Source organism: Clostridioides sp. GD02377 (assembly GCF_045899875.1).
Classification (GTDB): domain Bacteria; phylum Bacillota; class Clostridia; order Peptostreptococcales; family Peptostreptococcaceae; genus Clostridioides; species Clostridioides difficile_A.
In genome coordinates this window covers 1-57,671 of sequence record NZ_JBJODA010000010.1, presented here as the reverse complement: position 1 = coordinate 57,671, position 57,671 = coordinate 1, and the positions used below count along the sequence as shown (strand labels likewise).

At 28.7% G+C, this 57,671-nt stretch carries 48 protein-coding genes and 1 other annotated feature (1 of these 49 running past the window's edge); of the genes, 9 read left to right on the top strand and 39 right to left on the bottom strand.

The window, feature by feature from the left end; all coding sequences use genetic code 11:
• The 12 genes from Q3304_RS10385 to Q3304_RS10330 all read right to left on the bottom strand — a co-directional run.
• Positions 1–1,061, bottom strand: the start of a protein-coding gene (locus Q3304_RS10385) for a diguanylate cyclase domain-containing protein (protein ID WP_407813836.1). The gene continues 1,414 nt to the left of window position 1, outside the view; the window shows 1,061 of its 2,475 coding nt (coding positions 1–1,061); its start codon is at positions 1,059–1,061; the stop codon falls past the left edge of the window.
• A 226-nt stretch (positions 1,062–1,287) separates the two neighbouring features.
• Positions 1,288–2,109, bottom strand: a complete 822-nt coding sequence (locus Q3304_RS10380; RefSeq protein ID WP_407813835.1) for a nitroreductase family protein — start codon at positions 2,107–2,109, stop codon at positions 1,288–1,290.
• Between the two features lie 124 nt (positions 2,110–2,233).
• Positions 2,234–2,710 carry an NUDIX hydrolase gene (locus Q3304_RS10375; RefSeq protein WP_407813834.1) on the bottom strand — a complete coding sequence of 159 codons (477 nt, stop codon included), beginning with the start codon at positions 2,708–2,710 and terminating at the stop codon, positions 2,234–2,236.
• Positions 2,711–2,760: 50 nt separating this feature from the next.
• Positions 2,761–3,345 carry an HD domain-containing protein gene (locus Q3304_RS10370; protein WP_054269237.1) on the bottom strand — a complete coding sequence of 195 codons (585 nt, stop codon included), beginning with the start codon at positions 3,343–3,345 and terminating at the stop codon, positions 2,761–2,763.
• Positions 3,346–3,442: 97 nt separating this feature from the next.
• A complete protein-coding gene (locus Q3304_RS10365) occupies positions 3,443–5,944 on the bottom strand; it encodes a DUF3656 domain-containing protein (protein ID WP_407813833.1) in 2,502 nt (833 codons plus the stop codon).
• A 159-nt stretch (positions 5,945–6,103) separates the two neighbouring features.
• Positions 6,104–6,766 (bottom strand): YoaK family protein, encoded by a 663-nt coding sequence (locus Q3304_RS10360; RefSeq protein WP_407813832.1) that lies wholly within the window; start codon positions 6,764–6,766, stop codon positions 6,104–6,106.
• 179 nt (positions 6,767–6,945) lie between these two features.
• Positions 6,946–7,536 (bottom strand): cell division protein ZapA, encoded by a 591-nt coding sequence (gene zapA / locus Q3304_RS10355; protein WP_070442131.1) that lies wholly within the window; start codon positions 7,534–7,536, stop codon positions 6,946–6,948.
• Between the two features lie 24 nt (positions 7,537–7,560).
• Positions 7,561–9,954, bottom strand: coding sequence for a phenylalanine--tRNA ligase subunit beta (gene pheT / locus Q3304_RS10350; protein WP_407813831.1), 2,394 nt, complete (start codon positions 9,952–9,954; stop codon positions 7,561–7,563).
• Between the two features lie 16 nt (positions 9,955–9,970).
• A complete protein-coding gene (pheS, locus tag Q3304_RS10345; protein ID WP_021383457.1) occupies positions 9,971–10,990 on the bottom strand; it encodes a phenylalanine--tRNA ligase subunit alpha in 1,020 nt (339 codons plus the stop codon).
• A 49-nt stretch (positions 10,991–11,039) separates the two neighbouring features.
• Positions 11,040–11,274, bottom strand: a binding site (T-box leader).
• A gap of 174 nt (positions 11,275–11,448) precedes the next feature.
• Positions 11,449–12,246: a TrmH family RNA methyltransferase gene (locus tag Q3304_RS10340; protein WP_407813830.1), complete on the bottom strand. Its 798-nt coding sequence runs from the start codon at positions 12,244–12,246 to the stop codon at positions 11,449–11,451.
• Positions 12,247–12,417: 171 nt separating this feature from the next.
• Positions 12,418–13,089, bottom strand: a complete 672-nt coding sequence (locus tag Q3304_RS10335) for a TrkA family potassium uptake protein (protein WP_054269231.1) — start codon at positions 13,087–13,089, stop codon at positions 12,418–12,420.
• A 206-nt stretch (positions 13,090–13,295) separates the two neighbouring features.
• Complete coding sequence (locus Q3304_RS10330) at positions 13,296–14,672, bottom strand: TrkH family potassium uptake protein (RefSeq protein WP_054269230.1); 1,377 nt, start codon at positions 14,670–14,672, stop codon at positions 13,296–13,298.
• A gap of 428 nt (positions 14,673–15,100) precedes the next feature.
• On the opposite strand from Q3304_RS10330, the gene Q3304_RS10325 reads away from it, so the two are divergent.
• Positions 15,101–16,843: a peptidase M3 gene (locus Q3304_RS10325; protein WP_407813829.1), complete on the top strand. Its 1,743-nt coding sequence runs from the start codon at positions 15,101–15,103 to the stop codon at positions 16,841–16,843.
• 229 nt (positions 16,844–17,072) lie between these two features.
• Here the strand turns inward: Q3304_RS10325 and Q3304_RS10320 are convergent, their stop codons facing one another.
• Entirely contained in the window at positions 17,073–17,267 is a 195-nt protein-coding gene (locus Q3304_RS10320; RefSeq protein WP_054269228.1) for a hypothetical protein, read from the bottom strand.
• The gene (locus Q3304_RS10315; protein WP_407813828.1) at positions 17,264–17,845 is read right to left on the bottom strand and encodes a TetR/AcrR family transcriptional regulator; all 582 of its coding nucleotides are present in this window, start codon (positions 17,843–17,845) and stop codon (positions 17,264–17,266) included. Before Q3304_RS10315 ends, Q3304_RS10320 begins: the two co-directional genes overlap by 4 nt.
• A gap of 156 nt (positions 17,846–18,001) precedes the next feature.
• Between Q3304_RS10315 and Q3304_RS10310 the strand changes: the two genes are divergently transcribed.
• A complete protein-coding gene (locus tag Q3304_RS10310; protein WP_407813827.1) occupies positions 18,002–18,820 on the top strand; it encodes a MerR family transcriptional regulator in 819 nt (272 codons plus the stop codon).
• Positions 18,821–18,862: 42 nt separating this feature from the next.
• Here the strand turns inward: Q3304_RS10310 and Q3304_RS10305 are convergent, their stop codons facing one another.
• Complete coding sequence (locus Q3304_RS10305) at positions 18,863–19,642, bottom strand: SDR family NAD(P)-dependent oxidoreductase (RefSeq protein ID WP_407813826.1); 780 nt, start codon at positions 19,640–19,642, stop codon at positions 18,863–18,865.
• A 194-nt stretch (positions 19,643–19,836) separates the two neighbouring features.
• Here Q3304_RS10305 and Q3304_RS10300 point away from each other — a divergent pair, with 194 nt between their 5' ends.
• Both Q3304_RS10300 and Q3304_RS10295 read left to right on the top strand, forming a co-directional pair.
• Entirely contained in the window at positions 19,837–20,028 is a 192-nt protein-coding gene (locus Q3304_RS10300; protein ID WP_054276032.1) for a DUF4177 domain-containing protein, read from the top strand.
• A gap of 60 nt (positions 20,029–20,088) precedes the next feature.
• Positions 20,089–21,225 carry a Fic family protein gene (locus tag Q3304_RS10295; RefSeq protein WP_407813825.1) on the top strand — a complete coding sequence of 379 codons (1,137 nt, stop codon included), beginning with the start codon at positions 20,089–20,091 and terminating at the stop codon, positions 21,223–21,225.
• 79 nt (positions 21,226–21,304) lie between these two features.
• Here Q3304_RS10295 and Q3304_RS10290 read toward each other — a convergent pair whose 3' ends face one another.
• The 6 genes from Q3304_RS10290 to Q3304_RS10265 form a co-directional block, all read right to left on the bottom strand.
• A complete protein-coding gene (locus Q3304_RS10290; protein WP_407813824.1) occupies positions 21,305–22,738 on the bottom strand; it encodes a glycoside hydrolase family 55 protein in 1,434 nt (477 codons plus the stop codon).
• A 100-nt stretch (positions 22,739–22,838) separates the two neighbouring features.
• Positions 22,839–24,266, bottom strand: coding sequence for a glycoside hydrolase family 55 protein (locus tag Q3304_RS10285; protein ID WP_407813823.1), 1,428 nt, complete (start codon positions 24,264–24,266; stop codon positions 22,839–22,841).
• Positions 24,267–24,291: 25 nt separating this feature from the next.
• A complete protein-coding gene (locus Q3304_RS10280) occupies positions 24,292–25,635 on the bottom strand; it encodes a glycosyl hydrolase family 28-related protein (protein WP_407813822.1) in 1,344 nt (447 codons plus the stop codon).
• A gap of 930 nt (positions 25,636–26,565) precedes the next feature.
• Positions 26,566–27,012 carry a hypothetical protein gene (locus tag Q3304_RS10275; RefSeq protein ID WP_054269219.1) on the bottom strand — a complete coding sequence of 149 codons (447 nt, stop codon included), beginning with the start codon at positions 27,010–27,012 and terminating at the stop codon, positions 26,566–26,568.
• A 516-nt stretch (positions 27,013–27,528) separates the two neighbouring features.
• Entirely contained in the window at positions 27,529–29,388 is a 1,860-nt protein-coding gene (locus Q3304_RS10270) for an ABC transporter ATP-binding protein (RefSeq protein ID WP_407813821.1), read from the bottom strand.
• A complete protein-coding gene (locus Q3304_RS10265; RefSeq protein WP_407813820.1) occupies positions 29,388–31,124 on the bottom strand; it encodes an ABC transporter ATP-binding protein in 1,737 nt (578 codons plus the stop codon). The genes Q3304_RS10270 and Q3304_RS10265 overlap by 1 nt, the downstream gene beginning before the upstream one ends.
• A gap of 249 nt (positions 31,125–31,373) precedes the next feature.
• Between Q3304_RS10265 and Q3304_RS10260 the strand changes: the two genes are divergently transcribed.
• Entirely contained in the window at positions 31,374–32,270 is an 897-nt protein-coding gene (locus Q3304_RS10260; RefSeq protein ID WP_407813819.1) for a LysR family transcriptional regulator, read from the top strand.
• Between the two features lie 59 nt (positions 32,271–32,329).
• Here the strand turns inward: Q3304_RS10260 and Q3304_RS10255 are convergent, their stop codons facing one another.
• The 7 genes from Q3304_RS10255 to infC form a co-directional block, all read right to left on the bottom strand.
• The gene (locus Q3304_RS10255) at positions 32,330–34,228 is read right to left on the bottom strand and encodes a metallophosphoesterase (protein WP_407813818.1); all 1,899 of its coding nucleotides are present in this window, start codon (positions 34,226–34,228) and stop codon (positions 32,330–32,332) included.
• Between the two features lie 306 nt (positions 34,229–34,534).
• On the bottom strand, positions 34,535–36,457 hold the full coding sequence (locus Q3304_RS10250) for a bifunctional metallophosphatase/5'-nucleotidase (RefSeq protein WP_407813817.1): 1,923 nt from the start codon (positions 36,455–36,457) through the stop codon (positions 34,535–34,537).
• A 1,003-nt stretch (positions 36,458–37,460) separates the two neighbouring features.
• The gene (locus Q3304_RS10245) at positions 37,461–38,378 is read right to left on the bottom strand and encodes a hypothetical protein (protein ID WP_054269212.1); all 918 of its coding nucleotides are present in this window, start codon (positions 38,376–38,378) and stop codon (positions 37,461–37,463) included.
• 172 nt (positions 38,379–38,550) lie between these two features.
• The gene (locus Q3304_RS10240) at positions 38,551–39,096 is read right to left on the bottom strand and encodes a hypothetical protein (protein ID WP_054269211.1); all 546 of its coding nucleotides are present in this window, start codon (positions 39,094–39,096) and stop codon (positions 38,551–38,553) included.
• 220 nt (positions 39,097–39,316) lie between these two features.
• A complete protein-coding gene (gene rplT / locus Q3304_RS10235) occupies positions 39,317–39,673 on the bottom strand; it encodes a 50S ribosomal protein L20 (RefSeq protein ID WP_003423569.1) in 357 nt (118 codons plus the stop codon).
• Positions 39,674–39,727: 54 nt separating this feature from the next.
• A complete protein-coding gene (rpmI, locus tag Q3304_RS10230; RefSeq protein WP_003418222.1) occupies positions 39,728–39,922 on the bottom strand; it encodes a 50S ribosomal protein L35 in 195 nt (64 codons plus the stop codon).
• Between the two features lie 27 nt (positions 39,923–39,949).
• A complete protein-coding gene (infC, locus tag Q3304_RS10225; protein WP_074179152.1) occupies positions 39,950–40,459 on the bottom strand; it encodes a translation initiation factor IF-3 in 510 nt (169 codons plus the stop codon).
• Positions 40,460–41,086: 627 nt separating this feature from the next.
• Between infC and Q3304_RS10220 the strand changes: the two genes are divergently transcribed.
• Positions 41,087–42,490: an ATP-dependent metallopeptidase FtsH/Yme1/Tma family protein gene (locus tag Q3304_RS10220; RefSeq protein WP_054269209.1), complete on the top strand. Its 1,404-nt coding sequence runs from the start codon at positions 41,087–41,089 to the stop codon at positions 42,488–42,490.
• 382 nt (positions 42,491–42,872) lie between these two features.
• Here the strand turns inward: Q3304_RS10220 and Q3304_RS10215 are convergent, their stop codons facing one another.
• Positions 42,873–43,847 carry a hypothetical protein gene (locus Q3304_RS10215; protein ID WP_407815428.1) on the bottom strand — a complete coding sequence of 325 codons (975 nt, stop codon included), beginning with the start codon at positions 43,845–43,847 and terminating at the stop codon, positions 42,873–42,875.
• Positions 43,848–44,089: 242 nt separating this feature from the next.
• Between Q3304_RS10215 and Q3304_RS10210 the strand changes: the two genes are divergently transcribed.
• Positions 44,090–44,569: an RNA polymerase sigma factor gene (locus Q3304_RS10210; RefSeq protein ID WP_021383499.1), complete on the top strand. Its 480-nt coding sequence runs from the start codon at positions 44,090–44,092 to the stop codon at positions 44,567–44,569.
• Positions 44,566–45,333 carry a hypothetical protein gene (locus Q3304_RS10205; RefSeq protein WP_054269207.1) on the top strand — a complete coding sequence of 256 codons (768 nt, stop codon included), beginning with the start codon at positions 44,566–44,568 and terminating at the stop codon, positions 45,331–45,333. Before Q3304_RS10210 ends, Q3304_RS10205 begins: the two co-directional genes overlap by 4 nt.
• 503 nt (positions 45,334–45,836) lie before the next feature.
• Here the strand turns inward: Q3304_RS10205 and helD are convergent.
• The 10 genes from helD to Q3304_RS10155 form a co-directional block, all read right to left on the bottom strand.
• Positions 45,837–48,074 carry an RNA polymerase recycling motor HelD gene (helD, locus tag Q3304_RS10200; protein WP_407813815.1) on the bottom strand — a complete coding sequence of 746 codons (2,238 nt, stop codon included), beginning with the start codon at positions 48,072–48,074 and terminating at the stop codon, positions 45,837–45,839.
• Between the two features lie 238 nt (positions 48,075–48,312).
• Positions 48,313–48,810, bottom strand: coding sequence for a GNAT family N-acetyltransferase (locus tag Q3304_RS10195; RefSeq protein WP_235626712.1), 498 nt, complete (start codon positions 48,808–48,810; stop codon positions 48,313–48,315).
• Between the two features lie 277 nt (positions 48,811–49,087).
• Entirely contained in the window at positions 49,088–49,825 is a 738-nt protein-coding gene (locus Q3304_RS10190) for a MarR family winged helix-turn-helix transcriptional regulator (RefSeq protein ID WP_074179143.1), read from the bottom strand.
• 355 nt (positions 49,826–50,180) lie between these two features.
• Positions 50,181–50,900 carry a cyclopropane-fatty-acyl-phospholipid synthase family protein gene (locus Q3304_RS10185; protein ID WP_054269203.1) on the bottom strand — a complete coding sequence of 240 codons (720 nt, stop codon included), beginning with the start codon at positions 50,898–50,900 and terminating at the stop codon, positions 50,181–50,183.
• Between the two features lie 688 nt (positions 50,901–51,588).
• Positions 51,589–51,912, bottom strand: coding sequence for a hypothetical protein (locus tag Q3304_RS10180; protein ID WP_407813814.1), 324 nt, complete (start codon positions 51,910–51,912; stop codon positions 51,589–51,591).
• Positions 51,913–51,962: 50 nt separating this feature from the next.
• Positions 51,963–52,457, bottom strand: coding sequence for a Nif3-like dinuclear metal center hexameric protein (locus tag Q3304_RS10175; RefSeq protein ID WP_407813813.1), 495 nt, complete (start codon positions 52,455–52,457; stop codon positions 51,963–51,965).
• 99 nt (positions 52,458–52,556) lie between these two features.
• The gene (locus Q3304_RS10170) at positions 52,557–53,024 is read right to left on the bottom strand and encodes a VOC family protein (RefSeq protein WP_407813812.1); all 468 of its coding nucleotides are present in this window, start codon (positions 53,022–53,024) and stop codon (positions 52,557–52,559) included.
• A gap of 351 nt (positions 53,025–53,375) precedes the next feature.
• Positions 53,376–53,765, bottom strand: a complete 390-nt coding sequence (locus Q3304_RS10165; RefSeq protein WP_167640574.1) for a BlaI/MecI/CopY family transcriptional regulator — start codon at positions 53,763–53,765, stop codon at positions 53,376–53,378.
• A gap of 1,054 nt (positions 53,766–54,819) precedes the next feature.
• A complete protein-coding gene (locus tag Q3304_RS10160; RefSeq protein ID WP_407813811.1) occupies positions 54,820–56,226 on the bottom strand; it encodes a sensor histidine kinase in 1,407 nt (468 codons plus the stop codon).
• 42 nt (positions 56,227–56,268) lie between these two features.
• A complete protein-coding gene (locus Q3304_RS10155) occupies positions 56,269–56,976 on the bottom strand; it encodes a response regulator transcription factor (RefSeq protein ID WP_054275911.1) in 708 nt (235 codons plus the stop codon).
• Positions 56,977–57,148: 172 nt separating this feature from the next.
• Between Q3304_RS10155 and Q3304_RS10150 the strand changes: the two genes are divergently transcribed.
• On the top strand, positions 57,149–57,622 hold the full coding sequence (locus tag Q3304_RS10150) for an ABC transporter ATP-binding protein (RefSeq protein ID WP_407813810.1): 474 nt from the start codon (positions 57,149–57,151) through the stop codon (positions 57,620–57,622).
• The last annotated feature ends 49 nt before the right edge of the window (positions 57,623–57,671 follow it).

Here is a 57,671-nt window from a genome sequence, read left to right as displayed (position 1 = left end):
GCCCTTTCATAATCATAAGACATACCAGCTACAATATCAATCTTAGAATCTTTTATCATATTGTCCAATTCTTTCTGAGATTTCACAGGTATCATATCAAACTTTAAGCCAGTTTTATCTGAGATATAATTAAGTAAGTCTATTGAAATTCCCTTTAATTTACCTGTTTTATCATCTGCATATTGAAATGGTGGATTTTTTAGTAAAACTCCTACTTGCAAAGTTTCTATATTTTTTATATATTCAGATTCCTTATTGGATAAAACTAACTCTTTATTTTCTGGTGTAAAATATTTCTCATATAATGTCTGTGAAAAATATGGGTCTGTTTGCTCAATATTAGAGATTGCTGAGTTGAGTTGTTGAGATAATTCTTTATTGCCTTTATATGTAATAAAATAGAATGGTTTAGGAGAAAATTTAGCTATAGTTCGCACACCATCTATATGATTCATACTGACATTAAGCATTGCATCTGCCTTTCCATCCTTTAATGCCTGTAACTGTTCTTCTCCTGTCTTACAAGGCACCAATTCAGGAGATATTTGATTCATTTCACAATATCTATCTAATTCTTTAATCTTATTAATTCCATTCTCTGGCACTGCAATACGCATGGTCTTTGTAACTTGTGAACTCACACTGTCAATATCTACATTGTCTTTAAGCACTTGTAATACTGTATTTACAGTCCCATAACTAGAACCTGCATAATCATATACTTTCTCTAATTGTTCATCGTATAACATTCCACCCATTAAGTCAACTTCGCCTTTTTCTAACATCTCCATAGATTTAAGAAGAGAAGTGTTTGTATCTCCTCCAACCCGAACAAACTCATAATTCCATCCAGTATACTGAGCAATTTCTTGTAAGTATTCATAGTTATATCCAGAGTATCTACCTTGTTCATCTACTTCATTTAGACCTTCTTGAATAGGATAAGCAACACGTATAGTACGATTATCATTATTCATGGCATTAATATCAAAAGGAAATATACAAAAAGTGAATATGGACACAATTATAAAAGTTAAAGAAAATAACTTTTTCAAATTCACTACCGCTTCCTCCATATAATAATATTTACAGTGTATACACTGTATAATTTTCTGGGTTTTAAAATATAAGTTAGTATAAAAAAGGACATAAAATTTCGTAAAAAATTTAATATCCTCATTCATACATAATATAATTTGATTATACTCCATTTAACTTGCCTTTACAATGAATTTGATATATTAGCAAATTATTTATCTTAATTTGATATATAATATTATTTTTAATTTACATTATATCAAGTTTAGCATCATTTCTATTTACAGTTCTTTTATATTTTACATTTGGATAACCTAATATAAATGAAGTTATAACTGCCTCATTATCATTCATTCCTAATAACTCTTTTATCTTTGGCTCTATATTTGATGCCATAACAAAGAATCCATTATAACACATTCCTAATCCTTGTGAATAAGTCATAAGCTCCATATTAGATGCAGCTAATCCTCCATCTACATATACACTTCCACCTAAAGAAATATCACCAACAACTACCATAAGTAATGGTGCATCGTAAAATAAAGAATCAATTCCCTTTTCTTTATATCCTTTATACATTCTCTTAAATGTGTTTTTGTATATAGAACGAACAGGGTCTTCATCATCAGTATTTAGTGCCATATTGTAAAGCCCTTCTATTGCCAATTCTTTTACTTCTTTTAATTTATCTTTTACCAATATGTATCTTAGAGGCTGTCTATTTCCACCTGTTGGCGTATATCTACCAGCTTCTACTATATTTCTTATTTTTTCTTCTTCTACTTCTATGTCTTTGTAGTCTCTTATACTTCTTCTAAATTTTATGAAATTCATTAAATTTTCAGATTCTAAGTCAAAAGTCTCATGATTGTATTCTAATACTTCACTCTTATCAAATCCTTGCATTTCTATAGAATCTGTTGGGCAAATTGCCATACAATGACCACAATTAATACAGAGAACATTTTTTACCTTTGCTTTATTTTCTCTAACTTTTATTGCATTTACAAGGCAGTCTGATTCACACAAGCCACAACCTACGCATGTTTCTAAATTTATGTCTATCATTCTAGATTTTTCCTCCATTTAAAAATTTTACTTTAGTATAAAGCAAATAGTTGTCTAAGTCAATTTTTATTTTTTTAACAATATTAACTCCAAATCAAGTTTAAATTGAAAGTATGTATACAGATTAAGTTAAGAAATTTACACTATAATCTTCCAATTTTCCGTTATTGTATATTATCTTTGCACTAAAAACTTTACCAGTCTTAGCCCAATTCAAAAACAATCTGTCACCTTCCCACATATTTAAGTCAAATATTTTATCATTGTCTACCCAAATTAATTTTCCTTCTTTACAATCATCCAAATCTTTTTCGGATAAGTCACCTTCAAAATCATCTGAAAAATATAAGAACATGTACCAGTCCTCATCATTCTTAAATTTTGGAAAAGTTATCAATCCTTTATATGCTAGTGAGTTAAGAGTAAGCCCAGTTTCTTCTTTAACTTCTCTAATTACACAATCTTCAGGAGTCTCTCCTTGCTCAAACTTTCCTCCAACTCCTACATATTTACCTTCATGTATATCATCTTTCTTTTTATTTCTATATAACATTAAAGTCTTTCCATCTTTTTCTATATAACAAATAGTTGTAAGCTTCATACATCCTGCCTTACTTTCTTTTCCTATTTTTTATTCGTATATTATTGGTATTATTCATTTTCATTACTCTCAAGAACATCACTGATATTCTTCATTGCATTAAGAGAAAGCTCTGCAAATTCATCAAATGGAATCCCTATATCTTCTATACTTCTCATTGCATCTCTATTTACATTTGAAGCAAATCTTGTTTCTTTCATTCTTTTAATTACAGACTTTGTTTTTACACTAGTAAGCTTTTTATCTGGATAAACTAACGCTATAGCAGTTATAAAACCAGTTATAGGGTCTGCTGCATATATAGCTTTTTCCATTAGACTAGTTCTTGTAACTCCCATTCCATCATGATGACCAAGTATTGCTCTATACATCTCTTCATCACCAAAGTTTTCTTTTTTAAGCAGTTCCACTGTTGTTGTAGCATGTCCTTCACAGATTTCCCCTGGCTTTCTTCCAACTATATCTGAATCCAAATCATGTAAAAGGCCTGCAACTGCCCACTCTTCTTCTTTTTCTGGCTCTAATCTTTTAGCTAAGTCTCTCATAACTGCTTCAACAGCATAACAATGTTTTCTCATTCTATCAGTCTCTAAATACTTAAATAAAATTTCTAAAGCTTCTTCTCTCATTTTCATTATTCCCCCTATTTTTTCATGTATATGATATTTTTATATTTTAATACACATAAATTTAAGTTTATTTATATATTTATGTATATTTTTCATATTATATCTATTCTACACCTTTATAGTAGTGTCCTGCAACTGTTCCAATTTCATCCAATTTCTTATATAAATTAGTAGCCTTTTCTCCAAGTTTAAAATCATTACTCAAAACCTCAATATGGGCTTCAATAACCTTTTTAACCATATCACTATCTTCTACTGTAAAATCTATTCTAAACACATCTATTCCAATTTCATCTAACTCATATAAATTATCTAACATACAAGTTATCTTTGAATTGTAAATCGTACTTCTACAGAATATATCTTGTGTTATTCTATAACTTGCATCTGTAAAATCTCTTAAGGCATAGCTACTTTCCTTACATTTAGCAACTCTCTTGTCCTTTTTACAATCCCTAACAACAACTCCCATAGGGCAGTATTCTGTAATCATCATAGGAGTATATCCATATATTACTGCTTCAATTTCTACATCTGTATATTTTAAAGTTTGTTTGATTTCATTTAGATTTAATTCTTGTGATAAACAAACTGTACCTGCTCCCTCATCTTTGAAGTGATTTATACTTTCACTATTAAATGCATTTAAATAGCAATCTATATTTAAATCTTTTCCTTTAAAATATTCCATAGAACCCCAGTTACCAATTTGCACCTTATTGATTCCTTTTATATTATCTAATGTTTCAAATTGCTTATATTCTTTATTTCTAATAATTCGTGGTACTGAATATATTAATCTACTTTCAGTATTTTCAACACTAGAACTCTTTTCACCAGAAGTATTTATGTTATTTATATTTGAAACTATTGATTCTTTAGAAATATTTGATACCATTTCTAAGGCTTTTGATAATGTATTTATATCTTCATAATAAATTAAATCCACATTGTACTTTAATACTGCTTCTAATTGCTCTAAATTCTTGACTTTAACTCTAATTTTAGGGACTGTATTAAGTTTTTTCTGTTTATTTACTCTGTCTGGTTGGTATTTTAATCTATTCTCCTTAAACTTTCTACCTTTTATTTTTATTCTTTCTTGGTCTAAAAGCTCAATGCAATCTCTTCTCATTTGATTTAGAACACTTATAGGCATACTTACACCTTCATCCAAATCAATTTCTATATCTTTTAATGCATAAGGAGTATTACCAAGCTTTTGGATTTGTGTCTCTATTTTCTCCTTGCTTAAAGCTACTTTTATAGCTTTTTCAACTATCTTTTCTCCCTCTATAATTGATGTATTCCCACAGAAATCACTTATAGAAAGCACAGGCTTTTTACCTAGTTTAATACTTGCTTTTGCTTTTATATTAGTTTTTATTAACTCTTTATCTTGTTGGAATGTAGCTTGTACTCTATCCATCAACTCACTATCTGAAGTCTTAAATATAAGCTGATTTCTCTTTGCTTCTCCAACAAAATCTAATTCTATCAAATCGCCTTTATGGGCTATTGTAGTTATCTCTCCATCTTTTATTATCCTTCCAATAGTACCTCCACCTAGATTGATTCCATCACCTTTTTTAAGTGTGTTTTCTAATATGACTCTAAGCCTTTTGCTTCTTCTATTGTAATCTAAAACTTTTCCAACATATAGACCTTGATTATTAGGTCTATTGGAGTTCATTACATCCTTACCAACTTCACCTAGTATATATCCTTTTGTAAACTTTCTATTAAATATAGTATACAAATTATTTATTATTTCATCAGAAATACTTATTTTATTCTTATCTACAAATTCATTAATTGCTTCTCTATATCCTGAAACTACAGTAGCTACATATTCAGGCTTTTTCATTCTTCCTTCTATTTTTAGAGATAATACACCTGCTTCAATTATTTTATCTAATTCCTCTATAGTACTTAAATCTCTAGGACTCAACAAATAATCTCCATCACTCTTTACTACTTCACCTGTATTTATATCTATCAACTCATATTTTTGTCTACATGGTTGTGCACATCTACCCCTATTTCCAGACCTATTCCCTATCATACTACTCATAAGGCACTGACCTGAGTAACATACACATAAAGCCCCATGCACAAAGACCTCTATATCTACAGTCGTATTCTCACAAATCCATTTTATCTCATCCACATTTAATTCTCTTGCTAAAACAACTCTATCAAAGCCAACACTTTGAAGATACTTAACATCTTCTAATGAATGAGCTACCATTTGAGTACTTGCATGTAGTTCAAAATCAGGTAATAGTCTTTTTATAAGCCTTGCCATTCCTATATCTTGTACTATTAAAGCATCAATATCTATATCATATAAAAATTTTACATATTCTACAAAATCCTCTATTTCATACTGTTTTATCAATGTATTCACTGTGACAAAAACTTGTACTCCCCTTATATGAGAGTATTTAACAGCATCAATTAGCTCATTTCTATCAAAGTTGTTTGCAGATGCTCTTGCACTAAAGTCTTTACCACCTAAGTACACAGCATTTGCTCCATTTTGTACTGCTGCTTTTAATGAATCAAAAGAGCCAACTGGTGCAAGTAATTCTATTTTTTTCATATTTTTCTCCTCTATTTATACTTATTAGATTAATATAATTATCTATAACACACACACTTACATTAAATTTATACACTACTTACTATATTTAACTTGATATACTATTTACCATATACAGTATATCAAATAATAACTCATTTTTTATCAATTTACACTAAGTTAGTTTTCGTTAAATGAATCATCCTTATTGATAAACATAACTCCAAAGACTACTGCCAAAATAAAGAAACATACTAGGATTGACTTTTCCACAAAAATCTTTGTAAAAAAAGTTCCTAAAATAGCCCCAGATATAAAGAATACAATAATTGCATAGTACTGCAAACTCTTTTTTATCATAAAAACATTCTTGGTCTGTATATAATGAAATAATGTTTCTGTAGCGCTTCTTAAATTTCCAGTACACATTGTAGTTGCAAAACTGTTTCCATTTACTTTTCTAAAACTCTCTACCTGCATTGAACAAATAAAAGATATAGCAACATTTACAAACATATTAAATTGTCCTCTAGGTACAAAAGAAACTACAAGTATTGTAATCATTTCAATTATAATAATAACTTGACGCCAATGAATCTTAGAGTTATCTTTAAAGTACTTTCTTATCTTCTCTGCTATAAATACGCCTAACATAAATGCCAAAATAGGAATCAAGTAATAAAAAGATTTTTTTATATTCCCTTCTGCTATATTAAGCCCTAATAAAACTATGTTTCCAGTCTGTGCATTAGCAAAGACTTTTCCTCTTACTACATAAGTATAAATATCTAAAAATCCTCCTGTTATTGCCAATAAAGAGCATAAGAAGAATGATTCAGACATCTGGCTCTGGCTTGTCATATATAAAACATCTCACTTTCTAATGATAGATACCAAATCAAAATTATTTTAGATACTATTTTTTATTAATATTAAAAAAACTTTTATCTGTATAAATATTTGTATTTATACATTAAAAGAAGCTGTCTCAACAAACAATAGAGACAGCAAATCTTTTAATTTTATTTCACATTTTTTTCATCATTATTTAACCCTGTACATTTTAGCTGTAAATCATAAGCTTTGTTTTGAAACTCAGAAGCTAAATTCTCAGCTATTGTAGCTCTCTCATTTGCCTCTTCAAGTTGAGCACTTAGTTCCTCAATCTTGCTTTTATAAGCATCTAACTCGGCTCTAGAACCTTCTGTCGTATTACTAAGTTCGAATATTTCTTGCTTTTTATTTTCTATAATATCAATTAACTCTTTCATCTTAGCCTCAGTTTCACGACTTTCTGCTTCTTTTTCTGCTATTGTAAGCTTTAGAGACTTGATTTCTAATTGAAGTTCTTCATTAGATGCCCCAACTTTTTTACTCAATTCTTCATTAGCTTTAATCAACTTTTCATTCTCATCTGAACATTCAAATAAAAGGTCTGATATATTTAATGCAGTTAGTATCGCAGCAACTGATAAGCTTAATTTCGGGTTTTGACGTGTTATTTTATCCATTTCTTTGTCAACAAAATCAGCGATACTAATCATAAACTTCTCTGACTTATCTCCAACCATTGGATATTCAGCGCCATGGATTTTAACCATTACTTTGTTCATCCTAACCTCCCCCGACATTAGTTGTTAATTTGATCTTAAGTTAGCATTCAATTTTTCGCTTAATTCACTTAATATCTTATCATGCACCTTAGCTACATCTTCGTCTGTTAGAGTTTTATCCTTACTTCTATAAGTTATTGAATATGCAATTGACTTGTATCCAGCCTCTATCTGAGAACCTTTGTAAACGTCAAATAACTTGTAACTTTCTACTAATCCTTGACCATTTTCCTTTATTATATCTTCTATTTGTTTTACAAATACATCCTCTTTAACAATAAGAGCTATATCTCTTGATGTAGATGGATATTTTGGTAATGGTACATAATTCTTTGTTCTATCAGAATTATCAAATACAAAGTCAATATCTATTTCAGCTACATAAACTCTTTGACCTAGATTGTAATTTTCTATAACATCTGGATGCAATTCACCTAATGTACCTACATATTTATTATTATACACTATTTTAGCACATCTACCAGGGTGGAAGGTAGTATTATTATCTTGAGGTTCAATTTCATATCCTTCAAATCCTACATTTACAAGTATTGTTTCTATAGCACCTTTTAATGCAAAGAAATCAACATCTTTACCATACATACCTACACACATTCTATTCTCTTCTTTAGGTAACTCTGAATCTTGTGGTATGAATATATGTCCACACTCAAATGCATATACTTCTTCTATTTTATGAGATACATTAGTTGATAAAACATCTAACATGTTTGGTATTAAAGTAGTTCTCATTACAGAAGTTTCTTCTCCTAATGGGTTAAGTAATTTAACAAAGTTTCTCTTAGCATTACCTTCTGGTACTCTTATCTTATCTACTCCCTTAGGGCTTACAAATGAATATGTTAATATTTCGTTTAATCCTACAGCAGTTGAATTATCTTTTAAAGAGTCCATGAATTTTTGTTTTGAAGTTTTGATTCCTGCTGTTGTATTTCCTTCTAATTGTACAGAAGGTATGTTTTCAAATCCATAAATTCTAGCTATTTCTTCCCATACATCAGCTTCTTGCTCCATATCTGTTCTAAAACTTGGTACATCTATTTCTAATTTATCATTAGCTATTAAATTACATTTAAATTCTAATGATTCTAAAATTCCCACAAACTGTTCCATTGGTACATCTACGCCTAGAAGATGATTAATTCTTTGAGGATTTACTACCAATTTTTTAGGCTCTGGTTTATTTGGATATACATCTACAACACCTTTTAAAACTTTACCTGCTCCTAACATCTCAACAAGTTGTACAGCTCTATTTGCTGCTATCTCTGCAATATTAGGGTCTAAATCTTTTTCATTTCTTGAAGATGCTTCTGATCTAATTCCAACTTTTTTAGCTGTCATTCTTATGTTTTCTGGTTTGAAATTAGCACTCTCGAAAAGTACAGTTTTTGTACTGTTAGTTATTTCTGAGTTAGCACCACCCATTACACCAGCTATACCAAGCGATTTTTCTCCATTTGTTATAACTAGCACATCTTTATCTAAAGTTCTTTCAACATCATCTAATGTTACAAGTTTTTCTCCATCTTTAGCAGTTCTTACTACTATTCTTCCAGTCTCTACTTGATTTATATCAAAAGCATGAAGTGGTTGACCAAGCTCTAACATTACGAAGTTTGTTATATCAACTATGTTACTTATAGGTCTTACACCTGCTTCTGTAAGTCTTCTTTGCATCCAATATGGAGAAGGTTCTATTTTTACATCAGTAACCATTCTAGCAAAATATCTTCTACATAAGTCTGGATTGTCTATTTCAACTTTGAAGTCTATCTCTTCATCACTTTCTTTTACTTCAATTTCAGGATATTTTACTTTTGTTCCTATAGTTGCAGCTGCTTCTCTAGCTATACCTATCATACATTTGCAGTCAGGTCTATTTGAAGTTAATTCAAAATCTATTAAAGCATCTTTTAATCCTAAAACATCTTTTATATCTTTTCCCAATTCATATGAATCTTCGTGGTCTAAAATATATATACCACCTCTTTTGTACTCTTCAATGTAATGTTCATCTATGCCTAATTCAGCTGCTGAACACATCATACCATCTGATAATTCACCTCTGAAGTCAGTTTGTTTGATTTCAACTCCTCCAGGTAATTTAGAACCATTTACAGCTACTGGAATATAATCTCCTTCTGATATATTTGTAGCTCCTGTAACTATTTGAACAACTTTATCTCCAATATCTACCTTAGTTATAACTAACTTATCAGCATTTGGATGTTGTTTTATTTCTAAAATCTTTCCAACCAATATATTTTCTATCTCTTCACCATAATAATCTATTGTTTCAACTTTAGTTCCTGTCATTGTCATTTTATCAGCGAACTCTTTTACATCCATGTCTATATCAACATAGTCTCTAAGCCATTTTAAAGATACTAACATCTACATACCCTCCTAATTAAAATTGATTTAAGAATCTCATATCATTTTCGAATAATAATCTAATATCATCTATTTCATATTTAAGCATTGCAAGTCTTTCAACCCCAACTCCAAATGCAAATCCACTGTAAACCTCTGGGTCTATTCCACAATTTCTAAGAACGTTTGGATGAACCATACCTGAACCTAATATTTCTATCCAACCTTCATACTTACACATTGGGCAACCTTTACCACCACATTTGAAACAAGTAACATCAACTTCTGCACTTGGCTCTGTAAATGGGAAGTTGTGAGGTCTAAACTTCGTTTTGATATCAGAACCAAACAATTTTTCAACGAAGATATCCATAGTTCCTTTAAATTCTGCCATAGTAACATCTTTCCCAACAACAAGCCCTTCTATCTGATGGAACATTGGTGAATGTGTTGCATCTGGCGAATCTGATCTAAAACATCTACCTGGCGCAATTACTTTTATTGGTAACTCTTGACTTCTCATAGTTCTTACTTGAACTGGAGATGTTTGAGTTCTAAGTAATACACCATCATTCATATAGAATGTATCACTCATATCTCTTGATGGATGGTCTTTAGGAGCATTTAAAGCATCAAAGTTATTATCAACAGTCTCAACTTCCGGACCTTCTGCTACAGAGAATCCCATTCCAATAAATATGTCTGTTACTTCATCTATGATTTGAGTTATTGGATGTCTCTTTCCAACCTTTAGAATTTTTCCTGGTTGAGTAACATCTATTACTTCTTCTTTTAATTTTCTTTCTTTTTCAATAGCATTTAATTCTTCTTTCTTAGAATTTATGCTAAGTTCAATATTCTCTCTTACATCATTAGCAACCTTACCAACTACTGGTCTTTCCTCAGCAGATAATTTTCCCATCTCTTTAAGTATGGCAGTTATCTCACCTTTTTTTCCTAAATACTTAACTCTTAAACTTTCTACACTTTCTATGCTTTGTGCCTCTTTTATTTCAGCTAAAGCTGCTTCACGTAAAGCAAGTAATTTTTCTTGCACACATATCACCCTTTCGTTTTTTTGTATAAAAAAAGCCCCTCAATCCCTGTCTAGGGACGAAAGGCTATAGTTTCGCGGTACCACCCTAGTAGTTTAACAATTAAAAAATCATCAAACCACCTCTAACAAACTTAACGCGTTTTTCACGTCAAAGCCTACTATCAAGTTTCAGCTCTGTTACTCCAGAGGGAACTTCTCCTGACCTCTTAGAAAACACTCCCAGCCTAGGTGTTTATCTCTTTACTAAGTTTAATCAAAATACTTTCCTCTTTCATTGTATCTACAATATTATATTGTTTATTTTAGTATTATATCATTTCCATTCAAATTATGTGACTATTTTTAATATACATCTAATACATAATTAATTCAATTATTTTTTTAAATATATTGACTATTTTTGATACTCTACTATTTAATTCAAGATTATAACATGACATTATATTTATTACAATACATTAAATCAAGTATTTTTTTATTTCATACATCAATATAGCAGAGCTTATTGCTGCATTTAACGACTCAGCTTTACCATATATAGGTATCTTAACCAAAATGTCAGACTTTGATACAAGTTCTTCATTTATTCCATTAGCTTCATTTCCTATCACCAAAGCAACTTTTGAACCATAATCTATTTTATCATAAAAATTATCTGTATTTAGATAGCTTGAAACTATATTAAAACCCAATGATTTAATCATATCCACAGTATCATCTTGAGAGGCATTAATTATATTCATATCAAAAATAGAGCCCATAGTCGACCTAATTACCTTTGGATTATATATATCAACACATCCCTTTAGTGCTATTATGGCATCCACTCCAGCAGAATCAGCAGTTCTTATTATAGTTCCCATATTTCCTGGGTCCTGTATTCTGTCCAAAATCAACACAAATTTATCTTTGTTATTTATATTTTTTTTTAAATTTTTTTCTTTAAATGAAACCACACCTATTATACCTTGGGTGTTTTCTGTGTCTATAAGTTCCTTAAAGTTTTTATTACTAGTCTTATATATCTTTGTATGTTTTTTATCTAAATCTTCTAATAGTTCCACATGTTCCTTCTTATTTTCAAAGTCATCATTGATAAATACATAATCAAGACTTGCCCCACATTCAAGTGCAAGTACTACTATTCTATATCCTTCTATTATGAACTTTGATTCTTTATTTCTGTTTTTTGACTTCAATAGTGCTTTTGTATACTTTAACTTTTCATTATCCTTACTGCTTATATTCGTAATCATTTTATCTAAATGCTAAACTTATCTTAGCACAACCTCCTTACTTTACTGTTAATTAAAATTATACTCTTCCAAATCCTACTTTTGATTAAATAAAAATAGTATCATATAACTATTCATAATTATATGATACTATCTACTTTTATTGCAATTAAATATATATTAAATAATAAATTATCTTCTTCTAATTATCCCCTTATTTCCAGATGTTATGGCTGTTATACTAGTATTTTGACCAATTATAACTAGAATACTTCCAGCTGTAAGTTCTTCATCTGGAGAAGGTGTAACATTTATATTTTTACCTGTTTTTATAGCAAGTACAGTTATCTCATATCTAGCTCTTAATTCAAGCTCTACTAAAGTCTTACCAACCCAACCATTTGGAGTTACGATTTCAACAATTGAGTACTCTGGGTCAAGCTCTATATGGTCTAATATGTTATCAGAAACTAAATTGTGTGCAACTCTTACTCCCATATCTCTTTCTGGGAATACAACTCTATCTGCACCAATTTTATAGAGCACTTTAGCTTGTAATTCATCCTTTGCCTTGCATATTATCAGCTCTACACCCATTTCTTTAGCTATAAGAGTCGCCATTATAGATGCTCTTATATCAGAACCTATTGCAACTACTGCCACATCAAAGTTACCTAAACCTAATGATCTTAATGCTTGTTCATCAGTAACATCTACTATAAGTGAGTGAGTTACCTTATCAGATACACTTTGAACTGAATCTTCATTTTTGTCTATTGCCATTACTTGATGTCCTAAAAGATGCATAGTAGATGCAACAGAGCTTCCAAATCTCCCACACCCAATGACTATATATTGCTTCATCTCGAAACTTCCTCCCTAATACACAATTTGTATAATATCATTTAAATTACTTATTATGCATATAAATTTTATATATAACGTATAATTTTTATATATACATAAATTAATTTTAATTTACTATTTTTATTTATGTTTTATTTATTAATCAAACTTATTTGTTCACACTACTATATCTAATTCCACTACTTTACTAGTAATTTTATATTTTAACCAACCATAATCTTGCCTTCTGCATATCTGACTGGTTGGCTCTTTCTTCTACCTCCAGAAAGTATTGCCATAAATAAAGTAAGAGAACCAACTCTACCCATAAACATAAAGATTATTATTATAATCTTTCCTAAAGCATTTAGGTTTGGACTTCCAGCTAAACTTGAACCTACTGTAGCAAGTGCTGATGTAACCTCAAATGCTGATTGAACTAATGTAAAATTAGGCTGAGTTATTGAAATAATCAAAGTTCCAAAAATAACTGCTGATATACTAATTACAAATATACCCAGAGATTTTTTTATAGTTGCTGGAGCTAATCTTCTTTCAAAGGCTTCTATATCTGATTTTCCTGATAGAAAACTTCTAACAGTAATTATCAAAACAGCCAGTGTTGTAGTTTTTATACCTCCACCAGTAGATGCAGGTGATGCTCCAATAAACATCAAAATTATCATTATAAATATACTACTTTCTTGTAAAGTAGCTAAATCAAGTGTATTAAATCCAGCAGTTCTTGCCGTTACTGATTGAAATATTGCTGATAATACTTTTCCCTTTAAAGGCAAGTCCGCCATAGTGGCTTTTTGATTAAATTCTATAATAAAAATAAATAATGCACCTACTATAATAAGTGTCGCAGTTGAAAATAAGACAACTTTAGAATGCACATTTAATTTTGATAATCTTCTTTTTCTTACAATATCAAGCACGACTGGGAATCCTAGCCCCCCAAACACTATAAGTGTAGAAATAGTCATTGATATTGTGAAGTTATTTACATATGAATTTAGTGATGTAAATGGTCCACTTACACTTCCCATCAAATCAAATCCGGCATTACAAAACGCTGATATTGCGTGAAATACACTATACCATATTCCTCTAGATAAACCAAATTGCGGAATAAAGACAGTTGATAAAATCAATGCACCTATTCCTTCTATTGTTATGGTTATTATTAATACAAATCTTGTAAGTTTTACAAGACCTGACAAATCAGCTTGATTCAGTGATTCTTGTATTAATAACCTTTCTCTTAGTTGTATTTTTTTTCGTGCCATAAGTGAAAACATTGTGGCTACAGTCATAAATCCAAGTCCACCAATTTGTATCAACGTTATTATAACTATCTGTCCAAATAAACTCCAATAAGTTGCCGTATCTACCATAACTAGACCAGTGACACAAACCGCTGAGGTAGCCGTAAATAGAGCATTCAATAACCCTATACTTTCTCTACTCTGCGACGCTATCGGGAGTGTCAACAACAATGCTCCAATTACAATAATCGCTGCAAACCCAGATACCATTATTTGGGTAGGTCGCATTCCATCTGCGTAGAGAATAAGTCTTCTAACTATTGTTTTCAACTTTCTTTATACCTCCTTAACATAAAATCACTACTGTTAAGACCCTTAATTTGTTTATTTTTAGAGCTTTCCTCTAAATTATTATTCTATTATAGTATAAATATTGTATAAAGACAATGATATGAATCTTTATAATTCTTGTTTGGAATATTGCAAATTTTTATATATATCTTTTAATTTGAATTTTACCAAAAACATCCATATTTTTCAAATATAATAGGTCTAAGACTATCATAGTTTTTACTATTTTGTACTTAAAATTTATTTATCATTTTATTAATATAAATTTCATATACTTTTTTGAAGTTAAATTTTTTATATTATTTATAAGCTTGTATATATTTTTATGTTAAATTTTCTTAACATGCATTTTTTATATTTAATATAGTAAAATAACTAATAACTATATCCATGATTGGAGGATTTTTATGATTAAATCCAAGAAGAAAATATTTGTTTCTCTAATTTTAATTGCAGTTTTTATTATATTTGCATCATACATAAGAAATTATACTAATAACTCAAAAAAAGATTCAGCTAGAGGAACTATTCCCTTTGAAAAAATGGAATATAATCGTCCAGATATAAAGTCAATTTGCGAAAATATTAACACATATAACGACAAACTTTTAACATCTAAGACTGCTAAAGAACAATTAAATTTATTTAAAGATGTTGATAAGATTTATCAGGATTTTTACAGTACACTTACTATAGCAAAAATTAGAAACAATATAGATTCATCAGATGAATTTTACTCTAAAGAATATAAATATCTTATGAGTAAATCAGTAGATGTTGACATGGCATACAAAGATTTCCAGGATATATTTGTAACTTCTAAGTTTTCTAAAGAACTAGAAAAGGAGCTTGGGAAAGATACCTTTAATTATTTAAAAAACATTGGAAAACTTAATTCTAAAGAAGTTGAAAGTCTACTTAAAAAAGAGCAAGACTTAGTTGTAAAATATGAAGACCTTTTATCTAAGTCTACAGTACCAATAGATGGTATAGAGACAGACTTTGAAGAGGCTTTATCAACACCAAATCTTAGACCTGAAGAATATGTAAAGATTTATTCAGATTACTTAAAAAAATACAACCCTATATTTGGCAATATATTTTTAGAGCTTGTTCAGACGAGAACTGAGATAGCAAGCAAGTTAGGATTTAAGAATTATATAGATTATGCTTATATGAACTTAAATAAAGATTATTCTCAAGAAGAAGCAAAAAAATTTAGAAAAGATGTAAAAGAGTACATAGTTCCACTATATAGAGAGATTTCATCAGTACCTTCTGATTCTTCTATATATACTAAGGTATATAAAAATCGTTCATTTAGGAAATTTGACAAGGTACTTGAAGACATATCTCCAAAATTAAAAGAGAGTTTTAGCTATATGAAAAAATATGACTTATATGATTATTCTTCTGGAAAGAATAAATCGCCTGGAGGATATACTACTTATATAAATAAGTACAATGCACCTTTTTTATTCAATACATGGGACAATTCTTTTTTGGGCGTTACTAGCTTTGCTCATGAGTTTGGTCATTTTTATAACTATTACAATAGCATTAATCTAAATAACAAAATACAACCAAGCATAGATATATGCGAAGTCCATTCAACATCTTTAGAGATTTTGTTTTACAAGTATTTTGATGACTTTTTTGGTAAGAAATCTGAGGCTATAAAAAAAGAACATTTATCGATTGTTCTAAATACTATTATTGATGCTTGTCTTTATGATGAATTTCAAGAGATTATATACAAAAATCCATATATGAGCTTAAATGATATAAATAAATTATTTTTTGACTTAGAAGAAGAATATGGAGTGGCAAATAATGTACTTAAAGAAAAGAATGCTCCTTTTTGGATACTTGTATCTCATAACTTCCAAGTTCCTTTTTATTACTTGAGTTATGGTCTTGCATCTGATATATCACTTCAAATATGGCAATTGTCACAAGATGACTATAGAAAAGCAGTTAATGTGTATATGGATTTTTTAAATCAAAATACAGATGCTGGTTTTAAAGATGTAGTAGAAAAAGTAAACTTACAATTACCCTTCCAAAATGGAAATTTAGAAGAAATAAGTTCTACTTTATATGATTATTTTGGTATAGATAATCCACTTGAACTAAAAAATGCTTCTTAATCTGAAGTACTAAATTTATAATACTAAATTTACAATACTCAGTTTGATATTCATTTTGATATTCATTAATACTGACCATACAATTACTATTCAATAATTAACATCTAATTACAGTATAATAAAATAAACTGATAAAACATCAGAAACTCCAAGCTCTCTAGCCTTTAGATTTTCTGATGTTTTATCTATTAATAATGATTGATTGTATTATTTATTTTTAATGATAGTATTATTTTTTTACATACATAATTAAAAGAACTATTGAAATCACTAAAAATACACCTGTAATAATAGCACTATTCATATGAAATTTAATAGAACTTGCATCGGTCACCTTATTATTCTTAATCCAAAATCCACAAATCATTGTTGAAAAAAAAAGTAAAGCAGTAATAATACTTGAACCAATAGTTATAATTTTCATTTTACATCACCATTCCCTCTAATAATATTTTCTACTAAAATATCAATAAAGCTATCTCGCTGATGTTTATTCTTTACATCTATACCACTATACAATTGAAATGACTCTGGTGATAAAGCAGCAATCTGTATTGGCGAAATAATTTGTAAAGCAATAGTTCTCAAACTCATCTCATCTTTTTCACTTCCAAAAATTTTACGAAGCATAGGTACAATAGAAAGTTCTGCTTGCATATCACCATTAGATATACATTGATTCAACATAAAGGTAAGCATCTTTTCATAATGCAATCCAATATCACACAGTTTCTTTAATAGGCTTTTCAAATCTTCAATAGGTTTTAGAGTATATACATTGTCATCATATAACTCTTCTATAACATTTGACATTACCTCCCCTATTGCAATGCTCAACAAATTATCCTTCGTTTTAAAATGATAATTTATTAGACCAACCCCTACATTTGCACATTCAGCGATTTGTCGAACTGTAACCCTATCAATATCATCTATTTCATCCAAAATATTCAGTGTAACTTCAATTATACGTTCTCTTGCATCCTTATCATTACTTTTCATAGTAGACCTCCAAAACAACCAACATTTTTAGTTCTGAACATGTTCAGTGTAATATTTTTTTTAATATATGTCAATAAAATTTTAATTGACTCTAACACTATGACATAGTTTATATTAATAGTAAGACACAAACATCTTTATAAAGGAGGCACAAGCATGTTTAAGATAGGCGATTTTTCAAAACTAAGTAAAATTAGCATTCGTATGCTACGTCATTATGATGAAATTGGACTTTTAACACCAAGTCATACAAATAAATCTAATGGATATAGATACTATAGTGTAGACCAACTTTCAACTACAAATCGAATCCATGCACTAAAAGATATGGGATTTAGCTTGTATTCTATAAAAGAAATTTTGACAGAATACAACGATAAAGAAAGCCTAATAAAATACCTAAATATCCATCACTCACAAGTAAAAGAACAATTAGAAGATATACAGAGAAAGATACTTAAAATAGAAAATACTATTAAAAGAATTGGAGGTAACGATAATATGGACAATTATGATGTAACTATAAAGAATTTTCCCCCAAAATATATGATGACTCTTAGAAAAGTTATATCAACTTATAAAGATGAAGGACTATTATGGCATCAGTCGTTTTTAGAGACAAAAGAACAAAATATCCAACTTGAATATCCCAATCATTCTAAGGCAGTCTTTTATGATACAGGATATCAAGAAGATTATGTAGATGTTGAAGTACAGGTTGCTGTATCTGGAAAATATAAGGATACTGAACATGTTAGATTTAAGACTGTCCCAAGCGTGACTGCTGCAACTGCTATAGTTAAAGGAAATTTCAATCAACTTACAGATACTTGTGAGGCTATTGGTAATTGGATATCAGACAATAATTATGAAATGGATGGTTCTATGTTTAATATTTATCATATAGGTCCTGATAAGGACAATAATCCTGATAATTGGGTAACAGAGGTGTGCTTTCCAGTTAAAAAGATATAAATCTATCTTGTATTTTAATTGGGATTAACAAAAACAAACCTATTATGCCTTGATATGTTGTTGTTTTAGCCAAACCTTCATCACCATCTTTTGTGGTAATAGTTTTGCTAGTACATGACTTAACTTTGTATTGATGCCATACACAGAAATATCTTTATTTTTCTTTGCATCTTTCAAAGCTTTTATGGCAACAACATCTGGAGTTACTATACCTGAGAATTTTTTTGTTCCTTTTTCAGCCTTAACTATCCCTCTTTCAAATAGATTTGTACTCATCCACCCTGGACATACAACAATTGCATTTATGCCTTTATCCTTAAGCTCAACATTTAATGCTCTTGTATAATTTCTTACGAATGCTTTAGTTGAACTATAAATATTTTGATATGGTAATGGCTGGAATGATGCTTGAGAAGAAACATTTATAATATGGCTACCCCTTTTCATATATGGGATACATATAAGACCCATTGCTACAACAGCAGTAATATTTAAATCAATCATATTAATAGATTCATCTATACTCAAATCATTATATGAACAGAATTTTGCAAAGCCTGCATTATTTACAAGGTACTTTATACATATATCTTCTTTATCTAAAAAGGTACCAAGTTCTTTTACTTCTTCTAGTTTTGACAAATCTTTCGAAAAAATTTTTATCTTACTTCCAAATTCATCTATTAATTGATTTAATCGCTCTTTGTTTCTTGCAATTGCCCATATTTCTGTTATTTCTTTTTCATTTACTAATAATTTCAGAAATTCTTTTCCAAACCCACTATTCGCACCAGTTACAATTGCAATGTTCTTCTGACTCATAATTTGTCTCCTTTTCTATTAAGTTTATATATTTAGACTTATATTTTGCAAATTAAACTTGCTCTATTCAAGAGTTATATAAATACTTATTGCAAAAGTGCTATTGAGTAGTCAGTTGACCATTTTATTGCTTTTGTTTGAAACTAAATGTATGATATATATAAATATAAATTTAACTCAAGGAGATAATAAAAATGAAAAAGTATGAATATGTTACTTTAAGCTATGAATCTCAATTTCTTGTAACTGGTGTAATGAAAGAACATCGCACAATTATCGAAGAATATGCAAAAAAAGGTTATCGTTATATTGGATTTATTCCCATAGAAATAAATGCCCATGGGTTCACAAGAAAAATTGATTTAGTTTTTGAAATCGAGGAATAAATACGTAAAATAGTGTGAAAAATAATACTTTTCGCTAATATTAATAGATAATCTAAGGTGGTGATTAAACTGACAATAGAAGAATACAATAACAAATACTCTATTGGAAATAAAATTTTACTTACTCTAAATAGTTTTAATAATAAAGAACTATACTATCATGAAACTGAAAACATATTAAATTTAATAAATGAAATAGATAAATTAACATCAAATAAAATATTTAGAACTATAGAAAACAAAAATGATTTAGCCTTAGAGTCTTATTATTCTAGTGTAATTGAAGGTGCTTTTTCAACTAGAAAGATTGCAAAATCTATAATTAGAGGAAAGATGAAACCAAGTAATAAAAGTGAGTATATGATTTACAATAATCATAGAGCCTTAGAATATGGATTATATAATTTAGATAAGTTATATAGTCACAAATTTATATATAATTTACATCATATATTGGGCGAAAACTGCTTAGATTCAGAAGAATATGAGTACAGAACTGAAAAAGTATATGTATGTAATTCAAAAGGTGAGATTATACATACAGGACTTGATCCTTTGAAAATATATGACTTTATAGATGAATTAATAGCTTTTATGAAAAATGGTAAAGTAAATGATTTAGTAAAGAGTGCAATAATTCATTTCTATTTTGTATATGTTCACCCTTTTAGTGATGGTAATGGAAGAACATCAAGAGCCTTATCGTATCTATATTTAATTAATAAAGGATATGATACTTTTAAAGAATTTTCAATATCATATATGATATCTAAAAACAGAACTAAGTATTATAAGGCTATACTAGATGTAGAGAATAAGGGATATAATTTAACTGTATTTATAGAGTTTATGCTCAAGTCTATAATACAATCTATCAATGAAATGCGTGATATGCATGATAGAAAGTCTTTAGAGAGTATACTAAAAGAGGAATTATTTGAAAATGACATAACTCTATCAGCAACAGAAGAACATATATTAAAATATGTTTGTAATAAAGATAACTATTCTATGACATTAGAAAACTATATTAAAAAGAATAAAAGTAGATACTTAAAGGCTGGAATAAAGGAAATCGAGTTAGTTGACCAGTTGATGGAAGTGTTTAATAATCTTGAAGAGATAGAACTTTTATCAAGAGAAAAGGATGTATATAAAGTTAATGAGAAGTATTTGAAAATGCTTGATATATATTAAAAATTTATCATAAAATATTTTAATAAAGAAATGAATCCCATTATAAGGATTCATTTCTTTATGTTATTTATAATATATTTTAAGAAGTGTATTTATAATAATATACAGTTTCTTTTCCAATACGCTCAGAGCCAATATTCGCCCATTTTTCTCCATAGGTAGATTTTATCTGAGAAATATCTGAATCTGTTGATTTAACAATCAAGCCAGCCTGAGATTTAAATATGCCCTTTTTCTTATTAACATCTCCAAATCTCAATGTACCTCCATTCAATAGTAATAAATTTCCGTTTTCATGGTGTTGCATTGTGCTAATTCCATTGACAATTTCTGGTTTAGAGGAATCAATAAATATATAATCATTAAAGTTATTTTGTAATCTTAAATTTCCACCTCCATTGTCTGCTTTTATTATATAACCCTCGGCATCTATATTACATTTCAATATAGCATTTGGTATTTGAAGAATTTCAAATACATAAACTTTGTGCTCATATTCTAATTCATCATCCCAGTTATCTTTATTATCACTAACTAAATTAATATGGCAATTAGTAAAATAATTTCCACTAAACAGAGAATATGCTTTTTCATCTTTATCTTTTATTTTTAAATAAGTATCATAATCAGTGTTATAATAACGTTGACCACATCTTCTTATAATACCAGATATACAAGTATCTCTTATTGAATCAAATAAAAAGCCACAATGACCACATTGATCGATTGTAATATTATTGATTTTATAACTACCATATCCTTCAAGATTCTCAATTTGACTACTTTCTAGACCAACTTCTTGTATTTTTTCAATATTTACATTATTTATGCTAGTACCAGTCATAATTCTCATTCCATTTTTACATTTATATATTCTACTGTTAGAGATAATTGCATCAATACCTGCATCAACACCTAATCCACAAGAAGAAACTGTAATATCATTTGAAATTGCATAATATGGTATCTGAATTCCTATACCTGAGAAACCACTTATATGAAGATTTTCATAATGACCAAGACCTCTAGTATTATCCCTTAGACCATCAGTTGTAATCGCTGATACACACTCTAAGTCTTCACCATTATCATTTTTCTTAATGAGCATTTCATAATGATAATGTGGATTTCCTTTTGTTGGGGGGTCATCGTGAACAAGTATCTCACAGCTGTCAGAATAAAAACTTATATTTTTAATACATTGTTTTCTTTTTACTAATGTAATAATACTCATGTTAGGGATTCCACTTGTTATAAATTGTGTAGCAGATGTTGATGAATCAGAATCTCCTAGTAATGTAATTTCTTTATTAATAGTAATACCAGTTTTAAATAAATATTTACCTTTTGGAAAGTATAAAACACAAAAGTCCAGTTCATTAATAATCTTCTGTATAAGAAGTCCTACATCTTCTGAACCATCGTTTTTAATATCAGGCTCTCTTTCTAATACATTAATCCATTTTTCATACTTAAATTCTTCCATAATATCATCTATTCCTTTCTTATTCACTTTCAATGTTACATGATTTTTTTAGTTATCAGTTTGACTATATTAAACTCATTAAAACTAGAATTTTAGAAAACTACCTCGTTGAGCTTAATAAATTTGCTTACTTATCTATCATTTTATGATAATGAACCGTATTTTCAAACTCTACCTTTTTACCAATTTTTTCCCATTTTCCACCATAAGAACTAGCCACTTCATCACTTGTTACTTTTGTTGTTGTTAGGATATCGCTTATCTGTGGACTATACATTTTAAGCTCTTTATTATTGCTATTTATATACATATCACCCTTTTTTATCTTGATTTTATCACCATAATCCTCTTCAGATACACCAATCCCATTGATGCTACTAATCTCACCATCATGGAATATAACTGTTTGTCCTTTGTTATTGTATATTAAATTTCCTTTTTCTGACTCAAGAACCATATCAGTAGCATCTATAGTGCATCTTAATAATACATTTTTGGTTTCAAATGCCTTTATGAGATATACAGTGTGATTTTCTTTTCCTTTATCTTCCCAATTGTCTGTATTATCATTTGGTATTGTTATATTACTTGCTTCTATTGAATTTCCATATAATAAATAATATGCTTCCTCAACCTTTTCATCTAACTTTAAGTAGTCATCATAGCTAAAATTAAAATAATATTGCCCACATCTTGAGACATTGCCTAATATTTGGGTATTAGATATTGAATCAAATTTGAATCCACAATAGCCACATTGGTCAATTGTGATATTTGTAATAAAGTTTGAGCCCTTACCAACATTGTTAATAGCAATCTTACCTACTTCTTCAACTCTCATACCATTGATAAATGTTCCAGTAGAAATTTCCATTCCATAATCACATCCCCAAGCCTTTCCATTAGTAATTATCGAATTTTCCCCTGCACTAATACCATGATTACATGAAAAAACAGTGATATCATTTACTGTAGAATTATTAGACATTTTAAGTGCAATTTCACCAAAACCACCAAAATCTACATTTTCATAGTGACCAGACCCTTCTGGTGTATTTTCACATACAATTGCTGATATACATTTCCCTTTGTGTTCGCTTTTGAATGTTATTTCATGATGAAATCCTGGTTTACCATTTGCAGGAGGCGCACTATAACTATTGGTATTACAGTTATTTGATTGAAAAGAAATACTTTTAATACAATGCTTTACTCCCTTTACTGTTATTATTGTGAAACTTTCCATTGTCCCATTTTCTATCTCTTTTTCATCAAATTTACCAGAAAATTGTGTCGCTCCTGAATAAAAATCTTTATGATTTGGATTATTCGACCTAAAATAGGTATCTCCACATAGCGTTAAGCGCTTATTAATCTCTATACCACTTGTAAATAGGTATTTCCCTCTTGGAAAATATATAATGGAATCTTCTGGTGCAGCATTTATGATTTCTTGCACTCTATAACTTACATTTTCTTTTTCAGTATTACAAACTCCATAATCTAAAACATTAATCCACCCATCTGTTTCTTTAATTATTATCGGTTCTCCCATAATTCACTACCTCCTAATTTTAGAATTATTCTTCTATTTTTTTATAATAGTACATAGGATTACCAGCAAGTGTTTTTACACCTATTTGCTCCCATGTTCCACTGTGTAATTTACTTATTTCTTCTTCAGAATCTAATATTGATGATATGACAGTATTCTTTCTTAATCTAGGAACTATTAAGTCCTGTACACCATTTTTTATACTAAGTGTATTGTCACTTATCTTAAGTAAATCACCCTGATTTGTATCAGAAATCTGAACGCCACCTACAGAACAAAGTTCACCATCATAAAACTTATAAGTATTTCTACCATTTTCCAATAATAAGTTACCTTTTGCACATTGTACAAAACTATCTGCCTCAGCATCACATTCTAGCATTACATTAGTTGTCTCATTTGCTTTGATTACATGTATCTTGCGCTCTAAACCATTTTCTAAAGCATCAATGTTATTATTCATTAATACAATATTACAGTTCTCTAAAGTATCTCCATAAAATATTGAATAAGCATCTTCTTTTCTATCTGTCATATTCTTATAAGTATCATAATCAACATTTTTATAATACTGAGCACATTTAGTAAATCTTGCATTTACTTGACTATTAGCCATTTTTTCAAACTTAAATCCGCAGTATCCACAATTATCAACTGAAAGGTTCATCATAAGGTTAAAACCAAGCCCTTTATTATTAATACCTATTTCTTGAATGCCTTCTATTTTTACGTTGTTTACACTGACACCAGTCGTAATTTCCATTCCGTTTTTGCATCTATAAACCTTACTACTAGAAAGCATGGATTTCTCTCCAAGTTTTATACCAAGTCCACATGAAGTAACAGTGATATCATTTGCAGTAGCGTAAAATGGAACTTCTATTCCTGTTTTTGAAAAGCCAGAAATATATAAATGCTCAAAATGTGATAGACCTTGTACTCTTTCTCCTTCTGTGATAGCAGATACATTTTCAGGTAATTTACATTCTATTTCTCTATTATCATAATAAAAGTTAATATTTTTGATTGTTTGATTTGCTTCTGTCAATGTAATAATGCTTATATTAGAAACTCCTCGAGTTATAAAATTTGTTGCTCCTACAAGAGATGGTTGTTCTTTACCTTCTACTTGCTTTGGAACATCCCCTCCATAATAAGAATTTCCTTGAAGTGTTATTTGTTGGCTAATTTTAATACCTTTTTCAAATAAGTAGTCCCCATTTGGAAAGTATATAACAGAATCTTTTAGTGATTCATCAGAAACAATCTCTTGTATCATATCACTTACATCTTCTTTTCCAGTAATGTCTATCTTGTTGTTTAGTTCCAGCACATTAACCCAGTCTGGAGTTTTAGTTTCAATTGCCATGATTAATTCCCCTTTTTAAAATTTAAATTATTTGTATCTACAGGAATAAGTGTATTTTTACTATAACTAGAGCAAGTAAGTATATTTTTATGATATTTGAGACAATCGTTATAATGAAATATCTTGGATTTCAATAATTAAGATATTGAATAAACGGATTGAACATTGCATTCATAAATAAGTTGATAGGTTTTCTCTTTTTGTAATAACACAATTCCTGTTATCTTATAGTACTATGAGAAAACCTCTTAAAAGTAGTCAATTCGTTTATAAAATGATTATATTTTGTTTATAAATTGATTATATATAAATAATTTGTAATTCTAAGATTACTAGAATTAACTAGTCCAAAACTACTTATATACAAGATATTTGCAAATACTCTTAGCATATAAAACGAGATGTATCTTATTTTGAACTTTCTATGATAATAAATCTAAAAATATTAAATATTCCATCATAATTAAGTGTTCTGTAAAAAAATAATTACTTCTTTATGAATGGTAATTCCATATATTTGTTTTATTTTATGTATGAGATAATCAATAAAAACAAAGAAAACGATTGATGAAGAATTATTGTAATGAAAGAATTAGCTATCAAAATTTTAAAAGGGCTTGATGGTTTAAAGGGTATAATCATTTAACACAAGTTATGAGTGTTCTCGGAAATGATAAAGCACTATTACATACTGTTTATAATATAGGGTTGGTTGTTTGTGGTATTACTCTTTTAATAAGGTAGATGTTGTATTTTATGAAAACTTAAATAAACTAGAGGCTAAAGGTTATATAAAAGAGAACCAAATAAACCAAGAGAAATTCAAATCTTGCATAATTAATTAAAAATGAGTTATCTGAATATGATATATACTATATCACCTTTAGATAACTCATTGTTTTAATCTTCTTAATTTAACCGTTTCAATTATTAAAATACATCATTTTCTATTTCTACACATTTAGTATTCTTTTTCATGTCATCCAGTACCTTTAGTGCACTAAAATCAATTAAATTATGTTGTTTATATTTAAATCCGATTTCTCTTAATTTTGAATTTAATAAAATAGCGAGCAATAGTATTCCAAAAGAAAATAAATATTTCGAAGAGATGTTAGAAGCATTATAAATACTAAAGCTCAGAAATAAACATATGAATATACCAACAATAGCCAAACTGATACACATTACTTTATATTTTAATCTTCTATCTTTAATACAAACTCTTATAAATAAATCTTCATTTAATATTTCTTTAGCTATTTGATAATCTTCCATATTGCAATACATCTTCTCGTATTTTTTCTTATTTAGTTTATCATATTCTTCTACTAATTTTCTTTCGATATCGTTTTTAGGTTCATATATATAAGACAATTTATCTCCTCCACTCTATTTATTTGCTTCTATATTTTTAATATAAACAAATTTAGACTCATACAATTTAAATTTATCATTTTCTATAACTATTTTATCATTAAATGCCTTAAAATGTTTTGATATTTTTATAAATATGCATCGTACTATATTTATGTATAACACTTTCATCGTTCTCCATTTAGCACAACATCCATTATAAAATGTGTTACAACACACAAAATATCATCACATATTCTTGATTAAATTTGTAATTGAGATAAATTATTTAGAAATAAATAGTAGTAAAGACTTGCAAATCATACAATATGTGCAATATGTAATACTAAGGTAGCATAGATTTGCAGATTAAATTCCAATTCTACTCTTCTACTCCATATAAAAACAATGTAACAAAAGCTAAAAATGAACAAATAACTCCAACAAAACAAAAAAGATAAAAAAGCAAAGTACTCATGTTATGACTTAAAGTACCTTGCTTTGCCTATATCTTAAAAAAAATTTACAACCTATAATCTATTCCAACTCAAATGCCCCTGTATAAAGACTATAATAAACGCCTTTTTGATTGATTAAATCATCATGAGTACCTCTTTCTATTATACGTCCCTGCTCAAGAACTATAATTGAATCTGAGTTTCTAACAGTAGACAACCTATGTGCTATTACAAAAACAGTTCTACCCTTCATAAGATTATCCATACCTTGCTGTACCAACACTTCTGTACGTGTATCAATAGAAGATGTAGCTTCATCAAGAATCATTACTGGTGGATTTGCAACTGCTGCACGGGCAATCGAGATTAATTGTCGTTGACCTTGCGAAAGACTAGCACCATTTTGTGTCAATATAGTCTGATATCCGTTTGGTAGCCTAGTAATAAAATCATGTGCATTTGATAATTTAGATGCCTCAATGCACTCTTTATCTGTAGCATCCATTTTACCATATCTTATATTATCCATAATTGTACCTGTAAACAGGTTGACATCTTGTAATACAACCCCCAATGAATGGCGTAAATCTGTCTTTTTAATTTTATTGATGTTAATACCATCATATCGAATTTTTCCATCTGCCAAATCATAAAAACGGTTAATCAAATTTGTGATGGTAGTTTTTCCAGCTCCAGTTGCACCGACAAATGCTATTTTTTCTCCTGCTGTTGCTTCCAATACTATGTTTTGTAGCACTAATTTCTTTTCTGTATATCCAAAATCTACATCAGAGAACTGAATATTTCCTTTTAAAGGAGTGTATGTTATTGTACCATCATGATGAGGATGTTTCCATGCCCACACCCCTGTATTGTCAGTTGTTTCTATTGCTTCACTATTATTAAATCTAGCATGTACTAGTGTAACATATCCATTATCTTGTTCAGGTTCTTCATCAATTAATTCAAATATACGTTCTGCACCTGCCAATGCCATAGCCATCATACTAATCTGTTGCGCAATCTGTGATACAGGCATACAAAATGTCTTTGACAAGTTTAAGAAAGCCACAATCATTCCAACTGTAATAGAGCCTACACTATGCAGTGCCATAAGACCTCCCAAAAGAGCAATTAACACATATTGCAAATTACCAAGTTGCATAACAGTTGGCATAAGTATGTTACCATATTTATTTGCTTGTGTAGAATCTAAACATAAATCTCCATTCTTTTTATCAAATTGCTGTTTTGCATCTTCTTCATGGCAGAATACTTTAATTACTTTTTGACCATTTATCATTTCTTCAATATAACCTGTAATGTTTCCTAAAGTTTCTTGTTGCTTTATAAAGTATTTTGCACTTGCACCACCAATTTTTTTAGTAGCTATACTCATAATGACTGTTACTATTAAAACTAGAATTGTCAGAGGTACATTACTTATAAACATAGAAATCAATATAACAACTACTGTAATAATAGCCGAAATAAATTGTGGTAATGCCTGTGAAATAAACTGACGCAATGTGTCTGTATCATTGGTATAATGGCTCATAACATCTCCATGTGTATGAGTATCAAAATAACGAATAGGAAGTTTTTGCATATGTACAAACATGTCATCTCTAATCTCTTTCAACGTTCCTTGAGAAATTTTTACCATAATTCTATTATAGAGAAATGTTGCAACAACTCCTAAGACATAAATACATGCCATTAAAACAATTGTATATAATAATCCACTAAATGATGGATTCTCTTCAAGTAAAAGTGGAGTTATATAGTCATCAATCAATGTTTGCAAAAACAAAGAACTTATAACAACTGTACAAGAGCTGAAAAGAATACATACAACAACTGTACTAAACAAAACTTTATGTCGTCCTACAATGTAAGATAGAAGTCGTTTCCATACACTGAATACTTTTATTTCCATTACTTATCATCTCCCTTCGTTTGTGAATCATAGATTTCTCTATAGATTACATTTGTTTTCAGCAATTCCTCATGTGTACCATATCCATTGATTTTACCGCCTTCCATAACGATAATATAATCAGCATCTTCCACTGAAGAAATACGTTGTGCAATTATAATTTTTGTAGTATTTGGTATCTCCTCACTGAATGACTTTCTAATCATCGAATCAGTTTTTGTATCTACTGCACTTGTAGAATCATCCAGTATTAAAATCTTTGGTTTTTTTAGCAAGGCTCTTGCAATACACAGTCTTTGCTTTTGACCACCAGAGACATTTGTACCTCCCTGTTCAATATAAGTGTCGTATTTATCTGGAAATGTATCAATAAAAGGACTTGCCTGTGCCAATTTACACGCATGTATTATTTCTTCTTCACTAGCATGTTTATTTCCCCAAAGTAGATTTTCTTTAATTGTTCCAGAAAATAACTCATTTTTTTGGAGAACCATTGCTACTTCATTACGAAGTGTAAATAAATCATAATCTTTTACATTTACACCTCCTATTGTAATTTTTCCCTCTGTAACATCATAAAGTCGTGGTATTAACTGAACCAACGAGCTTTTTCCACTTCCAGTTCCACCTATAATCCCCAATGTTGAGCCAGTTTCTATATGAAATGAAATATTTTTTAGACATTCTTTTTCTTTATCATCTACATAACTGAACGATACATTATCAAAACTTATATCTCCATTTTCCATATGATATACAGGATTATCGCCGTTTTTTAAGGAACTTTCTTCATCTACTATTTCTATAATTCGTTCAGAAGAAGCTCTTGCCATATTAATCATAACCATAACCATAGATAACATCATAAGACAATTAAGAATGTTCATGGCATATGCAATTAAACTTGAAAGTTCCCCTGTAGTCATTGTGGTTGCATTGCTTGAGACTATCATCTTTGAACCAAACCAACAAAGCAGTAGTGTACAGCAATATATGGAGAACTGCATTAATGGCATATTATATGCAACAATTTCTTCAGCTTTTCCAAACGTCTTGTATATTTTTTCTGAGATACTCTTAAACTTCTTGATTTCAAATTTCTCTCTTACAAAAGATTTAACTACTCGTATACCTGTGAGATTCTCTTGCACAACACCATTTAAATCATCATAAATATTGAACACTCTTTCAAAATAAGGATGGGAACGGTTTACAATGAGATATAAACCCACTCCAAGAATTGGAACTGCAATCAAAAATATAAATGATAGACTTGTATTAACCATAAATGCTGCAACCAGTGAAAATACAAGCATAAGTGGAGCACGCACAGCCACACGAATAATCATCATATAAGCATTTTGAACATTTGTAACATCTGTGGTTAATCTTGTTACAATACTTGAACTTGAAAACTTATCAATATTAGCAAAAGAATAGCCCTGTATTTTGTAATACATATCCTTTCTTAAATTTTGTGCAAACCCAGCAGATGCAGTAGCACAAAAGCTTCCAGACAGGATTCCAAAACATAATCCTAAAAGTACACAAACAATCAAAATAGTGCCAAGTAGTACTAGCGTCTGTGTATTGTTTCCACTGATTCCTACATCAATCATTTGTGCCATAATTAGAGGAATCAAAATTTCCATCAAAACTTCCAATATAACAAACACTGATGTTAGTATGGAAGCAGTTTTATACTCTTTAATAGAACGAGCTAATTTTTTAATCATACTCTATCTCCTTTTCTAAATAAATTTTAAGATGTTGACTTATTCTAGGTTTTATCAGACAACTTCAATTATCTATAATTTTCTTACTTAACTTTTCTTTATTTCGTATAGAAATGGATATACTTAGATGCCTAATATTTAGAATTTTATCATTATATCTTTTGAATGAGAATTTCAAAAAACGCAATAACATTAGATAAAATCTAATGTTATATTGAAATTATATTATCTTACAATTATACTTTTGATATGGAAGGAAGGTGCTCTATGAATACTCAACAATTAGAATGTTTCGTATGTGTTGCTGACAAGTTAAATTTTACAAAAGCTGCAGAAGAACTTTTTTTATCTACTCCTACAGTTACTCACCATATCAAAAATCTAGAAGAAGAATTAGGAGCAAAATTATTTATACGAAATTCAAAAATGGTTAGACTGACAGAAATTGGAACTATGTTTTATAGTGATGCCAAAGATATACTCAACAAAATAGAAGTATCACAGAAAAGGATATCAAAAGCTACTTCTCAGAACACTTCTTTTTTGCGTATTGGATGTTCTAGTCATGCTGAACTCAATAAATTAAAAAATGTATTGTCAGACTTACGAATCGTCTTCCCACAGGTATACCCTTTAATCTTTATGGAGGATTATTTTAAGCTTAAAAATTTATTCAATAATAAACATTTAGACATTATGCTCTCAACAAGAGAAATGATTAGAGATATGAAAGAGTGTTCTTTTAAAAAATTAAAGGATGCTAAAAATTATGCTATTATGTCATCACAATCCACACTCGCTGAGAAAGATAGTCTAACTTTTGATGATTTAAAGACAAATTGCTTGATTATATTAAATCCTAAATTTATACCATTTCAACATGGAAATATATTGCAGGAGAAGATAGCATTACATTCTCAAAACCACTTTAATATTGTATGTGAAAATGACCAAGCAAGTATCCTTCTTGCAAATTGTGGGTATGGTATAGCAATATTGCCTGAACATTGTATTCCAATAGAAAATGATGGCTTTGTTATTCGACCAATCATTGAACAAGCTATCATCGAATACGGTATTGCATATCAAAAAAACGTAAAAGAAAAATATATTCGATTCTTTATAGACAATTTTAATTGCTTGTAAATAAAAAAGAAGAGCCTTATATAAAGGTTCTTCTCTTTTATTTCAATATATATTATTACCTATTTCATTTTTATTGACTTACTATATTTATTGATGACATTCCATTTACCATTTTCTTTTCTTAATTCAAGGCTTATTTTTGAATAACAATCTTCTCCAGATTGTGTTACTATGACCTTATCTCCAAACTCATTCTTATAACTATGTTCTTCTATCTTATTTTTCGTATGACCTACCACAATAGCATCTATTCCGTCTACTGACATTGCAAGTTTTTTTATCTCGCTACTTGGATTTTTCAGTGCCATATTATTATCTGAATGAACAACTGCAACGATTACATCTGGATTTTCCTTTTGCATAACTCTTATCCATTCTTCTGCATCTTTTACTAAATTGTTGGTATACAATTCTTCTGTTTTTTCAGGAGTATTTAAAGTTTTTGAATCTTTTTCTGACTTTAAATCACTAGAATCTTTTTTATCTTTGTCTACAGTAAGACCCAATACTCCAACCTTTATACTCCCCTCCCTAGTTTCCACTTTATGCATTATATATGGTTTTACATAATTGTCTCCAGACTCATTGTATATATTAGCTGACAAAACTGGTATCTTCATTTCCTCAAAATTTTCTATAATAGAATCTAAGATAGATTTTTTTTCTTTAAAATTCTTTTTATCCGATGTAAGCTCATGGCTACCAAGTACTACAGCATCATAACCAAGGTATACAATTGGCCATTCATTTATTTTTTTATGGATACCTTTCTTTGAATTGTACTGCCACTCTTTAGACCACTTAGTCATTTCCTTTGCATTGGTATCCAGAAAATCCCCAGTATCAATAAATATAGGTTGGACATCCCTATCTCTTTCATTAAACAGACTGACTGCCATTTCATCTGAAAAATTTTGATGTAGACCAGATGTTGTGATTATATTTACTTCCTTTCCAAATATTTTTAACTCACTGTACTTATCTTTTATATACCACTTCTCATTCTTCTTATCCAACTTAAAATTAATCTTTGATATACTATTACCATGAGCTCCAGGTTGTGTTACTATTACTTCTTCACCCGACTTATTTTTATATGTATGCTGTTCTATTTTTTCATGTGTATGCCCTGCTACAATAGCATCTATACCATCTAAAGTAGTTGCTAATTCCTTTATTTTATTTCCTGGGTTTTTAGGATTTTTAGGTTCTTCACCTGAATGCACTATCGCAATTATTACATCTGGTTTCTCCTTTTCCATAACTTTTACCCACTTTTTAGCATCTTCTACTAAATCATTTGCATAGAGCTCTCCTTTATATTGTTCTTGTTCTCCAAGTTCTCTAGCTTTTTTATCTTCCTCAAAATTTTTAAATCTTGAGCGCTCACCTACTTCCTTTATAGTCAGACCTAGTATTCCAACCTTTACATCTCCCTTATCAGTCTGTACATTTTTCATTACATATGGTTTTACATAGTTTTCTCCAGATTGTTTATATACATTTGCCGACACTAATGGTATGTTATTATTTTCAAAATCAGAAACCAGTTTATCAAGGCTTTGTTTATCATTAGAAACAAATTCATGATTTCCAAATGTAACTGCATCATATTTTAGTTTTGCCATTTCTTTAGCTAAGGGAACCTCTCCTTCACGTGGTTCAGCTATTTTTTTATACTCTGGTATCCCATCTTTAAATCTTACCAGTTTTTGTCCAGTAAACCACTTATTCATTTCACCACTTTGCATATCAAAAAAATCACCTGCATCTACCATGAGTAGATTCTCATCATATTTTCTTTCTTCCTCCACATAAGATACCAAATTATCTGGAATAATTGAGTGTAAATCACTTGTAGCAAGTACATTAATTTCTGTATCTTTAGTACTTTGACATCCTGTGAGTAATACTATTAAAAATATTATTGATGCCACTATAATAAATTTTATTTTCATAAAAGCCTCCCCCTTAGATTTTGGATGATAATAAAATTTAATACCATGCTTTATCTTTACTATATAAGTTTGTACTATTTATTATACTAAAAGAACTATATGTAAATTCCTTTTTAATCAAATCTACATATAGTTCTCAATATTTTTTATTCGTAAAACAAAACCTACTCTAGTAAACTCAGATTATCAATTAAGATTTCTACTAGTATACTCACATATATTTACCACATTTAAATACTCTTATCTACTCATCTTATCCATACTACTAATATTAGCTACTTTACTGTATCTATAAGTTTTATAAAATTATTCAACTGCTACTGTTTTACTAGACTTATCATTAATAACCCATGAACCTTTTTCTTTATTTACTTTAAAAGTAATTTTAGAATAGTATTTACCATGTTCACCTGGTTGCGTCACTATAACTTTATCTCCAGCTTTATTTTTATAGTCATGTTCATCTATTTTTTCATGAGTATGACTAGCTACAATCGCATCAATTCCATCTACTGTAGTTGCTAGTTCCTTTACTCTATTCCCAGGATGTTTTGGGTTTTTAGGTTCTTCCCCTGAGTGCACTACTGCAACTATTATATCTGGTTTTTCTTTTTCCATCACTTTTACCCATTTCTTTGCTTCTTCCACTAAATCATTTGCGTACAATTTATCTTTGTATTGAAATTGCTCTTGTAAATTTACATTTTTAAGACCTTTCCCTACTTCTTTTATAGTAAGCCCTAATACTCCTACTTTTAAGTTTCCTTCTTTTGTCTTTAAATCTTTTATAATGTATGGCTTTACATAATTTTCACCAGATTGCTCATATATATTTGCTGATACTACAGGAATATTCACCTGCTCAAAATCCTTTATAACAGCATCTACAAGACGTTTATCTGACCAAAACTCATCTTTTTCGGATACAAACTCATGATTTCCAAATACTACTGCATCATACCTACCCTGACTCATAGATTTAACCATTGGACACTTACCAATCGGTTTTCCAGTATTGTTATCTCTTATATTTTTCCACTCTTTATACCACTTAGTCATTTCATCTGTTTGAGGGTCTAAAAAGTCACCTGCATCTACTACAACAGGTTCAATCAGATTATTTCGCTCCTTAAGAATACTAGTTGTTAATTTATCAGAGAAGTGTGAATGTAAATCTGCTGTAGCAATTATATTTACATCTTTATCAATTAAGTTTAATTTGCTAGACTTATCTTTTATCTCCCACTTACCATTCTTCTTATCTAACTTAAAATTAATCTCTGACACACTATCTGCATGTGGACCAGGTTGTGTGACAATGACTTCCTCACCAGAGTTATTTTTATAAGTATGTTGTTCTATTTTTTCATGAGTATGCCCTGCTACGATAGCATCTATGCCATCTACAGTAGTTGCTAATTCTTTTACTCTATTTCCTGGGTTTTTAGGATTTTTAGGTTCTTCACCTGAATGTACAGTGGCAATTATTATATCAGGCTTCTCTTTTTCCATCACTTTTACCCATTTTTTAGCATCTTCTACTAAATCATTTGCATATAATTTTCCTTTATAATCCTCTTGTTCCCCAAGTTCTCTAGCTTTTTTATCTTCTTCAAAATTTTTAGATTCTGAGCCTTCACCTACCTCATTTATAGTTAGACCTAGTATTCCAACTTTTACGTCTCCCTTGTCAGTCTTTACACCTTTCATTATGTATGGCTTTACATAGTTTTCTCCAGATTGTTTATATATATTTGCTGACACTAATGGTATATTATTATTTTCAAAATCAGAAACCAGTTTGTCAAGACTTTGCTTATCATTAGAAATAAATTCATGATTTCCAAATGTAACTGCATCATATTTCAGCTTTGCCATTTCTTTAGCTAAAGGGACTTCACCTTCACATGGCTCAGCTATTTTTTTGTACTCTGGCATACCATCTTTAATTCTAACCAGTTTTTGTCCAGTAAACCACTCTTCCATTTCGTCACTTTTCATATCAAAGAAATCTCCTGCATCTACCATAAGTAGATTCTTGTTCTTTGCTCTTTCTTCTTTTACATATGAAACTAGAGAATCTGTTACCATTGAATGTAAGTCAGTTGTCCCTAATATTTTAACTTCTATGTCTGATGTGGCTTTTTCCATATTTTTAGTACTTTGACATGATACAAGTAATACCATTAAAAACATCATTGATGCTATTATGACAGATTTTATTTTCATAAAAACCTCCCTCTTAAATTTTAAGATTACAACAAAATTTAACATAATAATTTATTTTAGTTATAGTAGCTTATATGATTATAAGCAATATTCACTTAAGCAACAAATTCTTATATTTAAGTTTACATGATAACTTCCGAGATTACTTTATTCTATCTAAATCTAATTACTAAACGCTTCTTAAGATAGTAGCAATACCTACAAAGTAATATGACAAGAATTATCAAAGTAATTTATAAAGACCTATTTTTATAACTTTCTATGTACCTTAATACTGTTTCTAAATTATTTTTCATATTTGCCACTTTCTCTCTTAACTAAATCAATTATATGTGTTTCTAGAATATATGGCAAAGTGCATATTTTCAAGTTTTAAGCATCTACTTGTACAAATTTACCTACTTTTTTGCAAGTTTAATTGAGGTATATGTAAATTTTGACTTTTTACATAATTTTTCTAAAATAATATAATTATAATATAAATTATAGAAACTATTGATATTTTGAAGAATAATCTTTTATTTCCTATAAAATCTATTTATATTTTCTAATCTTATGATGAATGGATATAAGTTTTATAAAGAATCCTCCATATTAAAAAGAGAATCATTGACATTTTTTATACAGTGTTTTATATGGATTTTATTTATGGAAGGTATTTAGTGTATATAATTAAACTTAAGATATAATTTTTTATTTAAAGAGCTATTAAATATTATATGTTCTTTAATTTTAATTATTTCAAATTTTTATATATGATTTAAATTTATAAAATTGATAAATAATAGCAATGAACAAGAATACAAGCTACAAAATTAGATAGTAAAATAAATCATAAGAATAATATAATAGAAAAATCAAAAAGTCAAAAAACATGCCTATTTGAAAGTAACATGTTCCCTATTAAAGTAAAGAACTACATTGTACCACTCCACATCCTTGTGTGAAAGGGTACAAAGAAGTTCGATTTTATTTATACTAGTCTTTATAACTTACAAATTCATTATTTTTTAGGATTTACAAGTTCATCAAGTAACTTTGGAAGTAGTTCATCTATTTGCTCATCACTAAACTGGCAAGTTCCAACAGCTTTATGTCCCCCACCACCATACTTAAGCATTAGACTACCAACATCCACACTAGAAGTTCTATTTAAAATACTATATCCAACGGCTACAGAGCATCCTTTTCCACCTTTACCATTTACAATCCAAGCAGATATATTTTGTTCTGGATACATACTGTAAATCATAAAACGATTCCCTGTGTAGATTGTCTCAACTCCACGTAAATCAGAAATGATAACATCGCCTTCTACACGTGTATATTTGGCAACCATCTCTTTAAATTTACTTGTTTGTTCAAAATAAACGTCTATACGTTCTTTTACATCTGGTAAATCTAAAATTTCTTTTGTACTTAAAGTTCTACATGCATCAATTAACTTCTCCATTAATTGATAGTTAGATATAGTAAAGTTTCTCCAACGACCAAGACCAGTTCTTGGGTCCATAAGGTAACCAATCAAAATCCATCCAGTTGGATTTTGTACTTCTTCTATTGTAAGATTTCCTGAATCAACTTTATCTACTGCCTCTAACATTTCATTAAAATGAGGAAATCTTTCACTTCCACCATAATACTCATAAATAATTCTTGCACAAGAAGGAGCAATACGACTTTCGCCTTTATACTTTCCTAGAAGTTCATTTCTCTCAAACTCACTAGAATGATGGTCAAACCAAAGACCACACCCCTCAACAAATGGTACATTTGCAAGACAATCATCTTCTGTTACCTCAACCAGGCCATCCTGTAAGTCTTTAGGATGAGCAAATTTCCAATTATCAATAATACCTGCTTCTTTTAATAGTGCACCACATACCAATCCATCAAAATCAGAACGTGTAATTAACCTCATAATTTTCATCCCCTTTACTTTAAATATGTCATATATACAACAATCTTTTCCTTAGATATATCATATCACTTTATATGTCACCTTGATATACATTTTATTACATACAGTGAAATAAAAATACTAAAAAAATAACAGCTTGGTATAAAGATTAAACTGTTATTTTTTTAGTATTTTATTGCTCTTCATCTTCTTTAGGTGGTGTAATTATTAACCCTATAGAGTGCATTTTTCTTCCCTCTCCATTTGAATTATTTCTAAGAGGTTCTAGTATACTAGCAATCTTTTTACTTGCTTCAGTTATCTCATCAACACTAGCATATACTGGACAGACAGAAAATCCTGAACCATCTTTTAGAATATCCTTTTCCTCTCTTTTGGCATACTCATAAAACTCTTTTAAAAATACCATCATATATTGAGTAAATAGTTGTGCATATTCTTCTCCAGAATTTTCATTTATAATAGTCTTTACATCATCAGCTATGTCTAACTTCATAGCATATACTTTTTCAACAGTTCCTCTTATTTTATGCTCTTCAACTACCTTTATAATGTCATCTTCTAGCATTTTATTAAGATAGCGATAAAGTGTAGCTTTTGATATATCTTGAAATTTTTCTCCTAATTGTTTTGCTGTAGTTCTATTATTTGAAAAAATCTCAAGTACCAACTTACATTTAGTTGGATTTACAAAGCAATCCATCAACTTATCATTCATATTATATACCTCCTATAATATTATTAATAAGATAATATTATCATGTTGATAACGTTAATTCAATATTGACTGGAAATTTTATACACTAGTTTAAGATATCATATTTTATAGTAAATTAAGAACAGTAACACCACTTTCATAGACAGTTTCTTTTTAAAAAATAAAAAAAGCCCTTGAATTATTCACATAACTCAAAGACTTTACGTTTCATGATTTAATACTAAGCTAATTTTGCTTTAGCAACTTCTGCTAATTTTGCAAATCCTTCTGGGTCTTGTATAGCCATTTCAGATAACATCTTTCTGTTAACTTCAATACCAGATAATTTTAATCCATTCATTAATCTTGAATAAGATATTCCATTCATTCTAGCAGCTGCATTTATTCTTTGTATCCAAAGTTTTCTGAAGTCTCTCTTCTTTAATTTTCTTCCTATATAAGCATTTTTTAATGCTTTCATTACGAATGTATTTGCTGGTCTATATAATTTGCTTCTAGATCCTCTGAATCCTTTTGCAAGTTTTAATATTTTCTTATGCTTTTTACGAGCGTTCATAGCTTTTTTAACTCTTGCCATCGTTATGACCTCCTTTATATCCCTCTTCTATAGTTATTATTTATAATCTGTATCTTAGTATGGTAATAATTGTGCTATTCTCTTAGCATCTCCATCACTTACTAAAGTTGATTTTCTTAAGTTCATTTTAGTTTTTGCAGATTTTTTAGTTAATATATGTTTTTTATAAGCTTTAGCTCTCTTTAACTTTCCAGTTCCTGTTTTCTTTAATCTCTTTGCTGCACCTCTATGAGTTTTCATTTTAGGCATGACAAATTCCTCCTCTCAGTTAATCATCTATTTTTTTGGATCTATAATTACAACCATATTATTACCCTCAAATGCAGGGGCTTTTGTTGGTTCTCCAAACTCTTTTATTATATCTAAAAACTTAAGCATAACTTCTTTGCCTATGTCTTTATGTCCTAATTCTCTTCCTCTAAATCTAAGTTCAACTTTGACTTTATCCCCTTTTTTAAGGAACTTTATAGCATTATTAGCTTTCGTATTTAAATCATTTTGTTCAATACCTGGTCTAAGTCTTACTTCCTTTACAACTATATTTTTTTGCTTTTTCTTAGCTTCTTTGTCTTTTCTCGCCTGTTCATATCTAAACTTTCCATAATCCATTATCTTACATACTGGTGGATTTGCATTTGGCGAGATTTGAACTAAATCTAAGTTTTTGCTAGTAGCCATTGCTTGAGCTTCTTTAGTAGGCATTACTCCAAGTTGTTCACCTGTTGATGAAAGGACTCTTATTTCCTTGTCTTTTATTTGTTCATTGATTGCTAATTCTTTGCTAATTGTAGGACACCTCCAAATTTTTTATAAAATAAAAAGCGAATGATATAATCATCCGCCATATAAGTTACCAAATTTAAACAAGCTTAAACTAATATTAAGCTTTAACTTATATTTACCTTACTAACCTTCGTTGTAAGGTGAGAAGCGGACTTCTTCTTTGTTTTATTCTTACCTTACTTACTATATCACTTAATCAAATTATTTGCAACTACTTTTTTTAGTTTATTAAAATTTAATTACTTCTTCCTAATAATCATTATATGTACATGCTTCCTATTTTGCTATTAATTTTTAGATTTCTACTCTAACTCCTAAATTAATATTATTTTAAAACTACAACTGAAAAACTTACTTAGCCAATTTCATACATAATACTATACTCCACATCGCTTAATCTATACAATATAACATTTTTTATCATATTTATTTTATCTTGATTTGTCGTATTTTATTAAACATCTAAAAACAATCTGCATATATACATGAATTCACTTTTTCATACATTTCGCAAATTTATTTTTCTTTGGATAACATGTATATTTTTTCCATTAAAAATAAATAATAAAAAATAGTAAATATGGAAAATATAAAATTGATTAACAATAATTAATTACCTGAGGTGTGAATATGAAAATGCTAAACAACTTTTTTAAGAAAATCAACAATCCAGTTCCTGTCTTTGCACAAACAAAAATGGAAAGAGAAAATCAAACAGATGATTCACTTTCTACAAAACCAAAGACTACATTCAGAGATGTTGCTGGATTAGACGAAGTAAAAGAAGAACTATTTGAAATAGTCGATTTTATGAAGTCACCACAAAAATATCAAAAAATGGGTGCTAAGATACCTAAAGGGGTATTATTTTATGGCCCTCCAGGAACAGGAAAGACTTTACTTGCGTCTGCTGTAGCTGGTGAAACAAACTCATCATTTTTCAATGTTACAGGTTCAGAGTTCGTTGAGAAATATGTAGGTGTAGGAGCAAAAAGGGTTAGAACTTTATTTGAAAAAGCTAGAAAAGAAGCTCCAAGTATAATATTTATAGACGAAATAGATGCTGTAGGAGCAAAAAGACATCTTGAGAGCAACAACGAAAAGGACCAAACATTAAACCAACTTTTAGTTGAAATGGATGGATTTAATAAAGATTCCAATGTATTAATAATAGGTGCTACCAATAGACTTGACTTATTAGATGAAGCTTTACTTAGACCAGGAAGATTTGACAGACACATTCATATAGGTGCACCAAATTATCACACTAGATTTGAAATTCTAAAGGTACATACAGATGACAAGCCTATAGACAAATCTGTAAATCTAGAACTTTTAGCTAAAAAAACTCATGGTTTCAATGGAGCCCATCTTTCAAATATAGCAAATGAAGCAGCTATATTTGCAGTTAGAGATGACAGTGAATACATTACATCAGAACACTTTGACAAGGCACTTGAAAGAGTCATTGCAGGGCTAGAGTCTAAAAACTCTGCACTAGTTGAGAAAGAGAAAAAAATAGTAGCTTATCACGAAGCTGGACATGCTCTTGTAAGTGATATAGTAGGAATTTGCCCTATACAAAAAATATCTATAGTTCCTAGAGGGCAAGCATTAGGTTATGTTCTTCAATTACCTGATGAAGATAGATATATTTATACTAGAGATGAATTAATTGGAAAGATAAAAATACTACTTGCAGGAAAAGCATCAGAAGAATTAATATTTAACCACAAATCTACTGGTGCAAAAGATGACTTAAAGAAAGTTACTGAAATAGCTAATCAAATGGTTTGTGAATATGGTATGAGTAACTTAGGATTTATGACTATTGATGGAAATGATAAAACTTTCTTATGTGATAAAATCCAAAAGGAAGCAAATCGTATAGTTGAGGTTTGTTATAAAGAGACTTTAGAGATATTAAAGGATAACCTTGAAGATTTACATTCTGTTTCTAAATTCCTATTTGAAAAAGAAACTATGACTCATGAAGAGTTAAAAGATTTAATAGGAAAAGAAGCTGTAAACTAGTATAAGACAATTTAATAGTTTTTTCAAAAGTAATTATATTAGATTTAAATGACTTTTAAAGTCAAAATATTTCAAAGTAATTATATTAAAATAAAAAAGCTATAGGTTTAATTTTATATTATTAGACTTATAGCTTTTTTTATTTTATATATTAATGTACTCTATACTAATTTATAAAGCATTTATTTAACACAAAATAAGCACATATAATTACCCCTTCTCTTTCTCAAATAAGTGAGATAAAATAATTTAAAAGACCTTCTATATATAAAAGTAAAATATAAAACAAATTTACTGACAGGCTCATCTCTTTCTAACTTTAATATTATTTTCTAATATTTATTTCTTCTATTTACTATTAAATTTTATTTAATTTATAATCTTACTTTTTATCAGTATCTTTATTTTCTTCTTTAGTGTTACTTTTTTGACCTTCTTGTACTGATTCATTTCTTATTACCTTTGATTCAGCCATATTTTTATTTTCTTCTGTATTATTTTTCTTAGCATCTTCTTTGCTTTCAGCTTCTATTTCTTCACCTGTATTTTGATTTTCAAATCTTTCATGTTCTCTATGCTCACCATCTATTTTACAATCTTTAGCACCAAATTCTTCATGCCCTTTATGCTTCATATGGTTTCTTTCATCACATTTTGGTTCAAATCCTTCATGACCTTTTCTGCAATATCCATGTTCATATGCTCCTTCAAATCCTCTTGGGTCAACGCCTCCATGACTTCTACACTCTTCATGACTATGCTCTCTTGGCTCAAAGCCTTCATGACTTCTACACTCTTCATGGCTATATCCTCTTGGCTCAAATCCTCTATGACCTCTGAAGTCTCCTTGGTCATGCTCTCTTGATTCAAAATTCCCATGACCTCTAAAGTCTTCTTGACCATATCCTCTTGGTTCAAATCCTTCATAACCTCTGAAGTTCCCTTGACCATATTCTCTTTGCTCAAATCCTTCATGACCTCTGAAGTTCCCTTGACCATATCCTCTTGGTTCAAATCCTTCATGACCTCTGAAGTTTCCTTGACCATGTTCTCTTTGCTCAAATCCTTCATGACCTCTGAAGTTCCCTTGACCATATCCTCTTGGTTCAAATCCTTCATGACCTCTGAAGTTTCCTTGACCATATCCTCTTGGTTCAAATCCTTCATGGCCTCTAAATTCACCCTGACCATGTCCTCTTGAACCATGTCCTTCATGACCTCTACACTCTCCATAACCAACTCCTTCACGATGCATCATTTCAAATACTCTGCATCCTTCACACATATGATTCCATGGATTACTATGATGACCTTCAAATCCTCTAAAGTTTTCTTTTTTATCTCTGTAATAATTCATATTAACTCCTCCTAATTAATTCGATTTTTTTATTAATCTATCTTCTCTTTTTATTAAGGTACCTTATCTATTTTTAATTATAAAGGTACCTTAATGTTTTGTCAACATTATTTTTAAGGTACCTTATGTTTATTCGTTTAATTTTTTTTCAAAAAAAGTGAACCATTTATAGTAAAATCTTATCTAATAAGTGAAAGGTAAAAAAGTAGCGCTACAATTTGCATAGAAAGGTAGGAATTCCTTTGAATAAAACTACATTTATAAATAATATCCTTGAATCAGAACAGACTTTGTATCGTGTATCTAAGTCTATTTTAGGAAACGACCAGGATTGTGAAGATGCCGTCAACAATGCTATTTTAAAAGCATATGAAAAGTTAGATTCTCTTAAGGAAGAACAATATTTTAAAACTTGGTTGATTAGAATAGTGATAAATGAATGTAACTCATTAAGACGTAAACAATTGAAATTTCTATCATTTGAAGACGTATTTAAAAATAAAAAAATCGATGAAAAAGAAGATTATAATGATTTGTATATTGCTATTCAAAGTCTACCTAAAAAGATTAAAGTTCCAATAGTCCTTTACTATATTGAGGGTTATTCAGTTGATGAAATTAAGGAAATATTGGATATACCTCAGGGGACTGTAAAAAGTAGATTATCGAGAGGAAGAAAATTATTAAAAACTAAATTAGAAAATATGGAGGTAATCATATGAATAAAAATAGCTTAAATAATTCGTTTCCAAAAGCTCCAGAAAGCTTTCATAATAGTTTAAATAAAACGCTAAATAGTTTACCAGAAAGAGAGGAAAATTATAAAATGAATAATAATAAAACACATAAATTACCATTTGGAAGGGGTTTAGTGGCAACTTTAGCTATCACTTTAGTATTAGGTACAACAGCTCTTGCAGTGGGAGAAATATATAGTATAGTTGGAAAATCAAGCATTAAGCCTACCTATACATCGATTCCAACTACTGAACAGGTAAAAAAAGACTTTAACTTTACCCCTAATCTAATTTCCGAATTTAGTAATGGATATAAATTTAAAGGGGCATATACTATAAAGGAAAAAGCACTTGATAAAAAAGATAATGTTTTAGGAGAGTTAAAAGCACTTGAGTTTGAGTATAAAAATGGTAATGATGAAATATCTCTTGAAACAGCAAATAATGTGCTTGGAAAAGATTCTGATAAAATGAAAGTTGTAGATACTTACAAAGATATAAATATTTCTTATGAAGCATCAATGTACAAGTTTGTGCCAGAAGATTATAAAATGACAGAACAGGATAAACTTGATGAAAAATCAGGTAAATATACATTTAGTGAAGGAACAGATAAAGTAGAAGTTAATGAATTTAAGTCCTTGACTTGGGAACAAGATGGAGTTTACTACTCTTTTACAATTCAAGATTCAAATTTATCTATGGATGACTTAGTTAAAATGGCTCATGAAGTAATAGATGCAAAATAAGTATAATTAACTATAAAGAGTTCATGAGTTTATTGTATATAACTTTAGTTTTCTTATTAGTAAATATAGTCGTATCTTCCATCTTTATATTTTCTTTAGATTTAATATATAAAATTTTAGATATTTAACTACTCTAAAAATTTAACTAATCTACAAAAGTTATTACTAATATTAAAAAGCCCTTAAAAAGTCCATTCATATGGAATTTTAAGGGCTTTGACTTCATTATAAATTGTTGTATCAATTCTATTTGTAAAGACACAATAAACTACCCAGTTTAGATTTTAAAAACTTTAACTTCATTATAATTTTATATATGAATTTTACTTGCAAATATACAACAGGCTACCCAGTTTAGATTTTAAAATACTTAACTTTATAATAACTTATTTTATAAATTTTAATTACAAATATATAATAAATTCATAAAAAACAGATAAATAAGATAGATTATAAGTATCTGATATTCTTAAAATAAAAATCAAACTATAATTAAAAGCCTGTTATTTTAATAAAGGAGTTATTTCACCTAAATAGTATATATTTAGCACATGAAGAGCTCTTGTACAACAAGTGTAAAGAAGCAATCTTTCATCTTCACTATTGTACCTTTCCTCACTTGCATCGTATATTACAACTATATCAAATTCAAGTCCCTTAGATAAATATGAAGGTATTACTAATACACCATTCACATACTCATCATCATCTTTTATTATAGCCTCTACATTAATATGATTTTCCTTTAAAAACTCATACACTTCCTTAGCTTCATGGGCTGTCTTTGTTATAATACCAATAGACTTATAATTTTTATGTTTATAAGCTTTTATGTCTTCAATAAGCTTTTCATTCATATAATCTTTTTCTTTAAAACCAGTAACCCTAGGCTCATCACCATGTCTCTCAACATACTCATCATCTATCGCTTTTGTAAGAAGTTTTCTTGAGAATCTAGTAATTTCCATTGTAGAACGATATGTTTTACTTAGATTTATTATGCAAGTATCATTCTTCAATACATTAGGAATATTATTATAGTCTCCAACATTCATGAATGGGTTAATTGATTGATTAATATCTCCTAATATAGTCATATTGGCAGATTTAAAAAGTTTATAAAATATTTCATATTGTAAAGGAGTATAGTCCTGTGCCTCATCTATGATTACATATTTAATCTGTGATGTATTTGGAATACCTCCAAGAGCTCCCTTTAGATATAGAAGTATCACTTGGTCTTCATAATAAAGACTCTTTACACTTAAATTATCCATTGTATAAGTTTTTATATTATCTATAATATTCTTATCATACTCAACATTCGCCTTTTCTAAAAACATATCTAAATTCTTAAATAAGTTTTTATAAGTGTCTATCAAATCTAACTCTGTCATTCTTGAAATTTTAGAATAAACTTCTTTCAGATGTTTTTTTACAATAAAAGTACTTTTCTCTATCATTTCTTCTTTTTCTATATAATCGCCAGATGCTTGAAGCTCTTTAAATATTTCATCAATCCAAGCTTTTTCATATGGCTCAATTAAAAATATTATTCTTGCTTTTATTTTCTCTAATCTTTTCTTAATTGGTAAATTTGAATAGTCATTAGAAAACAGTGTTTGTAACTCCTTAGATGAAATTATTAACTCGCCTCTTACAATAATATCTTCAAAACATCTATCATCTGTTTCTAAATAATTTAGATACTCTTTTAATATATTTGTGAACTCTAAAGAAGTTTTAAACTCTATATTTTCTATCCTGTCCTTATATGTTATTTTCCCATTGTTATTAAGAATATACTCCATCATTTCAGCTGGGCTTTCTTTTTTGAATTCATCACCCAGTTCTTTATGCATATAGTCTTTAAATGTTGTCTGACAAATGTTATCTTCGCCAAGTTGTGGCAGTACGTTTGATATATAATCATTAAATATGTTATTTGGAGAAAATATCATTATATTTTCAGAAGTTATTTTATCTTTATGTTTATACAATAAATATGCTATTCTATGAAGTGCTATAGATGTCTTTCCGCTTCCTGCGGCACCTTGTACAATTAAGTTCTTATATTTCTCATTACGAATTACTTGATTTTGCTCTCTTTGAATGGAAGTAACTATAGTTTTCATTTTCTCATCAGAGTTTTTACCTAAAAGCTCTTGCAAGACATCATCATCTATATTTAGATTACTATCAAACATATACTCAATTTTGCCATCTTTTATCTTATACTGTCTTTTTTTAGTAATTTTTCCAGAGATTATCCCCTCTGGACACTCATAGCTTGCTTGTCCAATTTCATAATCATAAAACATACTTGAAATAGGGGCTCTCCAATCATATACAAGAAAATCATAATCATCATTAATAAGATTTGACAATCCAATATAACACTTTTGAGACTCAGTTTCACAAACTTCTGTAAAGTCAATTCTTCCAAAATAAGGAGATTCAATCATTCTTTCATACTTATCTTTGAGTTTCTTAGTAAATTCATGGCTCCTTTTTTGATGTTTCATAACATCCATAAATGACATAAATTCTGAAAGTTGTTCTAATCCATTTTCCGCAGAAATAGAACCTAAGTCATTCCATAGTTCCCTTTGAGTTTCTATAGCATCTTTTTTTAGCTTATCTTCTTCATTACGCTTTTCCTCAAGTTGTCTATTAGCCTCTTTAAGAGTTTTTTGTAACCATTGATTTTCAAGATTTGACTCAAAATCATTTAGATTCATATTATAATCCTCCTCAATTGAAATTAACATTTAATCCACTATATCAATTATATAGAAATGAGGATATATTCACAGTCTTAAAAAAAAATTTTATTTATGATATAATTATAGTGGGAAAGAAAATAAAAATTTCTCTAAAAGCATCTAAAAACAACTTACTTAACTGCAAAACCACTATTTTTAAACAATAAAATAGGATAGTATTTTTTATCACCATCCTATTAATTCTCAATAAGTTTTACATTAATACAAGCTCCATTTGTATAACTTCTTCTTTTACAGGTCTATCATTCCATGTAAATCCACTAGCTATTGTATTTACCTCAATAAACCCTAAAGATTTATAAACATGAATAGCTCTACTATTACTTTTTAACACATCTAGCTCAATTTTTTTATATCCATATTCTTTTGATAAATCAATAATTTGTTTTAGAAGGCTACTCCCAATACCTTTTTCTCTATACTCTTTAAGAATACCCATACCTAAGTAACCAACAGTTTTGGTTTTAGGCAAAACATCACACCAGCCAATACATGTATCTGATTTTACCTCAATTATAAATAGTTGTGGAAAATTTTTAGTTATAACATTCTTTATAAATTCAACAGTTTCTTCAAAAGGAAATGCTTCGTCCATAGCTAGATATTTCCTCTCTTTTGCAATTTTATCAAAAGTTTGCCAATATGACCAAATATACTTTTCTTCTGACTTTATAAATTTTATTCCTTCCATCAACTCAACATTTCCCCTTTTTTAATTTATTATTATAGTTAAATAATTTTTTCTTATTCTAATTTATAGTGATATATAAATTACTATATATGATAATATATTAGATTAAAATAGCTTTGTATATTTCTATTTATGTGTATCTATTAAAATAAGTTCTTTGATAGTTAAAGTAATATAGATGTACTAGCCCTTTGACTATATACTTAAACATCTCACAGTTTAATTTAAAGTATAATAAAATATATAGAAAAAATTATCAAATAATACTATAAAATTTTTAATCTTCATCAATATCCTGTTCGCTTTCATTCTTAGAGCTATTTTTTCTATCAAGTTCTTTTTCCGTAAAGAACTCTGGATGCTGTTTCATCAATTGCTCTATAAGTTCTGGGTGTTGTTTTACCATTTGTTCAAACAAATCTTCTCTATTTTGAAAATCTGGATATCCTTCATGTGAATTAAATAAGTTTTGAATTGCATCTCTACCAGCAAATCCACCTAAATACTGTCCATGATGTGGTCTTGGTGGTGGTTGCATATGTGCCTCATCAAAGTTATTACCATCCTCACTTTTTATAGTTCTTTCTAGTTCATTAGTAATCTTTGTAAGAATATAACTTAAAGTACTCTTTTCTTCTGGTTCCAATACATTAAATATTTGATTAGTTGGGTCTTCTCTCTGCTCATTCTTATTAATTTCATCCATTCCTTTTGATGTCAATTTTACTACCATTACTCTACGGTCTTTTTCTGAGTGTGTACGAGTGATAAATTGTTGATTTTCTAATTTCGAAAGCAACTCACCTAAAGATTGAGGTCTCATATCAAGTAAGTATGACAGTTCTTTTTGAGTTATTTCTGGCTTTATTTTTAACATGGATAATACTCTACCTTGTCCTCTATGCGTCGCTCTAAAAAATCCATGTGATTTATGATTTTGAAGGTGAAATTTATGTAGCAATGATTGCACTTTAAAAAATTGTTCTAGTAAATTTTCTTCTTTTGTTTCACTCATTATTGTTCCTCCTAAATTAATTTATTTTATAATTACATATTCTTATTTATTATGTTATTTATTTTATAATTTCATATGTTGTTTATTTTAAATCTATAATTTTAAAGCTACTTTACTTGTATCGAGTATAAAAGTAAGCCTTTAATTTGTCAATGTTAGTTTATAATAAATTATAAATTTCCTACAACTGACATATCTTCATTTAACTATATTATATCCTATTCAAAGTTTATATCCTATACTTGTGCTTTTTGTATCATACCGTCATATTTTTAAATAAAAATACCCAATTGACATAAATAATCTAATTGGGCATAAACAATTTAAAAAACTACTTTAAATTTAAATTTTTCATCTAACTTTTACTATTATTAACTCTCGCTATCAAGGAAATTGTATTAAAATACTTACCTGCCTCTACTTCCAGCATTTTTTTATCATTCTTAGCATAAGAATTATCACAGTTTAACCAATCATTCCAAGCTTCATCATGACAACTTAAAGCTTCACATTTTTCTACAGTTACAGACTCAGATTCTGACCAAAGCTCATTCCACCATTCAATTGAATGGAAATTCATATTATCTTGCCAAAATGGAATAAGTTCATCTGGTATACAATTAACAAAATCTTTTTTTAATCCAGGCATTGCCATAGCAATTACTCCTCCATCTTTTACAAGAGGTGATATATGGTTTTCTAAAAATCCTTCTTTATTACCAAAATAGTGATAAGAGTGTACACTTATCACTGCATCAAAAAAACCTTCTGCATAAGGTAATTCATGTGCTTCAGCTTGTATAGGAAATATTTTATCATCTAATTTAAATTGCTTAAATCTTTCATAGTTCTCAGTTGGCTCTATCCATAAATCAGTTGCAAATACAGTAGCATCAAATTCATTTGCTAAAAATATAGAAGATATCCCTCTCCCACATCCTAAGTCTAAAATACGCATTCCTTTTTCTAGTCTTATCTTACTTGTCAACTCTTCCAATATCTTTATACAATTAGGTCCCATCATATTTTCCATGAGAAATTTCTTATCGTATTTATTACTCTTTGTAAATATCATGCTATCTTTCCCTTCCCTATCAATTATTATTTATTAAATTTCATATCTGATTTTCTATTTTTTAGATGAGTAATAATAAGTCATCTTTTTGTCCATTTTGGGATAGTTACTTTAATGAATAATCATCCTCTTTTTTTTAGATAACTACTTTTTTAAAATAACCACTTTGTCTAAACAACTATTTTTTTATGTCTTTTTAAATAACTACTTTGATAAGCAGTCATGTTTTGATACTTAATAAGTTTTAATTACTTCTACTTTAATCTATATACTAATTAACTTATTTAATTTAGTGTATATTTGACACTTTACCTTTTATTATACCATTTATTCTCATAAATATAATAATTCTATTTTTTCAAAATAAATATTTATAATAATCCGAAATAAATATTTATAAAATCTAATTAATTGTAAATAATATCAGAAAAAATATCGAAAAATAAACATTATAAATAGTAATTGTAAGTTTGTTTCTAAATTCATAAGACTATAACCAACTGTAATATTACCAAGTATTATTACAAGATATCTATCTAAAAGAGCATAAAAATAAGCAGTCAGTAAACATAAACTTTTACCAACTGCTTGCTTTTATTGTTTTATATACTATTAACTTTATATATATCATACATTATTAATTCTACATATATACTATCAAGCTTCTATATATTCTATAAATTATATCCTATAAATCTTCTAAATAATTTTTTCCTTCCAAGAATTCTGCTTCTATCCCTAGTTTTTTAAAATAATCAACCATAGACATACAGGCAAATTTTTCTGTAGAGTAATGAGTAGCACCTATAACATTAATTAAATTATCCTTTGCTATTCTATGGAACTCTAATGCTGGTTCAAAATGCTTTAAAGGTTTAGTAAATCCAGTTATATATAAATTTATACCAAGTTCAGCAACTTCACTTGCTACAAATGGATAGCTTCCTCCTCCTGCTGCAATAGCAACTAGACCATCTTTTAGTTCCGATTCTCCATAATCATACAATTTCACATCATGACCAACAGTTTTTTTAACTAGCTCTTTAGTCTCTTCAATTGATTTTAAGGATGTCTTACATATAACTCTACCTTGATTTTATCATCATACTTACAAAATGGTTCGACGATTTCTAAACCTAGAGCCTTTGCAAAACTGACAGAAGTTGAATATTCACTATAATTGTCTAATGGAGAATGTAACACATAAAAAGATATTCTACGATTTCTCATCTCTTCCATATAAGATAATGGTATGTCGTGAAATGGGAAACCTTCATCTGATGCTATATACTCCATTGCATGATGTGAAAAAATCAAGACATCTTTTTCATCTTTATCTATAATCTGCTTAATTATGTATTTATCAGGAAAAGTAGTTGTATATACTTTATTGATTTCTTTGGCATTGTCTAGTACCAAGCCTATGTATTTTGTTTTAAATTCTGGAGTAATAAAATCATTGTCAAAATTCATAAAACTCCAATCATCATCAATATTTTTAATATCAAACTCCAATGCTAATTTATTATAAATTTCAATTGCTTTAATAATAACCACTCCTTTTCAATAATATTTGACTGATATGTATTGAACATAAATTTATACAATTACATTATCATCTTACTTAAAATTTAATAAAATAAAACATAAAAAATATTATTTAGTACTTTCACACTGCTTTACAAATTCAATTGGATGTTGAATTATCTTAGAAGTTTCTTCTACAGAATAGCCTTCAGATAAATACCTTCTAGCTATGACTTCCATAGACTCTCCTATCTCAATAATATGCTTATCAGGGTCGTAAATACGGACTACTCTCTGTTGCCACTCATGTTTTAATGGCTGATGAACAAGCTCTATATCTTTATAAGAATTTAATTTTTCAATAAACTTATCAAAATCATCAACTTCAAAATAAAGCTCCATATTATTTGATTTTCGTACAATTGTATCTGGATTAATCCCTGTAAGCCATGCAAAATCTTCTTGTATAGCAAACCCTCCACTAAATGTTACATTTTTACCTAAATCTAATTCAACTTCTTGTTCAAATAGCTCTTTATAAAACTTTTTTGACACTTCTACATCATTTACTGCTAATAATGAAACTTGATATTTCATAAGTTCTCCTCCTGATTTTTAGTACGCTTTTATTTTATCAATATTTTTATTATTTATTATATCAGTTTAAATACGAAAACTGCTTGTCATATTTGTAAAACTTATATAATACATTCTAAAAATTAGTATTTTGTATTTAAAAAGCTACCTCAATTACACTTATCTAGTTTAAGTAGAGGTAGCTTTTTTAAATTATCAGAATATCAATTATTAGTTTACGCTTATATTTAATCTGATTTGGATTTATATTGTAATCTTATTATAGATTTTATCTATATTACTTAAGTAGTCACATAGATTATATAAATACACCATATGTCTCAGATTGATAATCTAAAGAAATATGTTAATCTATACTTTTTTTTCATTTTTTTGTAGACTCTTTATCCATTCCTCAATAAATAACAGCTCATCTTTACTCAAATTAACATTATCATGTAATGATAACAATAAGCTTTTCATAGAGGAATCATGAACATTTTTAAAGAACTCTCTTGTTTCAACATTTATATATTCTTTTTCTTTAATTAAAACTTCATAATGTGTATATTTATCTATCTTTTGAGAATTTAGAAATCCTTTTACTACCAATCTAGATAAAAGAGTCAAAGTCGTTGTTTGCTTCCACTGATATTTTTGCTCCATCCCTAAAACAATATCTTTTGATGTTACTTTGGAATCTAGTTTCCATATAAATTTCATTATCTTTAATTCTGATTGTGGCAACTTTTTTATAGGCATAATAAACCTTTGCTACTCAGAATACAGACAAGCAATATCCGTAATAAATTTTTTATATTAAAAAATCTTATACTGATTTATATAAACTTGATTTATAAGATATTTTTAAATCTTAAATTTAGCTATTTGTACACAGTAAATATATATAAATAGTGTCAAATTTCTTTTGTGTTATATTGCTTAATTTTATGAAATATTTTGTACTCAGCTATCTATTTTTGGATACTTGTCCAGTAGCTCTCCTTTCTTTTGTATTTTTTAGTTTTAAATATTTGTATTTCAGCAAATCTCATTTCCTTTAATCTTTGGCTTCTTAACTTTTAAACCTTCAAAAAATAATGTCTATTCTAATCTTAAGACTATAATTTCAGTTTCAATTAAAAAATTTTATATAATTGTATTTGATTACTTTAGCAGTTTTTTTATTTGTATCTTAACTTTTTCAAATCATTACATTAATTATGTTATAAATAATTAATATATTTCAACATATATATACATTTATGTAAAATATATATGAAAATAATACAAAAAACTCTACTTTAGTAGAACCTTAGAACACAAATTATGACAATTAAAAATACTTCTCTTTTTTTAAATAAATAAGTATGTTATAATAGATTCAAAATAATTGTATAAAGACTATGACAATTACACAAAACATCCTATAATTAAAACCCTCTTCAGCATATCATTATATTTTTCTTAAAATTAAAAAACACTATACTCTAATTCTATTTTAGTAGAATTTTTTTGTCAATAATAATATTAAATATTAGGTAAAAAATGGTAAAAAATATAAAAAAAAGGAATTATATAAAGAGTTTAACAACCTTACAATAATCCCAAAATATTATTTCTATGAAAATTTTGATACCATAAGTAACTAAGCTTTAAGCGCATAAAGCAAAAGTTACTCTTTATTTAATAAAACTTGACAAGAAAAGAATTTATCATTATTCTACTCTAATAGAGTTTCTTTGTCAATAAAGAATAAACTTATTTTCAAAATATTTTCATTTTTCATTCTTATCTATTATTATTTTATAAAATTTTACTTAATCAGAGGTAATTTTAAGATTGTTTTTATTCCTTGACAATCAATACTTGTGATATCTAGCTTACCATCATGTGCATTGATAATGCCTGCAACAATCAAAAGACCTAGACCATGATTTTGACCTTTAGCATATGCTTCACTTAATCCATTTTGAGCTTTTAATAAATAATTAATCTTCTCTTGACTCATTCCTTTTCCATCGTCTTCAACAATTATATAGCAAAAATCCAAATCCGATTTAGAAATCACCTTTATATTACATCCTTGCTGGTTATGAGTTATACTATTTTGTATTAAATTACTAATAGCTCTCTTTAACAATTTTTTATCTGCATTGATAGTAATATCTTCATTCAATATATCAAGCTCTATATAAAAATCATTATCCAAATTATTATTTATAAATTCAGAAACGAGTTCTCTCAAAAACACAGAAACTCTAATCTTGTTACAATCTAATGGTTGCATATTATATTCAAGTTTAGACACCAAATTAAGGTCATTTACCAATTCTCTAATCTTAATGCCTTGATTACATATGATAGATGCTTGCTCCTGTTCTCTTTGAGAAAGGCTACTGCTTTCTTCAAGTTCTCCAGAGTATCCAATTATCATTGAAAGTGGTGTTCTTATATCATGGGATATTCCTGCAATCCAGTTAGTCCTAGCTTCTTCTTTTTTTCTAAGTCTTTCATTCTTCATTTGCAACTCTTTAGATACAGTATTAATAGATTTTGAGATATCACTCAGTATTCCTTTTTCTTGGAGAACTACTGGATCTCCCTTTGACATAAGCTTTATACCAGTAATAATTGGCTTTATAGATTTGACCATTTTTAATCCTATAAATGAAGCTAGTAAAAATGTAATTATTGCATTAAATAAAAGCATACCTATTATTAGCATAGGAAATTGACTTATTTCATCAATAGTATAGGTAAGGTTAAATTTAGTATACTTATCCTTTGGATACCCTGTTACTAAGGTCCCACTTGGATGTTCCCATACATACACAGGATAATCTTTTAAAAAGAATCTTGAAAACTTAGCTACATCCATCAAAGTATAATGGCTTGGTATTTCTTTTGGCAAATCAAAGCCCCATACCCTATCTCCATTGTTATCAATTAGCATTGCCCAGACTTTATTACTATGTAAAACTTCCTTACTAGAATCATCTAAAGTAAACTTTCCATCTTTTAAGATTACTTTATCCTCAAGCATCATCAAAGTTGCTCTTATTTCCTTACTCTCACTTGCATCCAAATCACCAGAATATTTAGATACAAATGTCACATATGAAAATGCAAATAAACCTAATATATTTAATATAATAAAAAGTAATGAAATCAAGATACTTGAACCTATAAATCTCCTTAATATATACTTTATACTATCCAAAATTAAATCACTCCTCTTGACTTCCTTCATTCTTATCTGAAATTAATTAATCATCAACTTATATCCAAGACCTCTTACTGTAAGAAGATGTTTAGGAGAAGATGGAGTATTTTCTATCTTTTCTCTAACTCTTCTGATATGAACCATAAGAGTATTTTCATATCCATACATATCATCTCCCCAAATAGCTTGACACAGTGAGTCACTGGTAACAATTCTACCTTTATTTTCATACAACTTTAAAAGCAATGAATGCTCTTTAGCTGTTAAAGAAATCTCTTGTCCATCTTTTTCAACACATGCACTATTTAAATTCACAACAACAGAATCTCCCAATCTAAATACTGGCAACTCCTCTTCTTCTATAGGAACATATACACGATTTAATATACCTATGAGTCTTAATGTAAGTTCCTTTGGTAAAAATGGTTTTACTATATAATCATCAGCCCCTAGACCTAAACCAATCAATCTATCCTCGTCTTCACCTCTTGCAGAAAGAAAAATAACGGGTATCTTAGATGTCTCTCTGATTTTTCTCATAATAGAAAAACCATCTCCATCTGGTAATACAACATCTAAAATCGCACAGTCAGGCTTTATATTTTTAAATACTCTAACAGCCTCCTCATAACTTGATGCTAAAAATATTCTATTAAACCCCTCTTTTCTTAGGATTTCATCTATCATTTTTAATAATTCTTTATGGTCATCCACCACAAGTATTTTTTTATCTTTTATTGATTCCATAATCATCACCCTTTTTTAGTATATCACATCCCTTTTTTCATGACTTTCCCTCAATGAACTATTTAAGGTTATTGTAAGGTAAACGTCAGCTATCTGAAATGTAGTCAAGTTATTATACTAATACAAGCTAAAAAAAAACAATAAACACAGATTAAAAAAGGGGATGAAATATATGGAAATGATAATTAAGACACACAGACTTTCAAAGGAATACAACAAAATATTTAGGGTAAGGGATATAGACCTAAGAGTTCCAAAAGGTGCTGTATATGGCTTTCTAGGCCCTAATGGAGCAGGTAAATCTACCACACTTAAAATGTTACTTGGACTGGCAAAGCCTACACAAGGAAACATTAATATTTTAAATAAGGAGTTAAATGAAAAAAACAGAATATCGATTTTGAAGGATATTGGCTCATTGATAGAATCTCCATCATACTATGGACATTTAACAGGTCTTGAAAACATGACTATCATGCAAAAACTCTTGGACTTGCCTAAAAAAAATGTAAATGAAGCACTGAAAATAGTAAGACTAGAAAATCAAAAGGACAAAAAAGTTAGTCAGTACTCTTTAGGTATGAAACAACGTCTTGGTATTGCTATGGCTATAATGAAGTTTCCTAAATTATTAATACTTGATTAAAAAATAGCTACGCACACTTGTGACTTTAGTCGTGAGTTAGTAGCTAAAA

What these genes read in the sequence shown, in the direction of transcription:
- Q3304_RS10380 (WP_407813835.1), bottom strand. Translation starts at nt 2,109, where the DNA reads ATGATAGACATAAATTTAGAAACATGCGTAGGTTGTGGCTTGTGTGAA.
- pheT (WP_407813831.1), bottom strand. Translation starts at nt 9,954, where the DNA reads ATGTTAGTATCTTTAAAATGGCTTAGAGACTATGTTGATATAGACATG.
- Q3304_RS10270 (WP_407813821.1), bottom strand. Translation starts at nt 29,388, where the DNA reads ATGGAAATAAAAGTATTCAGTGTATGGAAACGACTTCTATCTTACATT.
- Q3304_RS10170 (WP_407813812.1), bottom strand. Translation starts at nt 53,024, where the DNA reads ATGAAATATCAAGTTTCATTATTAGCAGTAAATGATGTAGAAGTGTCA.
- Q3304_RS10265 (WP_407813820.1), bottom strand. Translation starts at nt 31,124, where the DNA reads ATGATTAAAAAATTAGCTCGTTCTATTAAAGAGTATAAAACTGCTTCC.
- Q3304_RS10240 (WP_054269211.1), bottom strand. Translation starts at nt 39,096, where the DNA reads ATGAATGATAAGTTGATGGATTGCTTTGTAAATCCAACTAAATGTAAG.
- Q3304_RS10320 (WP_054269228.1), bottom strand. Translation starts at nt 17,267, where the DNA reads ATGAAAATTATAACTATTGGTTCAAGTATTATTACTGCTTTACTTTTT.
- Q3304_RS10190 (WP_074179143.1), bottom strand. Translation starts at nt 49,825, where the DNA reads ATGAGTGAAACAAAAGAAGAAAATTTACTAGAACAATTTTTTAAAGTG.
- Q3304_RS10340 (WP_407813830.1), bottom strand. Translation starts at nt 12,246, where the DNA reads ATGATTACGAATATAAGCAGTAAGGATAATGAAAAGTTAAAGTATACA.
- Q3304_RS10205 (WP_054269207.1), top strand. Translation starts at nt 44,566, where the DNA reads ATGAATAAAAATAGCTTAAATAATTCGTTTCCAAAAGCTCCAGAAAGC.
- Q3304_RS10250 (WP_407813817.1), bottom strand. Translation starts at nt 36,457, where the DNA reads ATGAAAATAAAATCTGTCATAATAGCATCAATGATGTTTTTAATGGTA.
- Q3304_RS10215 (WP_407815428.1), bottom strand. Translation starts at nt 43,847, where the DNA reads ATGAATTATTACAGAGATAAAAAAGAAAACTTTAGAGGATTTGAAGGT.
- Q3304_RS10185 (WP_054269203.1), bottom strand. Translation starts at nt 50,900, where the DNA reads ATGATATTTACAAAGAGTAATAAATACGATAAGAAATTTCTCATGGAA.
- Q3304_RS10335 (WP_054269231.1), bottom strand. Translation starts at nt 13,089, where the DNA reads ATGAAGCAATATATAGTCATTGGGTGTGGGAGATTTGGAAGCTCTGTT.
- Q3304_RS10310 (WP_407813827.1), top strand. Translation starts at nt 18,002, where the DNA reads ATGTTTAAGATAGGCGATTTTTCAAAACTAAGTAAAATTAGCATTCGT.
- Q3304_RS10165 (WP_167640574.1), bottom strand. Translation starts at nt 53,765, where the DNA reads ATGCCTATAAAAAAGTTGCCACAATCAGAATTAAAGATAATGAAATTT.
- Q3304_RS10370 (WP_054269237.1), bottom strand. Translation starts at nt 3,345, where the DNA reads ATGAAAATGAGAGAAGAAGCTTTAGAAATTTTATTTAAGTATTTAGAG.
- zapA (WP_070442131.1), bottom strand. Translation starts at nt 7,536, where the DNA reads ATGAACAAAGTAATGGTTAAAATCCATGGCGCTGAATATCCAATGGTT.
- Q3304_RS10305 (WP_407813826.1), bottom strand. Translation starts at nt 19,642, where the DNA reads ATGAGTCAGAAGAACATTGCAATTGTAACTGGTGCGAATAGTGGGTTT.
- Q3304_RS10220 (WP_054269209.1), top strand. Translation starts at nt 41,087, where the DNA reads ATGAAAATGCTAAACAACTTTTTTAAGAAAATCAACAATCCAGTTCCT.
- Q3304_RS10375 (WP_407813834.1), bottom strand. Translation starts at nt 2,710, where the DNA reads ATGAAGCTTACAACTATTTGTTATATAGAAAAAGATGGAAAGACTTTA.
- helD (WP_407813815.1), bottom strand. Translation starts at nt 48,074, where the DNA reads ATGAATCTAAATGATTTTGAGTCAAATCTTGAAAATCAATGGTTACAA.
- Q3304_RS10325 (WP_407813829.1), top strand. Translation starts at nt 15,101, where the DNA reads ATGATTAAATCCAAGAAGAAAATATTTGTTTCTCTAATTTTAATTGCA.
- Q3304_RS10365 (WP_407813833.1), bottom strand. Translation starts at nt 5,944, where the DNA reads ATGAAAAAAATAGAATTACTTGCACCAGTTGGCTCTTTTGATTCATTA.
- Q3304_RS10360 (WP_407813832.1), bottom strand. Translation starts at nt 6,766, where the DNA reads ATGTCTGAATCATTCTTCTTATGCTCTTTATTGGCAATAACAGGAGGA.
- Q3304_RS10245 (WP_054269212.1), bottom strand. Translation starts at nt 38,378, where the DNA reads ATGAGGTTAATTACACGTTCTGATTTTGATGGATTGGTATGTGGTGCA.
- rplT (WP_003423569.1), bottom strand. Translation starts at nt 39,673, where the DNA reads ATGGCAAGAGTTAAAAAAGCTATGAACGCTCGTAAAAAGCATAAGAAA.
- rpmI (WP_003418222.1), bottom strand. Translation starts at nt 39,922, where the DNA reads ATGCCTAAAATGAAAACTCATAGAGGTGCAGCAAAGAGATTAAAGAAA.
- Q3304_RS10280 (WP_407813822.1), bottom strand. Translation starts at nt 25,635, where the DNA reads ATGGCAATTGAAACTAAAACTCCAGACTGGGTTAATGTGCTGGAACTA.
- Q3304_RS10285 (WP_407813823.1), bottom strand. Translation starts at nt 24,266, where the DNA reads ATGGGAGAACCGATAATAATTAAAGAAACAGATGGGTGGATTAATGTT.
- Q3304_RS10150 (WP_407813810.1), top strand. Translation starts at nt 57,149, where the DNA reads ATGGAAATGATAATTAAGACACACAGACTTTCAAAGGAATACAACAAA.
- Q3304_RS10195 (WP_235626712.1), bottom strand. Translation starts at nt 48,810, where the DNA reads ATGGAAGGAATAAAATTTATAAAGTCAGAAGAAAAGTATATTTGGTCA.
- Q3304_RS10315 (WP_407813828.1), bottom strand. Translation starts at nt 17,845, where the DNA reads ATGAAAAGTAATGATAAGGATGCAAGAGAACGTATAATTGAAGTTACA.
- Q3304_RS10155 (WP_054275911.1), bottom strand. Translation starts at nt 56,976, where the DNA reads ATGGAATCAATAAAAGATAAAAAAATACTTGTGGTGGATGACCATAAA.
- Q3304_RS10260 (WP_407813819.1), top strand. Translation starts at nt 31,374, where the DNA reads ATGGAAGGAAGGTGCTCTATGAATACTCAACAATTAGAATGTTTCGTA.
- Q3304_RS10255 (WP_407813818.1), bottom strand. Translation starts at nt 34,228, where the DNA reads ATGAAAATAAAATTTATTATAGTGGCATCAATAATATTTTTAATAGTA.
- Q3304_RS10300 (WP_054276032.1), top strand. Translation starts at nt 19,837, where the DNA reads ATGAAAAAGTATGAATATGTTACTTTAAGCTATGAATCTCAATTTCTT.